Source organism: Aliicoccus persicus (assembly GCF_900110815.1).
Lineage (GTDB): Bacteria > Bacillota > Bacilli > Staphylococcales > Salinicoccaceae > Aliicoccus > Aliicoccus persicus.
This window is the reverse complement of the sequence record NZ_FOIT01000007.1, coordinates 57,672-102,477: the sequence shown is the minus strand read 5'-3', so window position 1 is coordinate 102,477 and position 44,806 is coordinate 57,672. Positions and strand designations below refer to the sequence as shown.

Here is a 44,806-nt window from a genome sequence, read left to right as displayed (position 1 = left end):
TCAATCTGCGTGTCTGTGATCAAGTCTCATTGGAACGTAAAGTGTGTGTCAGGTTATATTTCCGATCTGCCGAACACTCCCACAGGTCACCCAACACAAAAAGACCGGCTCCCTCTCTTAAAGGATGCAATCGCTCGTACATGTTGAGTTATTTCTTTTTTAGTTTTAAAAGTTTAGCACCTTGCTCGATGACTTCGTATTTACGTAATGCATGAAGGACACCAACGCCGCCGCCTGAAATCGCGATGACAATTGCTGATTTTGCAGCAGCGGGGCCGAGTACTGCAATCGCCGCTGGTGCAGAAGTAAATATAGCAGCGGATGTGATCGGTGTAGCTAAACCACCACTTGATGTCTTTAACAATATTGCTGCAACGGATGTAGAAATCGCTGCGATCGTAATTCCCCATGCAAGTTTCCCGGTCGCTTTAATGCGAATCACTTTATTCGCCAAATCTCCTTCGATCAAGATCGACTCTTCTTTATTTTTTAATGCTTTTCCTAACTCTTTGTTGTTTGTAATCTTCATTATGACACCCCTTTGTGTGACAATCTCCGTTCGTTCTGAAGAATAAAACCCACGTCAGTAGCTTATTTTATAATAAATCATTGTAAATATACTAATAAATTGTCTTTTAAAAACCTTATCATAACAGCATTTCTGTCAAGTATCATAAAATATTTAACGTTAAACATTAAATATTTGTTGCAATTCATAAAATTAGGTGTTAAAGTATGACTATAAAGTAAAAGGTACCTACTTTATTGACACACTAAGACCTTGAAAACGTGTAAGTAAAAAATTTTAAACATTTTGTATGGGAGGTTTCAATCATGGAACCAGTAAAAGCAGAAAAACAATTTAACAGATTCGTCTCACTTTTCTACGTGCTGTCATTTATTCCGATTGTCATTTTATCGTTAGCAGTTGTGGGGATTGTAATCGGAATTATCGTTGTACTCGTCGCATCGGATTCAATTGTTAATTTGATTAAAAATGTGCCGTTTACAGAGCTCACAGTCGAACTCGAACAGTTCGGGCTTTTATCGAATGAAGTCACAGAGAACTTAGTCATCAACCAATTGCCAATTATTCTCGTTATGCTTTCAAGCATGGTCGTAATGTTTCTTTTAATCTCGATTACAATTTTCATCAATCGTTGGTTAAAGAACTTGAAAGATGGTAACTTCTTCGATGAGAAAAACAGCAAATATGTTGAGTATGTCGGATACACAATCATTACGCTTAGCATTTGGTACGGTGTTCAAGAATTAGCTGGAAGTTATATGGCAGTTGACTTCTTTGAATCGAACCCTGAAATCATGTCACACTTTACTGATGTGCTGTTCGACTTCAGTGATATGATTACGTACAGTTTCTCAATCGATGTTGTAATGTTGTTCATCGGTGTGCTCGTATGGATGATTGGCAGAGTGTTTAAATATGGAACATATTTACAAAATGAATATGATCAGACGGTGTAGGTGATTAGGATGATAATTGTAAGATTAGACCGGATGCTCGCAGATAGGAAGATGCAGTTGAATCAACTTGCAGAAGAAGTCGGCGTGTCCGTTGTTAACTTATCAAACTTGAAGACCGGAAAGGTCAAGGCAATTCGCTTCTCCACATTGGAAGCGATATGCCAAGTACTCGAATGCCAACCAGGCGACATATTGGAATATGTGCCGGGTGAAGAATAATGATATGTTGAGCACATTAATCTCTATGCGTAGAGATTAATGTGCTTTTTTTCTTTTCCATCTATTTACAATCAGTGGTAAAATAAAATTGATGTAATTACATACGGATATGATAATATTATTTCATCTTAATTAAGGAGTAAATCACATGGAAGTCTTCGATGAAATTCAAGCCTATTTACCGTTTTTAATCCCATTGATTGGATTGCAAGTCTTACTCTCATTAACTGCACTCATCATGTTGATCCGACAAAATCAAGTCCGCTATATGAACAAGCTACTCTGGGCACTGATTATTGTTCTATTCAATTTAATCGGCCCAATACTCTACTTTGTATTGGAGAAACGGACATGAACATACTAGAAGTGAACAATCTAAAGAAAAGTTTTGGTGACAAGACGGTGCTTACAGATGTTTCTTTCTCTGTGAAAGAAAACGAGATTTATGGCTTCATCGGTGGCAACGGTGAAGGTAAAACGACGACGATGCGGATGATTTTAGGCCTGTTAAAAATCGATGCCGGTGATGTTTTTGTATGTGGCGAACCTGTGACATTTGGTGAGACGAAGACAAATCGTCATGTCGGGTATCTCCCGGATGTACCTGAATTTTATCCGTTTATGAACGCGCGTGAATATTTGAAATTATGTGCTGAAATTACAAATATTACAAAAGATAAAAGTGCGGCGCGAATTGAGGCGTTGTTGGAATTAGTCGGCTTGAGCGACGTTGATACGAAGATCAAAGGGTATTCTCGTGGTATGAAACAGCGTCTCGGTGTGGCGCAGGCCTTGATTAACCAGCCGAAGCTGCTCATTTGCGATGAGCCGACGTCAGCGCTTGATCCGAAAGGGCGTCGAGATATTTTAGGTATTTTAAAATCAATCAAATCAGAGACGACCGTTATTTTCTCTACACACATATTAAGTGATGTCGAGCAAATCAGTGACCGCGTTGGAATTTTGAAAGATGGTCATATCATACGGGAGCTCGATTTAAAAACGGATAAGTTACCACCGAGCGGGGTGCTCGTAACGGTTCAAGAGTCGGACGTGGAAAAATTAAACACTGTATTTACTGTAGAATCTCGTGAAGGGATGTTCTATATTCCTGATATTGAACTTGAGGCATTATACAAGCAATTAAATGAACATAAAATCTATCCGATTCACATTGAACAAGCACGACCGTCACTTGAAGATGTTTACTTGGAGGTGACGTAATGTTTAATGCAATGTTCAAGAAAGAATGGACACAAGCATGGAAGAGCTTTAAATTTGTTGCCTTGCTCATTGTGTTTGCTATCCTGGGTATTATGAGTCCGCTCGTTGCGCTGTTAACACCAGAGATTCTGGGGTCTGTGTTAGAGGAAGAAATGCGGGGATTCACACTGCCGGAACCAACCGCATATGATTCATTTGCACAGTTTTACTCCAATTTGAACCAGCTGGGACTGCTTATCTTCATCATCCTTTTTGGCAGTGTGTTAACAGTTGAATTCTCAAGAGGTACATTGATTAACTTGCTCACAAAAGGGTTGAGCCGTTCAATTGTTATTCATACGAAGGCATTGTTTTTGCTAATTGTCTGGACGGTTGCTTACGCGATTGCAGCAACGCTGACATATTTCTACACAATATTTTACTGGGATGAACCGCTTAACCAGTTGTTTGGTGCACTGTTCACCAGTTGGTTCTTCGGTGTATTTTTAATCAGTCTGATTTTATTCGCTTCAGTATTGTTTAAAAACTTCATCGTCGTATTGAGTGCTGTACTCGTCATTCTGTTTGCGTTTATGTTGCTCGCCATTCATCCTGATATTGCGGAATGGTTACCGAACTATATCATCAGTCATAACGTTGCGCTCCTTGAAGGATCATTCGATTTTGACACGCTTTACAGAGCGCTTGGTGTCACGCTCGTGGCAACGATAGTGATGTACGTGCTGACAATCATACGGTTTAAGAAAATGGAAGTTTCCTAATGTAAAAAGAAATGGTGGTGGTGGCATGAGTCAAACGGATGCGATTCATGTGACACAAGAGAAAAAAGAAAAATTATATAAACGTACATTGATCATTGTTATGCTATCCCAAGTATTCGGTGGAGCGGGGCTCGCTGCCGGCATCACTGTCGGTGCGTTGCTTGCAGGCGACATGATGGGTGATGAATCCGTGACAGGATTGCCGGCAGCGCTCTTCACATTAGGGTCAGCGGCGGCCGCGTTAATTGTCGGACGAATGTCAAATCGTTTCGGCCGCCGCCTCGGACTTTCCCTCGGATTCATTACCGGTGGAATGGGTGCAGCACTTGTTGTGCTTGCTGCCGTTATACATAATATCCCACTCCTATTTATTGCAATGTTTATTTACGGGTCAGGGACAGCAACGAATTTACAAGCACGCTATGCCGGAACTGATCTTGCAACAAAAAAACAGCGTGGGACAGCAGTCAGCATCGCGATGTTTGCTACGACGTTTGGTGCAGTCGCAGGACCGAATTTAGTCGGTGTCATGGGTGACTTTGCCGAATCTCTCGGGGTGCCTGCACTCGCGGGACCGTTTATTTTATCTGCAGTTGCATTTACTTTAGCGGGGATTGTGCTCCTCATATTAATGCGACCGGATCCTCTTTTTGTGGCACTTGCTTACAATGAAAAAAATGTTGCGACAAATGACGATATTTCAGAGCGAACAGAAACGAATCATCGACTCGTTATTACGGGTGCAATTATCATGGTCATGACGCAGATCGTCATGCTCGCGATCATGACGATGACACCGATCCATATGGGACACCATGGGCACCCACTCGAATCTGTCGGACTCGTCATAGGTTTTCACATCGCAGCGATGTATATGCCTTCTCCAATTACAGGAATTTTAGTCGATAAAATCGGCAGAAAAATGATGGCAATGATGGGTGGCGTCACGCTGCTTGGTGCAGGTGTTGTTGCATTTTTAGCACCGGGAGAATCACTCTTCTGGATTACAATTGCACTCATCTTGCTCGGTCTCGGCTGGAACTTTGGTCTCATCAGTGGTACCGCATTGATTGTCGATGCAACAGAACCGACGACGCGTGCGAAATTGCAAGGTACAGTGGACGTCTTCATTGCCCTCGGTGGCGCTTCGGGTTCAGCGATGAGTGGAATGGTCGTCGCTGGTGCAAGTTTCGAATTGCTGTCACTTGCGGGTGGCGTGTTCTCGTTATTGCTCATTCCAATCGTACTCCGTGGTACAAAACAAATGCGTCAAAATTGAACTTAGAAAATCGATGTGCTACATTTAAAAAGAATTAAATAACGAAGTTTTCTAGGGTTCCGCTCGAAATGAGGTCAGGTCCGAGAGAAAACGCAGTGGCAACACTGTACACGGAAGGACAAAAGCCTGGGAGAATAGCAAATTGCTATCTCTGCCGGGCTTTTTATTTTTGAATTGGGGGAATAATGATGTGGATACTTGTTGTAATCGCAGCAATTTTTGAAATTGGATGGGCAACTGGGCTTAAATATGCCAATGACTTCACGACGTGGTCACTGACTGCCATTGCCATTATCGTGAGTTTCGGTTTGTTAGTATATGCGGGAACAAAATTACCAACGAGTACAGTGTATGCGGTATTCGTCGGACTGGGCACAGTCGGTACAGTCCTCATAGACTTTATCTTTTTTGAGCTTGATTTTAGCTTCGGTATTGTGTTCTTTATCTTGTTGTTACTTGTCGGAATATTAGGACTGAAAACAGTGACCGATGATGATGTGAAAAAGGAGAGTCCGCTATGAGTTGGGTTATTTTAATTATTGCGGGTCTCTTAGAAGTCGTTGGTGTCAATGGTATTCAGCGATTCTCCCAAGGGAATCGTATCAGTGGGCTCATTGTTATGGTACTTGGATTTTCAGCGAGCCTATTCTTACTCGGCGTAGCGATGGGATCAATACCACTCGGCGTCTCGTATGCCGTATGGACCGGGATGGGTACGGTCGGCAGTGTGATACTCGGCATCGTACTCTATGGAGATAGTGCGTCTGTGAAGCGGATATTTTATGTCAGCCTGATTGTGGTCGCTGTCATCGGACTGCGTTTAGTGACGGCATAGATAAAAAATCATCAAGTATTCGCTGATTTTCTGTTATAATAAAGCTATTCCCTATATTTGGGAGCTTTTTTATCATGGTAAAAAAATTTATGAATCAAGCGAAGTGTTGCTAATTGAGCGGCGCTTTAATTCCCGCAACAAGAATTATCGTGTGCGAAGATACTCGCCTTTGGTAGAACAAAAAAAGAGTTGAAGGGAGTTTTTATGATGATCAAAACGATTGAACAGGTAAATGAAGAAGTGATGGAATTGCTGCTCGTCGCAGACCCATCGCGTGGACAAGTCGAAGGATACTTAGTAAATAGCACCATTTTTATTTATGAAGATGGTGATGAAATCGTTGGCGTCATCGTATTGAAGCAGCATGACGAAACGTACACAGAGATCATGAACGTCTCAGTTCGAGAGAGTCATCGTGGACGTGGCATTGCGAAAGAATTGATGCGAAAAGCTGTGGATTACTCGCGTGAGTTAGACGTGAATCATGTGGATATTGCGACAGCGAACTCCAGCATCAACCAGCTGGCGTTGTATCAGAAAAGTGGATTTAGAATTACGGATATTAACAGAAATCATTTTTTGAACCATTACGAAACGCCGATCTGGGAAAATGGCATCCAAGCCAAAGACCAGTTGGTGCTGACATACGAGTTGTAGATAAAAACCCCTCCTGTGAGGGGTTTTGTTGTGGATCTTGATGCGGGTTATGAGTTTGTTTTTGGGGCTTTGGCGGTTAAATTCGGATTTGCGCGCCCATGAGATCGCTCATAATCACGCAAACCTACAAGACCAATCCAAAATACCAATCCAAAATACCAATCCACCACACAAAAGCCGCGATTTGATAAAGTGTAACTAGATAAACATAAGGAGTACAGTAACAATGGCTAGAAAATTTGGACATAATGGCATAATCATCGTCGTCACTGCATCGACGTTCCTATTTGCCTTCATACAATTCTTACTGATCACTGCTTATCCATCGATTATGGCAGAGTTCGACATCAACGCAACAGAAGTGCAATGGTTAACAACAGCATATTTACTTACATCAATAATTTTCATCCCGATGAGTGCTTACTTGTCGAATACATATTCAACGAAATGGCTGCTCATCATTGCATTGCTTTTTCTAGCGATTGGTACGCTCATTGGTGGTTGGTCACCGACGTTTGAAGTACTCATTTTCTCACGACTATTACAAGCGGTCGGGGCAGGAATAATTTTGCCGCTTTCACAAACGATATTGCTAATTATTTTCCCGCCGGAGCATCGCGATGTTTGCGACAACGTTTGGTGCTGTGGCTGGACCGAACCTGGTCGGTGTCATGGGTGACTTTGCTGCATCAATCGGCGTGCCGGAACTTGCGGGGCCTTTCATTTTATCAGCATTCGCATTTATTACAGCAGGTCTCGTCTTATGGTTCTTAATGCGCCCGGATCCGCTTTATGTGGCGCTCAATTCAGAGACGCCTCATGATGATACCGACACCACACCTGAAATAAAAGAGACGAACCGCCCGGTTGTCATCACGGGTGCATTCATCATGGTGCTCACGCAAATCGTCATGCTCGCAATCATGACGATGACACCGATACATATGGGCCATCACGGACACTCGCTCCAAGCGGTTGGGCTTGTCATCGGATTCCACATCGCCGCGATGTATATGCCGTCGCCAATTACGGGTATTTTAGTCGATAAAATCGGCAGAATTAAGATGGCAGTGGCAGGCGGTGTTACGCTCTTCGCAGCAGGACTCGTTGCGTTCTCAGCACCAGGGGAATCGCTGTTCTTTATCTCGCTTGCGTTAATTTTACTTGGGCTTGGTTGGAACTTTGGACTGATCAGTGGAACGGCACTCATTGTTGACGCTACAAAGCCGACCGAGCGTGCGAAAATGCAGGGGACCACCGATGTGTTTATAGCGCTCGGTGGTGCGTCCGGCAGCGCGATGTCCGGTATGGTTGTTGCAGGTGCGAGCTTTGAAATGCTTTCATTCGCCGGCGGGTTATTCTCACTCTTACTGATACCGGTAGTCATACGCGGTGCAAGGAAAAGTCGCGTGCATTGAAACAAAAAATCGTAAGTGCTATAGTGAAAATGAATTGAATACGAAGTTTTCTAGGGTTCCGCTCACTTGAGGTCTGGTCCAAGAGAAAACGCAATGCGAGCGCCCGCATTGTACACGGAAGGACAAAAGCCTGGGAGAGTAGCATATGCTATTTTCTCGGGTTTTTAATTTTTTAGGAGGCATATCTATGTGGTTATTGGTCGTAGTCGCAGCAATATTTGAAGTGGCATGGGCGACAGGCCATAAGTATGCACACGATTTTACAACATGGACACTCACTGTCATCGCGATCATCGCATGTTTCAGTTTACTTATTTATACATCGATTAAGCTACCAACGAGTACGGTTTATGCAGTGTTCGTAGGACTCGGAACGGTTGGAACAGTTTTCATCGACCTCATATTTTTTGAGCTTAATTTTCAGTTCAGCGTATTGTTTTTTATCCTGTTGTTACTCGTTGGCATATTAGGACTTAAAGATGAAACAGAAAAGACGCCCGAAAGGACGGTTAAATAAATGGATTGGTTTATGCTGATCGTCGGAGGATTTCTTGAAGTCGTGGGTGTGAATGGTATTCAACGCTTTACCCAGGGCCACCGTGTTTCAGGTGTGCTTGAAATTGTTTTTGGATTTAGTTCCAGTCTTTTGCTGCTCGGTCTCGCAATGCAGACGATTGATCTCGGCGTTGCGTATGCCGTTTGGACAGGCATGGGTACTGTCGGAAGTGTATTCTTGGGCATCGTGTTTTACGGAGATTCCGCATCGATAAAAAGAATCATGTATTTAAGTTTTATAGTGATTGCTGTGGTTGGGTTAAGGCTGGCTACGGGATAAAATAACCGCCAGATTATTGGCGGTTATTTCTATCTTCTGCGGACAATCATTGCACCCAGACCCGTAATAGCAAAATAGATGAAAAACGCAATGAAAATCGTTGTAACGGCAATCATTTCAATCTCCATTATCATCAATACGCTAAGCAGTACAAACGCAGTACCAATAAAAACCAAAGATGCATAAAAGTAGTAATTTTTTATATTATTGATGATACGCTCATCGTATTCTGGTGTGTTATCAGATTTTCTCATTACAATAATAATGTTGATAAGAATGAGTATCACACCCGCTGTTAGTCCGCCCAGCATTCCAGGGAAATTAAAATTGATAAACTGTGAGAGCATCAAGCCGATGATTGCACCAACTGCTCCAAAGGTTAATGTCCATTTTGAATATTTACTATTCTTCATTACGTTCATCCTCCAATATAAAGATTTCCTCGATATTCAAATCAAAATATCTCACAATTTTTAATGCAAGCTCCAAGCTCGGATTATACTTGTTGTTCTCAATCGCTGTGAGTGTCTGACGCGTCACACGTAAGTCCTCTGCGAGTTTTAACTGCGTAATCCCTCGTGCTTTACGTAATTCTCGAACTTTGTTGGTTACTGACATTTTATCACCCTCTGAATGTAAATGTCTCTTTACATTTATAATAAAACAGTTCTGTCAAATTGTAAAGGGTTCTTTACATAAATTTTGTTATAAAATTAAACAAATTCATAACTATGAGGGAGCGTCCATGGAACTACTATTTAACTACACGCTGCGTCTCTTGCCTGGACTAGTACTGATCGGGTTACTCGTTGCACTCATTCCAAGGATTCATTCTGTTTAGGGTAGTCGTTTTAGTAATGGGATTCATTCTAATGCGCGATGCAATGACACCAGCAGGCCTGTGGGAATTTGGCATCACCGAAAATACGATGTGGCTGCGGTTCATAGACAGTGGATTTATATTGCTGGTCTTGGCAGTGACCTCGCTCGAAGAAGTAGTGTTCCGTAATATGTTTCAAGAACATATGCACAAATTCGTGAAACCATTGCATGCGATTGTGTTATCGGGTTTATTGTTTGCTGTAGGGCATACATTTCTCGCAATCACAGTAACGGACTTAGGATTTTTGGTGTTACTCTTTACGCTGTGGAAGGTTTAATGTGTGCGTTCATCTATTATAGATACGGATTGTTGCCAGCTACCGTTACGCACCGCCTGTCGATATTCTTTTTGTCAGTTGGGTGGGTGTAATTGGGAAAAAACAGGCCTAATCGGGACCTTGTGAGTTGCACAGAGTCCCGATTAGCCCGTTTTCGGGACCTTGTGAGTTGCACAGAGTCCTGATTAGCCCGTTTTCGGGACCTTGTGAGTTGCTCATAGTCACGATTAGTATGTTTTCGTGCCAATGAGAGTAGCTCATAGTCACGATTCGCACGCACTAACACCGAAATTTGATATGCTTATTTAACAGAGAGACCTTTGTAGGACAAATTACTATTGAAGTATTCTTGAACCACTTGATGTTTGAATGCTTTTGAATAGTTGCGATTCCTTTGTTGCTTCAGTAATCCAGTCGTCCCATGCTTCAAGTATTTATCTAGATAGAGTCGGAAGGTTGATTCGTTTAAATCTAGCTCATAATCTTCACGGAGTGCTCGAAATGAAGTGCCATCTAAATATAACTCGATGTATTCAATCAGTTCATTCGTTGAATACCTTATGTTTGATTTCAAGAGAAAACTCCCCCTAAAGTAGTTTACTTTTTTAAGTGTCTACTTTAGGGGGAGCATATCAAAATCCGGCGGGTTTTAAATTATTAAATTACTGATCTCCACTTAACTTCACAAGAATTTTAGCTTGTGTCTTGTCGTTGATCAGTTGTTCGAAACCTGATTCTACAATGTTTTCAAGGTCAATTCGGTCTGTAATAACTGGTCTTGCATCGATTTGTCCGCTTTCTAACATCTTCACCGTTGCTTCGAAAATGTCCGGTTCATAAGCAAGTGTAGAAGCAATTCTGACACCACTTGCAGTTAACAGCATTGGATTAAACTCCATTGGCTTTTCAAAGATTGAAACAATCGTTACCATACCACGCGCACGCGTTGAACCGATTGCCTGTTCTACTGTTATTGGAACACCAGCAACTTCAAATGTACGGTCAACACCATCTGGATAATACTGTTGAATGTATTTGATTGGATCTTCATTACCAGAGTTAACAGTGTGAGTTGCTCCAACTTCTTTTGCTTTTGCTAAGCGCGTATCACTTAAGTCAAAGACGAAGATATCTTTTGCACCAGCTGCTCTTGCTGCAATGACTGTAAGTAATCCAATTGGACCTGCACCGTATACTGCTACGCTATCTGCAAACTCCATTTCAGATTCACGGACAGCTTGTAATGCAACAGCTGCAGGTTCAACAAGTGCACCGACTTCTAATGGAGTATCTTTTTTAAGTTTCACAACATTCTTTTTATCAACCACAACAAAATCTGCAAATCCACCATTTGAACCTAGTCCAACGAAAGTAAATCCTTTGTACATATCAACAAGGGGTTTATCGCTTAAACCACCTGTGATTAATGGGTTAATTGCAACCTTATCTCCAACATTAATACCATCTACATCGTCACCGACTTCTTCGACAACTCCACTAAACTCATGACCCATTGTAAGTGGTGCTTTTTCACCAGTGAGTGGATTATCTTCAGTCGGGATAAAAATTGGACCTGCATTATATTCGTGTAAGTCACTACCACAAATACCAGCCCAAGCGACTTTCACCTTTACTTTGCCTGCGCTTACTTCAGGTACTTCAACTTCCTCGACACGAATGTCTTTTAAACCATGGAATACTGCTGCTCTCATAACTAAAATCCTCCTATTAATAGATTTTTTGATGGTGATATTCATGATAATACATATTTATTATATCATATTTAATGAGATTTGCTCTCTTATTTCGTAGCAACAAATAAAAATTCTTTATGTTCATCATTTCCAACTTCGTTCTTCCAATCTCCAAAGACTTCAGTACTTTTAAATCCAACAGATTTCAAATCGTGAATCGTTTCTTTTTTTGTTCTAAAAATAATCGTACTGTCATGCACAATTTTTTTTGAATCTGATTCAATGGTTGTATTAAAACGTATCAACTCATCTTGAGCGTCATACAATTGATACCAATGCTTGGCTGGCTCACCACTCTCCAATGTTATATTTTGAATGGTGTTTCCTTTCGTCCAATTTAGCCAACCTTGCTCGTAAAAATTCCGACCATCAAAAATGAGTTTGCCGTTTTCATCTAATGCATCATAGCAATCTTGAAGCGTTTGCAACCACTCACTTTTATCTGTAATTTCCTGAGAAACGTTTGTGAGCATAGTGATGACGTCAATCTTTTCTTCAATTTCATGTAACTTTTCAGAAGCAGCATGAATCCAAGTGATCGATGAATTTTTATCAACCTGTTTAGCTTCTTTAATTGCAGACAAATCTGGATCTATTCCAAAATTAATAAATAGCTGTGTATATCTGCGGAATACACTTGAGGTGGGCTGTTGCGACGGTCGCCTCTTTTTTTGACAGAATATCTTAACTTTGTCGTTAAGATGTTCTGTTTTTATTTTATTTTAAATAATAAAAGCAACTACAAAGTGCTTTATAGAGAGGTTTTTCAGTATCAAATATACCATGAGCGTAACGATTGATTTTCTCAAAATTCCATGTATAATATAATTATAGTCAAAGATAGTCAAAGTCAAAAAAACAAGGAAACTATCACCAAATGACTAAATTAAACAAATAACTGGAGGCACTTACTTATGAAATGTCAAAATTGTGGTATGAACGAAGCAAATGTGAATTTAGCGATGAATGTCAACAACAAGAAGATGCAAGTACATTTATGTAATGCTTGCTTCCATCAAGTAAAATCTCAAACAATGAATCCAAACAATTTATTTGGTGGTAATAGCAATAATTTCAACGATTTCAATCAATTTAATCAAGCAAACGGTGGTCAAAGATCCGCTGCAGGTACGCAAGTGAAAGAACAAGAGGCACCGGGTCTTCTAGATGAACTTGGTACGAACTTAACAGATAAATCGCGTCAAAATCTCATTGATCCGGTCATCGGCCGTGATAATGAAGTGAAGCGTACAATTGAAATCTTAAACAGACGTAACAAGAATAATCCTGTGCTCATCGGTGAGCCGGGTGTTGGTAAAACAGCAATCGCTGAAGGTTTAGCGCGTAATATTGTCGAAGGCAATGTTCCGACGAAACTGATGAACAAAGAAGTCTACATGTTAGATGTTGCTTCTCTTGTAGCGAACACGGGTATTCGTGGTCAATTCGAAGAGCGTATGAAGCAATTAATCGAAGAGGTTAAACAGCGTGATGATGTGATTCTCTTTATCGATGAAATCCATTTAATCGTTGGTGCGGGTACGGCTGAGAGTTCGAAGATGGATGCCGGGAACATTTTGAAACCTGCACTTGCTCGTGGTGAAGTGCAGTTAATTGGTGCGACGACGCTGAGTGAGTATCGTCAAATCGAAAAGGATGCAGCACTTGAACGTCGCTTGCAACCGATCACTGTTAAGGAACCAACGCTTAGTCAGACAGAACAAATTTTAAATGGTATTAAAGATAGATATGAAAAGTTCCATGATGTGAAGTACTCAGATGATGTCATTAAAGCGTTTGTGACATTATCAGACCGTTACATTCAAGATCGATTCTTACCAGATAAAGCGATTGACCTAATGGATGAGGTCGGTTCAAGAATGAACTTAGCAAATGCTGAAAATGATTCGGATTCAATCGAAGTACAGCTTGAAAAAGTACGTGCGGAGAAACTAGCCGCAGCGGATACGGAAGATTATGAAAAAGCAGCGAACCTTCGCTACCAAGAGAACCAGCTTGAGAAGCAATTAGAGAAATCTCAAGGTGCTGAAGAGAAGGTCATCGACGTTGATGTATCTGACGTTCAATTGATTGTAGAAGAGAAAACAGGTATTCCTGTGACGAAGATGCAAGCAGATGAGCAATCGAAGATGCGTGAAATCGAAGACAATCTTGGTTCGAAAGTAATCGGACAAGAAGAAGCCGTTGGTAAAGTTGCGAAAGCAATCCGTCGTTCAAGAGCTGGACTGAAATCTAAATACCGTCCAATTGGTTCGTTCCTATTTGTTGGACCAACGGGTGTCGGTAAGACAGAGTTGACGAAAGCACTTGCTGAAGAGCTGTTCGGAACACGTGAATCATTGATTCGACTCGATATGAGTGAGTACATGGAGAAACACAGCGTATCTAAAATTATCGGATCACCACCAGGTTATGTTGGCCATGAAGAAGCGGGACAGTTAACGGAACAAGTAAGACGTAATCCTTACAACATCATCTTGCTCGATGAGATCGAAAAAGCACATCCGGATGTGCAAAATATGTTCCTACAAATCATGGAAGATGGACATTTAACAGATTCACATGATCGAACTGTTAGCTTTAAAGAAACAGTAATCATCATGACGAGTAACGCTGGTACTGGTATCAGCAATGCAAGCATGGGATTCGGACAAGATGAAAGTGACGCAGTTGCATCGCTTGAAATCTTAAGTGATTACTTCAAGCCAGAATTCTTAAATAGATTCGATGCAATCATTAACTTTAATGAATTGTCTGAAGAAAACTTACTTGTGATTGTTGATTTAATGCTAGGTGAGTTGAACGACGTCGTTAAAGAAAATGACATTGACCTCGAAATCACACAAGAAGCAAAAGAAAAATTAGTGAAGATGGGTTACGACAAACGCTTTGGTGCAAGACCGCTGCGCCGTGTTATCCAAGATACAATTGAAGACCAATTGACAGATCTAATGTTAGAAGAAGATACACTCGATAAAGTCATCGCGAAAGTGGTTGATGAAGCAATTGTCGTAGAACGCGTATCGTAATATAAGTTTAGGGCTGGCACATCATTGTGTCAGCTTTTTTATTATGAAGGATGTAATATATATGTTGCTCTAAAGAGGTGTGTTATGAAAAATAACGAGCTTCTCTAAATAGAATAACGAATCGTTAAGACACCCCTAAGGACGGTGTCTTTTTTATTTGCACAAGTATTACGTGATTGGAATCACAAAGATTTTGAATGAAATTATGTAAAATTTAAATAAAATAGGGCGTTCGTGAGGAGTGCGAAAAGTGGATTATGTAAAACCAAATCAGGTCGTAGCTAATATGGCAGAAGCGGGTGGCAAAAAGTCGCGATTATCAATCATGCGAATCATTATATCAGGTATGCTTTCCGGTGTGTTTTTAGGCTATGCGACCACTTTAGCGTATACTGCATCAACACAGACTGGATTAGACATTATCGGAGCGGTTGTTTTCCCGGTCGGATTTGTAATGGTACTACTGCTCAATCTAGAACTCGTCACAGGTAGTTTTGCGATGCTACCAATGGCACGTTTTAGAAACAAGACGACGGTACCGCTAATCATGAGGAACTTTACTTGGGCATTTTTAGGAAACTTGATGGGTGCTGTTTTCTATGCTTTTCTTTATGTACTTTATGTCACACAGCTTGGTCATGTATCTGATTCTGCCTTAATAGAACAAATCATTGCAGTTGCTGAGAGTAAGACTGTTGCATATCAAGCGCTCGGATCTGACGGTATGATTATCGTGATTGTGAAAGCATTACTCTGTAACTGGATGGTGACGATGGGTGCTGTTATGGCTAACACTTCAACTGCCACAGTCGGAAAGATTGCTGCAATGTGGCTACCGGTCTTTATATTCTTTGGACATGGTTTTGAACACGCGGTTGTAAACATGTTTGTCATTCCTGCTGGAATCATGCTTGGTGCTGATATCACGATTGGTGAGTGGTGGGTTTGGAACCAAATACCAGTCACACTTGCTAACTTTGCTGCGGGCTTAGTATTTACTGCTGCTACACTACACTTCTTGACGAAAGAGTAGCGTGATGTGGTATTTAGATTCATTAAACTGCGACAAGTGAATTTAAAAGTGATTAATCTTTACCGTAATAGGGAATGTACCCTATAAAAACATAAGGGGATTATCATGACTGGTGAAAATGTTTTAGTTATTTTAAATCAGAGAAGTTACAACAATTCAACAATTGAAAGAGGCGTAAAAATTGCGGAAGCGTTTAAATCCAAATTAAACGTTTTGTTTGTGATGGATGCGCATGCTGAGTATAATCACACATTAAAATTAGCCCTGGCAGAGACACAAGTATTATCTATTTTGAATCAAGTTGAGACGTATAATATTGAAGAGTATGACGATGTATCTGATTTTTACAGAATCGTAAATTCATTTATTGATGAGCAAGAAAATGAGCATGTAGTGTTTGCAAATCTTAGTGATGAGGAAGAGAATAAAGTGCTCGGGCAAGCTTTTGTTGACGAATTAATGCGAAGTAAACCGGATGTTGAATTACATGTTGTTTCATATAAAAAAGAATTTCCTAAGAAAATCAATGAGTATGAACCAGCGGCGCATGCATATTTGGTGGAAACTGAAGGGGATTTATCGCTAAGCTATGCGAAAACAGAAAATATATTTGTAGAAGGTCACTTTTTCCAAGATAGGGCAACAGATTTTGACACGGGTGTGTTCATTGTTTCTGAAGTTGCGAGAAGCTTGGATGACATAGATGTACCAGTGTATAAAATCGTCGAGAAAGCTGCCGAAAAAATTGAATTAAAAAAGTAGTTAAAAAGTGTCCATCAGTTCATATCAACTGATGGACACTTTATGTTTAAATCAATATTTGTACTCATCGAGAGAGCGTGTTGGGATCAACAGCGTCATGATTAAACTCAGTACACTGATGATTGCTGATATTATAAACACAACATACAATCCCTGTGCTACGGATTCAGGAGAGGCAACATCGGTATCCACAGCGTTGATGACAAAGTTCATTGACGTACCTAAAACAGCAACACCGAGTGCTTGACCTAGCGTACGAAACAGTGTGATTAAAGAACCTCCAGAGCCTCTCATCTCCGGTGGTACAGTCGATTGAATGATCACTGTGTAACTTGTTGTTGCAAACCCAAATCCAAGACCGATGATAAAGATAAATAATGCAAGTATAGCAAGTGGTGTCTCGGGGTTTATCGTTGTTAATAATAGTGCACCAATGAGTATGCAACTCGCACCTGTTAAAGCCGTTTGTTTAATACCAAGTCGAGGAATAAACACGCGTCCGCTGAGCATCGATCCGATCGGCCACCCAAGACTGAGTGGAATCAGTATGATACCTGTTGCAGTTGCACCCATCTCAAGGACGTTCTGAATCCATAATGGTAAGAATGCGGATAATCCAATCAGAATCATACTTGTTAAAAATGAAGCGGAAACTGAAAAGGATACATCCTTAATTTTGAATAATTCTAGCGGAATCATAGGTTCTTGGTGACGTCTCTGGATCTGGATGAACAACACTAAAAACAACATAGCAGTTCCGATAAATATGAATAGGGTTGTCTGGCTTAGTCCGATCCCACTCTCTGTGTCTAACGAGAGTAGGGCTAATAATAAGGCAGTGATACCAATCGTAAATGTTGCAACACCACCGTAATCGATTTTACTTTTCCTTTTCTTAATACTCTCGTTGAGGTTCTTTCCAATCATCCAAATCGAAAGTAGACCAAATGGAATGTTGATTAAAAATATTAAGCGCCAAGATACGAAGTCAGTTAAAAATCCACCGGCAAGCGGTCCGGTAACTGCAGCGATACCCCACATGGAGCTGATTAATGCCTGTACCCGTGCTCTTTGTTTTAAGCTGAACACATCTGCAATAATAGTAAAGGTAACTGGGTTAATTGCACCGGCTCCAATACCTTGTATTGCTCTAAAGAAAATCAGTTGTCCCATATTTTGAGATAGGCCGGATAATGTAGACCCGAGTAGAAAAATCGCCACACCAATAATAAATATCTTCTTTCTTCCTGTTAAATCCGCAAGCTTACCCCATATTGGTGTTGTCACGGATATCGTTAACAGATAGATCGCAAACACCCAGCTCATTAATTCGAATCCACCTAATTTATCGACGATAGTCGGCATTGCCGTACTGATAATTGTCACTTCTATGGCAGCTAAAAAAGTCGAGATTAATAAGGCGGTTACAATTTTTTTCTCGTTCTCATTCATCAAGTTTCACATCCTACTTAAACTCATTATCTCATGTTTAAAAATAAAAACTTACAATTTATATAAACTGTAAGTTTTATGCGTATTATTTGTTATCACTACATCGCGATTTCATTTTGTTCTGGCTTTTGCCATCCTTTATCAATCGCCAGCTTCTTCAGACGACTGTCTAATATGAAGTTGCCAAATGGGATGAATGCAACTGCAAATGCCCCAATGGTAAACCGAAATGGCCATCTGATAAAAATCATCGCGAGCACAATCGCGACACAATATGTAAGGAAAATATAACCATGAATTGCCCCAACAATCGTCACTGCCATTGGCATATCAAAGAAATACTTAAGTGGCATTGCAACAAATACAAGCAGTACAAGAGATGCCCCTTCGACGATTCCAATGAATCTAAAAATATCTAACCTGCGTTTCATTCTTACAAACGCCGAATTAATAACTATTCTAATATAGGCTCATTTCATGTGATAGTCAATTGAATTCGCTCTTGTTCGCTTATTAAAAAAGAGCAAAAAACCTTGGCTGACAAGGTTTTTTGCTCTTAGTGTACTCAGTGATTGAATGAGTTTAAGCGTTATAATTCCATCCGTGGTTGAGCGGACCATCTCCACTACCAAGGTCAAGCATGTCTCTCAGTGCACCAGTCACATAATCTTTTGCGAATTTGATTGAAGTTTCTAAGTCATGACCATTCGCTAGATGAGATGCGATGGCGCTGGATAGGGTGCATCCGGTACCATGTGTATTTGGATTATCAATTCTTTCACCTTTAAACCAACGGTATTGATCATTTGAATATAGTAGGTCATTCGCATGTGTTTTGCTATGCCCACCTTTTAGGAGGACCGCACACCCATACGCGTTACTCAAGATCTTTGCAGCTTCGATCATGTCATCATCATTGTTCACAGGCATACCGGCTAGTACTGCAGCTTCTGGAATGTTTGGTGTCAGTACTGTCGCTATCGGTAACAAGCCCTCCTTCAAAGCAGAGACTGCCTCTTCTTGTATCAAATCAGCACCACTTGTTGCAATCATAACGGGATCCACAACAATGTTTTTAGCTTCATACTTACTTAGGTTTTCTGCAATTGTTTCGATGAGTTGTGGTGATGATACCATACCAATTTTAACAGCGTCTGGATAGATGTCAGTGAACACACTGTCTAGTTGTTGCTGTAGGAATTCAGGTGTCACTTCCATAATACCCGTGACACCCATCGTATTTTGAGCGGTAAGAGCGGTGATGGCACTCATTCCATAAACGTTGTTAGCGAGCATTGTCTTAATATCTGCTTGAATACCCGCGCCACCGCTAGAATCACTTCCGGCTATAGTTAAAGATGTTTTCATTGTCTAGTCCTCTCTTTCGGTATTACGCTGCCACATATCAACTAACTCAGTCGCAGCTTGTTTTGGATCTTTCGCTTCTGTTACTGCTGAGACAACAAAAAATCCATGCACACCTGTTTTTGCAAGTGCTGGCAGATCATCAAGTTTGACGCCACCACCAAGCACCACAGGGATAGGACTCACTGAAGCAACTTCAGCAATATCCGATAAACTTCTTGTGATGACACTGCCATCTTGGAGCTGTCCACAATCTGGTTTTGTTGCTGTTTCACGAAGTGGACCAACACCGAAATAATCGATGGGTTGAACGTCAACTGTTTGAATGTATTCTAGTAACGCTTCGGTTCTAGCAGACACACCAACAATTGCGTCCTCACCTAAATGTTTTCTGCAAACATCGTATGGAATGTCTGATTGACCTACATGTATGCCGTCAACTTTTACACCCATATGTCTTGCAGCGAGTATGACATCGAGTCGATCGTTGACGAGTAGGGCAACGTCATCGGATTTTCCTGCGGTTTTAATTGCATCTGCAGCTTCTTTTGTCAGTTGGATTAACTCACGTGCGGATGCAACTTTTGAGCGGATTTGTATGCAGGTGAAACCTGCTTCAATCGCATCTGTAATGATAGCAGCAACAGAGCGACCTTTTGTATTTTCTGGACCAATGACTAAATAAGCTGAGATATCTAATTTTTCTCTCATATTCATTGTTTAAACCTCCTCTATTTCGAATGGAGCATCTATAATTTCAGACGCAGTTAATTTATAAAGTTCATCAAGAAAATGCACTTGAAAACTTGCTGGACCTTCCGCGTTTTGTTCGGCAGCGCGACCAGCTAAGTTGAAGGCAAATGTTCCTGTGATTGCAGCAACAAATGGTGTGGTGCTCGTTGCATAAACTGCCATGACACCACCGAGTGCACAACCCGCACCAGTAATTTTCTCCATGAAATGTGAGCCACCCTTTGCATGGATCACCGTTTTACCGTCTGTTACTAAGTCCACCTTACCCGATACCGCAACAGCACCACCGGTCCACTGAGCGAGGGAAATCGCTGCATCTTTTGCTGTTAAGACAGCATCTGTAGAATCGACGCCTCGGACATTGGATGTACCCGTTCCACCCTCTAACTGCCACAATCCAGCCAAGGCGATAATCTCGGATGCATTCCCTCTGATGATGCTCGGTTTATATTCTTTAAATTGCAAGAGTAGTCGAGTTCTGAGCGTTCCAATTCCAATCGCTACCGGGTCTAAAACCCAAGGTTTACCCGCATCGTGAGATGTTTTTGCGACAGTAGGTAATGTCGCTTCGTAAATGGGTAATAGCGTACCGCAATTTATATAAGTCGCACCACCGGCCATTGCAAGAAACTCACCTTCATCTGGCAAGTGAACCATAGCAGCAGATCCGCCAACGGCGAGTTGAGCGTTTGCGACAAGGTTAATCGTGACAGAATTGGTAATAGAACCGGCCATTGGATTCGTACTTTTAACCGCTTTGATAACTTCAGCGACCTGTTCTTGAAACTGTGTTTTTAACATATCTAACGTCTTCCTTTCCTTTAAAATGAAGCGGAAACATTGCCTTCGGGTTTTATTTAGACACAAAAAAAATGCACTCCCCTAATAGGGAAGCGCATGTACTCATACTAGCATTTTACTAGACTCTGCTACTTGATTATTATTTGACTCCCTACGACAGTATTAACTGACAGGTTAAAAGGGTCAGGTTTTACCTTCTCAACTCCGAAGAGTCCCCCCGCAACAAATTTAATTTTATAATTTAATCCTATCATCGATACATTTAAGAGTAAAGGATGAGGTAATGCCGAGTGCGTTATTCCCACTCAATGATGTTCTCCAATTATCCCCCTACAAGGGTTAATAAAAATCCTTTTAGATTAACGTTTTCCAACTATTTTCTTAAGAAGAATTCCAATACTATCTGCCCTTTCCCAGATAATTTGCCCTTTTATTGACCTGAAATTCATTTATTTTAAACTGTCATAGTTAGGTTTTAATGTAAATGCTTTAATTAAATTACTACGAAAAAAAGTAGTATCCACACATATAAACTCATCTTCAATGATTTTATTTTTAAGACCTTCCCCTAGGTCTTTAGTGACAATTTCAGCCTTCTTCATTTTTTCATGAATATTTTGTCCATCATGAAGGCTGACAATATCTGATACTACCGCATTTGCATCCTGGCCCTCTGTAAACTCAAAAACAACTGTAAATTTGACAATCTCATTTTTCTTTATCAATGTTCACACGATCAAATAATTTGCTTATATTAATGTAATGTTGAATTGCTATAGTTGTTGCCCGATACCATAAACATCTTATTTATCATTTAAATATACTAATCAGAATGATATAATATCAGTAACAAAATCAGTTCCATGGTGTTATTGAACCCCCATTCTATGCTAGTAGATTGGGGGTTTTTTGATGTGTCAGTTCAATTCGTTGCCATCAGCAAAGAATTGAACTGGTTGATGGTAATAATTTTAGCATAATTTTTGATTCACTTCTTTAAAGACAAGTTGTTCATTTACGATAGAACCGGATTATTTCTCTAAAAAATCTTCTCAGTATCAAATTTTCTAACACTTCCATTGATTGATCTAAGTTTTAATTAAATGATTACATACACACAAAGCCTACCTTCATAAAACTTCTTCTTTGGCATGATCTTATCAAACACCCTAATCACACACTTGGAAACCAGCGTAATCAATATCTCTGTAATGTCTATTTAGGGTCTACCCAAAAAGGTCATTTATAGTCCTTTGGTTTCGACCAGGTACACAAGCATCAGAAGTCAAAAAGGAATATATTTCTTCATTGGAAATCCACTTGTAATGAATTGTTTCGTCTTCTTGTAAAACAATGCTGTCCTTTAGAATATCCACATGAGCAATAAAAGAGACGAAAATGGTATTGTATTCTTCAGAAATATAGATGTTCCGTTTTTCTAGGTTCGTTATTCTAACACCTGTCTCCTCCAGTGTCTCTCTTTTAGCAGCATCAGTTGGGTCTTCATCTTTCAAAACACTCCCACCTGCTGATACTTCATAAAAACCGGGATACGACTCTTTATTATAATCTCTCTTCATGGCTAAAAAGCTTCCATCTAGATTGATTACTATCACTTCTGAAACTAAATGAAATACATCAGTAGGAATGTTCTCTCCTCTAGTTAAATCAAAATTCAACTTTTTCAACTTACTGTCGTAAGCATCCCATTTCTCCATAGTAATAACTCGTTCCTTTGAAAAATTTCTAAAAATTAAGATTAATTTGTTATACTCATACCATACCAAATAATTACATATACTGAAATGAGCCATAAACGTAATGAATATACCGGAGGAGATTAAACGCAATGGAGATCAGACAGTTGAAAGAGGAAGACGCAGAGCAGTTCCTGGAATTAAACAAACAGCTTGATGACACAGGATATATGCTATATGACCCGGGAGAAAGACAAATGAATGTGGAAGAGCAACGTAAGGCAAATTGCTCAAATGAAGGCAGATCCATCGGTCCATTTCCTTTTGGCCGTTGAGGATGAATCATTAATGAGATTCATTGCAGTATTAAGAGGAAAACTCAAGAGAAATAGGCATTCTGCCTATCTTGTTTTGGGTGTCGATAAGAACTATAGGAGACAAGGAGTCGCCTCGGCACTATTTGAAGAAGTGTTCTCCTGGTCACAAATTCAGGGCATCTCCAGACTGGAATTGACTGTGATTAAACATAATCATCCCGCTTTCAATCTCTATAGTAAGATGGGTTTCATTTTGGAAGGAGAAAAGGTGCGCTCCTTGATGATAGACGGGAAACCGGTCAATGAGTACTATATGTATAAGTTATTGTAAGTCTTAAAATCATCATTAAAGAATAAGTTTACTTAAAAAGGCGATTCTATTAGTAAGAACATTTTATTTTATAATTGATTTCACCAAAGGATAAAAGCGGGTGATTAAATGGAATTTGTTAATATTAACCTAAATTTTCATAAGGACATAGTGATTAAATTCCGAAAGGATTCATTCAAAGAAAGCTTCGGTCATTCAAAAGACCTTAATGAAGATGAGTATATATTGTGGCTAGAGGAAAAGGTACAAGAGTTTCCTGATGGCTTCTTACTTCTTAAAAAAGAAAACGAATATATCGGACAAATTGAACTGACAATCAAGAAATACAAAAATAGAATAGTTGGATACATCAACTTATACTATTTAACAAAGCCATATCGAGGAAAAGGGTATGCTGAAGAGATGCATACATACGCATTGAGTTATTTTGAGAACAATGGCTTAGAGGAATATCACCTTAGAGTTTCTCCAACAAATAGACGTGCAATAAAGTTCTACCAAAAAAATGGGTTGGAAAAGATAAATGAAGAACATGAGGGGAAAGTCATACGTATGAGAGGTTATTTATAAAATTATCAGCCCAAATTAATTATAGTGGGGGAAGTTGAATGATACCGTTCAAATTAAAATTACTTGATAAGGAGAGGGAAATTAATCTCTTCTATAACTTCATCATGGGCAATACAGATCATTTCAGGGATTATATGGAGGTAGTCCCATCTTTTGATGAAGTTAAAGAAGAATTCCTATTGGATGTGCCTCCCGGCATAGATATAAAAAATAAAGAAGTATATGGCGTCTATAGAGAGGAGAATCTTATTGGCTTTCTGGACATCCTATTCAATTATCCAGAAAGCCACACCTGTATGATAGGATACTTAGTCATTGATCAAAATTATAGGAAGCAGGGTATTGGTCAGCAAGTATATAATCACGCTGTTGCTTATGCTAAAGAAAAAGACATGTGGAAGATTCGGCTCAGTGTTATTAAAGAAAACGAACCGGCTGTTAGAATGTGGAAAAAGCAAGGCTTTGAAACAATAGACGAAGAGGTAACGGAATATGGCACACAATTAATGATGGAGATTAGACTGTAGGGCTAAGCCATGAAACATCAAGGACAAAAGCGCCAATGGTAATTGCAGTTATCTTTTGCAAGGTAGGTGGTATATATGAGACTGCAAGTCGGTTTAGAAAAATTAAATCATGCTTTAAGCAATATTGAAATAAAAGGTAATGTTGATGCATGGATGGAATACTATAATTTTTACCGTAGACCTTTCAGTACGATATTTGAAACATTGTACATGATGGATATGGAGTCCATCAAAGACATGGTCAGAGATATGGATTTAGAAACTTTAAGCAAAGAAGCTGAGGCCGCAATACGAATGCATCCAGTCAAAGAACTTAAGGAGATAATATCCAATTCTGCAGATTACTATAATTTCGAAGACCACTATGATGTCTATTTATTAGTAGGATTAGGGCACGTAGATGGTACTGCTCTTCCAAGTGAGATTCCCTTTCTCTATTTAGGACTAGAACGTCTAAGGAATTCGGATATCGAAATGCTGATCCAACATGAATTCAACCATCTTGTCAGATTCAACAGTATAGAAGAAGTAAATGAAGAAATGGGTATGACGGTGGGGCAGCTTGCTATAGCTGAAGGGTTGGCGACACTCGCTCCTTTAGTTATGAGTGGATTGGAACTGAATGAAGCGAACATTAGAGAGGGCCTTTTCGTTAACGATGAAGAATTTAACCGTTTAAGAGATGATTTTTCAACCTTACAAGAAGAACTGGAAAGAGATTTCAATGAACTATTGTCTCCAAAACTCCATGAAAAATATTTTATGTATAACGAAGGCAACAAATATCCAAAAGTGGGTTACTTCATTGGCGTTCATTATATTATCCCGCTTTTGGAAGCAGGATATAGCTTGAAGGAATTAACGAGAATTGAAACCGAGAATATTTTAGATATATATTCACAAACCGTGTGAAGCTGAAGATTTCAAGTAAGAACTCAGAGGTAACATCAATGTTTCTTAAATTATAAAGGAGAGATAAGGATATAGGGAAAAACATTTATACTGTAAGAAGTGGAGATGGATGGGGATCTAGAAAAGAAGGCGCTGATAGGCTCAGTAAAAAGTTCGATACGCAAAAAGAAGCTATTAATTATTCTAGAGAGCAAGCTAGGAAAAATAATTCTGAGCATCGTATTCAAGGAAAAGATGGAAAGTTTCGAGGTGCAGATTCTTATGGAAATGACTCCTATCCACCAAAAGGTTAAATATTTTACAACGAGCAGGACTAATAAATCTTGCTCGTTTAATATTTTTCCTATGTTATTCCAATAAACAATTATTTATTGAAATATTGTAAGGGCTTAAAATTTGGTTGTAGATTCCCATTTAAATAAATGGTTAGGCTTCATCAGTTGAATAAATGTGTCTGATTCTTGTGATAACCTTAATCACTTTCTGAATTTTGATGCCAATACATCGCTTTTTTCTCTATCCTCGAAATCAGCTGTTCTTTCCCTCTTATATATGCGTCAATATCGTCAGGAAAACGTTGGGATAATTCTTTTTTTAAGTCGCCATACTTTTTTAGAGCATCAGGATGCGTGCGTAGATAATTACGAAATGCAAGATGACGATCGATTTCAGGGTTATCTATCCCATAAAAATGAATATGGTGAGTTCGTTCGCTTCCGCCTTTTTGGAAAAAGCGACGGCCTGGAAGACCGTTTTCTCCTTTTGCTTCATAACCAATATCAATCATTGCAGTATTAAAGTAATCAACCTGCTCAATATCTTTAACAACAGGCATTATATCAATAACAGGTTTTGCTGGTAGACCGTGTACGGATGTACTACCAATATGATGAATTTCTATTATTTCAGGACCGAAAATGTCACATAATCTTTTTGCTTCTTTTTCATACATCAAAGGCCAACTTTTATTATATGAGATTACCTCGACTTTTCTCAATGAGATTTAACCTCTCTTTTTCTAACTAAGTTTTTGAACAAATTAAATTGCTTATTAACCAGATTATATCAAAGCGAGTTTTTTATTAGTATTTATATCGGAAATCATCAATTTCTATACTCGATTAATGTTTGATGCCGTTCTTAACAATACATTTTAAGAACAGTTATCATCCTTATAACTGTATAAACCATAGTTCCAATAAACGACCGTTTATTGGAATATTGTAAGGAGAACAAACATAGTTTGTCATTTTCAATTTTATTTTGCACTAATTTAGTCGATAATTTTCACTATAGATAAGAAACACAGCTTATCTTTTCAAGGAGATAGCTGGGTTTTAAAGTCAGCTGTGCAAAATAACGCTTAAAATATATGTAATTTACCGTCAAAAATGACAATGTAGGTAGTCTAAGTTTTGAGTTGTTTTGAGAAATTGATTTAAGCTGCAGGAGTAGAAGCTTGTATAGGACATGTTGTCTTCCAGCTACCACTCACACAAACTTTATACGCTGGAACATAGCAAGAAATTGCAGCTGCACCGGCACATAGAAGATAGCCTGGCATATTCGCTTTAATGCCAACAGCACCACAAATCCAACCAAACTTTGATAAACAACTGTTACTGTAACTACTACTACTTGAGATATATCTGTTACAGCTGAAACAGTTGTATTTATTAGCATTTCTAGGGTCTTTTTGAGCCTTTGATTCATTTTTTAGAGCTTGTTGAATTTCCATATCTACATTTTGTTTGTACTCTTGATAGAAATCTTCGTCTGATATATCTACGGATTCTTCCGCACCGCTATTCAGATAATTAATAGTGATCATAGCTTCTTCGTACATTTCACTATTATCTAGAAGAAACACTTGAACTTCTTGCGACTCATAGTCAAGCGCATAGATTAGGTAGGATAGGTTATTAACTATATTGTTTTCGTCTTGATTATACTCCAGTTCGATTCTTGCAATCCTACCATTAGCATTTCCTTCTGAATCTAATATCTCTGTGATGGTTTCGAATTCCTTATTTAACATAATATCTTCATATTTTAAGTAGAAATCGTCATTCTTGATCAAATAAATAAAATCTTCTTCGTTTTTACTATCGAGTGTGATGGTTTTGGCAAAAGCGTAATTTTTCAATTGTAACAATTGATCCAAGCAAACTGGTAAACACGAATAAGGTCATAAGTGACATGTTCAAAATTTTATACATATCATCATCCGTTCAAGTTTTTGAAAATTGTGAAATTTTAAATTTTAGTATATAATTTAAATATTGGTAAGTCAATTAAAAATTTGAAAATATTAGGAGGATGTCACATGAGTAGAAACTTGTTGATTGGGATATTTATAAGTGCAGTGTTTGGATATTTGTTCGCAGTAAACGTTATTTTCTTAGTTTCTTACCTAACGCTACAAAATTTTCTTAATATAATTATCTTTTTTAGTGTGACAGGATTAGTAATCCTTAGTTTCAATATTTTGTACGGTATTATGGGGTATAAAACCAATTTATACAAACTAGCTTTTGTTATGTTCTCGGGAGTTTTCATAATGATACTTATGTAACAACCCGGTATATTGCTTACAGAATTAAAGAAGAAGAGGACAAATAAATATTGTCCTCTTTTTGTTTGCAACTAATACAGCGTAATCTTTAGAATCGACTTGAACGGTTTCCCAAACATCATCTGGGTTTAGGCTATAAATATCTTCTTTGATAATAGCATTGTCTGTCATTTTCAATTTTATTTTGCACTAATTTAGTCGATAATTTTCACTATAGATAAGAAACACAGCTTATCTTTTCAAGGAGATAGCTGGGTTTTAAAGTCAGCTGTGCAAAATAACGCTTAAAATATATGTAATTTACCGTCAAAAATGACAGCTAAGCATATCAATACATATATAATGTCTATTTAGGGTCTACTCAAAACATTCAACTTTCTCTTATTGAAAATATTCATGAGTGGGGTGATACTGTGAATTGCAATCTATCCTAATATAGATGAAATATTATTGATTACATGGTATGAGGCCCATACGAGTTAAAAATATGAATAAATTAATATTGTTCTGTTACAGAAAAAAGATTTCTATAACAACCATTTTTGTTAAGTTTATTTCCGTGATTACCTTAAATTTCTTTAGGGTTAGAATGTCACATTAAATACTAATAAAGTGCACAGTTTCTTTAAATTTTTAATTTAAGCTGAATAATGAACATTAAAATTTCCTTAATAGCTAAAATTGTTAATATGGTGAGTTTTAGAATGAGTTTTTCTTTGTATTGGACTAATCAGTTTGTTTAAGAATTATCTTTCTAAACTAGCCATACATAAGATGTGTTCGAGTAAAGGTGATGTTATAGGAGGTGTAATATATGAAAAAACAACAAGAAATATTCTTAGAGTTGGTATTATACTGAGCGTCACTATTTTATTAGGTCTAACTCTGTGGTTCAATTTAACTTCTGATACACAAGCTGTACAAGTCGGTGATGAAGCAATTGATTTTCAATTGGAAACATTAAATGGGGATTCAATCCAATTATCGGAAGTCAATTCGGAAAAAGGTGTTATTTTGAATTTTTGGGGCACATGGTGTAAACCTTGTCGTGAAGAGATGCCTGATATGAATAGAATTTATAATGAGGGGCATGAAAATTATGAAATCATTGCTATAAACGTTTCTGAAGATGAACAGCAGATTAATCAATTTTTATCCAGTTTGGATGAAGAGCTTGATTTTCCAATAGCACTGGATCGTAACAGAGATGTGACTAAAGCGTATCAAGTCGGTCCACTGCCGACGACAATCGCAATCAACAAAGAAGGTGTTGTTGTAGATAAGAAAGAATATCAGTTAACCGTAGATGACATTTATAATTTTGTGGAGCAATCAACTTCTGAATAGGATGAACTTTAATGGAATTGAAAGAAATAAAATGTGAATCCTGTAAACATGTCAATCCATTGATACCATCGCTCCAGAGTAACTGGCTGCCAATTCACGTTATCACTGTGTCTATTTCCTACGGCATTCTATCAATGAGTGCCGTTGCAGGGTTAATCTATTTGCTAAAATCCATTCCTGAAAATGAAAAATCATGGAGAGCAAGAACACTCGAAATGATTATGGCAGGTCTTGTGATTGTGCTGGTGTACATTACGACCACACTGATTATGAAAGGCGTAGTCGGTTACAGCGATGAGTTCATGTATACAGATCAACGGGGTCAAACGATGATTGCGGACTATCATCTGCCCAGTCTGATTAACTTTGAAGATGCAATACCGGTCGAGCATATAGGTGATAATCAGTACGAACCAGCAGACCACTTCCATTCGGGTATTAATTTACCGCCTGTCATTCAATCACAATCATTGAACACGGTCATATGGTCTGTAATACTCGGTCTGACGGTTTATGGCTTGCTCCGTCTGATACTCAGAAAAAGATTGTTGTCATTTATCAAACCACTTGCAAATAAAGCGGATTTAAACTTGATGGATGAAATAGGCTACCGCTCAGTTATTATCGGTTTTCCGTTATTTGCCCTCGGTGGCATATTCTTTGCATCAATTTGGGCGCAGATTGCCTGGAGCAGATTTTGGGGTTGGGATCCTAAAGAAACCTGGGCATTTATCACATTTATGTTTTATACGATTTTTCTGCATCTAAGATTGAACAGAGGATATGAAGGTGAAAAATCTGCATGGTTGGCAGTCATCGGCTTTATACTGATACTATTTAACTTAATTGTCATAAACTTAATTGTTGCAGGGCTTCATTCATATGCTTAACTGGGAGTACATGATATGGCTAAGTATTGACATAGTACAAAATAAACTGATCAAAATATTAGTATGTTAGAATTTCGATATATTTATCTTAAAGTCTCAATATGAATGGAGTGTTTTTTTGGGTAGTGAAGTGACTTTCCTGCTTGCATTTGGAGCTGGATTTTTAAGTTTTGTCTCGCCTTGTGTACTGCCAGTCTTTCCTGCTTTCATCTCTTACATAACAGGCATGAGTTATAATGAAGTAGAAAATCAAAAATTCAATGCACGTGCAATACTCCACACAATATTTTTTCTTGTAGGTTTCAGCGTGTTTTATATTGCATTGGGGTTTGGCACGGCTTTCTTAGGCGGATTATTGATTGAACATGCGAACCTGATCAGACAATTGGGTTCTATCCTGATTATTATTTTTGGTCTCATCATTACCGGCGTGCTTAATTTTAATTTCCTGATGAAAGAGAGAAAAATACAATTTAAAAACAGGCCATCCGGATTTTTTGGTTCAACTTTAATAGGTATGGCATTTGGTGCCGGATGGACACCGTGCAACGGGCCAATTATTGGTGCCATTTTCGCAATGAGTGCAAGTGCCCCAAACAATGCTTTAATGTTAATGATTGTCTATTGTCTAGGATTTGCGATTCCATTCTTCATTTTGAGTTTTTTCGTATCTCGCACACGCTGGATGTTGAAGTACTCGAATATCATCATGAAAGTTGGTGGTGTCATCATGGTATTAATGGGTGTTCTTCTTTATTTTGATGGACTGACTCAGATTATCATTTGGCTGCAGCCGTACTTTGGAGATTTTCAGGGCTTCTGATTATGAGTGTATTAAATAGTTTGTGTATATAACCTTCAGAACAAAGTTATTTGTGATTTTCATATAAAAAGAAAGATAGAAATCACCTTTGTAGCTGAATACATGGCTTCAGAAAAGGATTGAAGTGTTAAAAGCTATGTTCTCATTTTTTCTATCTTTCATAGAATTGATATATTTTTATAAAATTTGTTTGAAAAGTATTGATAAAATTAATAATTAAGGAGGAATCTGGATGAAAAAATATTTAATGCCAACCTTGCTAGGTTTAGTATTTATTTTAGCAGGTTGCAGCAATGACTCAGTATCAAACGAATCAAATATTAAAGAAATGGTTTCAGAATTAAGCGCCAGTAATATTGTAGAATCCGCATCCATTAATGATCAAACACTCATTGTCGAGGATGATGGAGATGAGAATGTCTATACTTTACCAGACGATGAGTTTTTTGTGTCCATTGCACCTTATATCTCGTATACACATCCATGTGAATTTCATAGCTTAACCGGGTGTCAGGGAGAGCTGATGAATGAAGAGATGGATGTAAAAATTATAGATGAAGATGGAGAAGTCCACGTTGATGAGGAACTTACAACTCTTGAGAATGGATTCTTGGATTTTTGGCTGCCGAGAGATAAAAACTATACTTTAGAAATCAATTATGACGGAAAAACAGTTGAATCTGATTTCTCAACGTTTGAAAATGATAGTACCTGTCTGACAGATTTACAACTTAAATAATTTCGATTAAAAGCAGATACCACAACGCTATTCAGTGTCGTGGTATCTGCTTTTTTAATGTATTCAATATTAGATCAACGAAAAGTAGTCGATTTACTCATTATTGAAGATTAAATATTCTAGAAAGACATTTAATGGATAGTTTCTGCAAATAAATTTTTTATAATAAATATTATGACATCTCTTGTATGTTGGAAACAAATCTACAAATCTTTCGTAGATTTACGGTGATAAAACATAAATATGGTAAGTCTTAATGGATAGAGGTGTTCGGACTCTCGTACTTACTGGGGAAATATAAAAAACAGAAACCACTTGACAATAATCGACTACAGTTGTAAACTTAAGTTAATCAAATCGATTACATTTGTAAACGATTAAATATAACCACCTAGGAGGGTAAAAATGAAACATCAAAAAAGCAATTCTCATCACGAACATGCTGAGCATAGGGAGCATCATCATAACCATCAGAAAAACAACGAACCCCATGATCATAGTAATCATGATCATGGCGGGCATGATCACCATGCGCATATGGTGACAGATTTTCGCAATAAATTTTTCATCATTCTGATATTCACCATTCCAATTGTCCTTCTGTCTCCAATGATTCAAAGCTTCATAGGTGTGGATTGGCAGTTTACCGGAGATATTTATATTGTGGCAGCGTTGTCCACATTCGTCTATTTCTACGGGGGATGGCCATTCATCAAAGGCGCTTACGATGAATTGAAAAACAAAGAACCGGCCATGATGACCTTAATAGCAATGGCGATTTCCGTCGCTTACTTCTATAGCATGGCAGTTGTTTTTGGCTTCAATGGAGAAGAGATTTTCTGGGAGCTGGCAACGCTTGTATTGATTATGCTTCTGGGACATTGGATTGAAATGCGATCGATCAGTAATGCTTCCAAAGCGCTGGAGTCCCTCGCATCATTGATGCCGGATACAGCAAATCGTATTTCTGAAAATGGAGAAACAGAAGAAGTACAAATCGATGATATTAAAGCAGGCGATTTACTGCTGGTCAAACCCGGAGAAAAAATGCCGCTGGATGGAAAAATTGTTAAAGGAAAATCCCAAGTGGATGAATCCATGTTAACAGGGGAGTCTGTTCCGGTCACAAAATCCGTTGATGACGAAGTCATAGGTGGTTCAATCAACAGAGAAGGGTCTCTCACTATTGAAGTAGAGAAACTGATGAATGAATCTTACCTGACTCAAGTGATCGATATGGTGAAAGAATCTCAACGTACCAAATCGAAAACACAAGATGTGACAAATAAAGCAGCCAAATGGTTATTTTATATCGCTGTAGCTGCCGGTATCATTACATTTATCGTATGGATGAGCATTGGTGCGACTATCGATGCTTCTATCATGAGATTGGTGACTGTTTTGGTCATCGCTTGTCCTCACGCTTTAGGTTTGGCTGCGCCGTTGGTCATTTCAGTATCTACATCACTTGCTGCAAAGCATGGGCTGTTGATTCGCAAACGTCCACAGTTTGAAAATGCTCGTAAAATTGATGCTGTAATATTTGATAAGACTGGTACATTGACTGAGGGTAAATTTGGCGTTACAGATATACAGACCTTCAATAATATGGACGAAAATGCCCTTTTAAGTTATGCCGCAACAGTGGAAAATGATTCAGAACATCCAATTGCGACAGGCATAATCAATGAAGCTAAATCAAAAGAGCTTGAATTGCTCGAAATGACGGAGTTCAATTCAATTACTGGTGTTGGAATTGAAGGGGTGATTGACGGTAAACAAATCAAAGTAGTGAGTCCGGGATATGTACGAAAACAAGAGATCAATTTTGATGATAAGAACTTCAATAAATGGTCAAAACAAGGAAAAACAGTTGTTTTTCTTCTGGTCGATGAAGAATTGGCAGGTGCGATTGCACTCGCAGATAAAATCAAAGAAAGTTCTAAACAGACAATAGAACAGCTGCATAAGAGAAATATTAAAGCCATAATGTTGACCGGAGACAATCAAAAAGTCGCAAATTATGTGGCTGAACAAATTGGGATTGACGAAGTCTATGCTGAAGTCATGCCCGATGAGAAAGCTGATAAAGTAACAGAAATTCAAGACCGTGGTTTGATTGTTGCAATGACAGGCGATGGGATTAATGACGCGCCTGCATTAACTAAAGCAGATGTTGGTATCGCGGTGGGTGCAGGTACAGATATTGCAATGGATAGTGCGGACATCGTTCTCGTTGATAGCAACCCGAAAGATATTCTTGCAATATTCAGCCTATCTAAACGAACATATAATAAACTGGTACAGAATCTGATCTGGGCAACCGGCTATAATGTGGTTGCTCTCCCATTGGCAGCAGGAGTGCTGGCCCCTTGGGGAATATTACTCAGTCCGGCTGTAGGTGCGATTTTGATGAGTCTCAGTACAATCATCGTAGCAATCAATGCGCAGTTGCTTCATAGATTTGAAGTAGAATAACATAAATGCCGACAAAGCCTGATTGCAAGCTTTGTCGGCATTTTCGTACTTTCCTGTATGAAATATGACATAAATCTTAAGAAGGCTTGACAAAAATCGATTACAGATGTAAACTAAATATAATCAATTCGATTACAATTGTAGATGATTTATATTAAAATAAATTAGAGGTGAAAACATGACCATGACAACTGATTCAAATATCACAGAATCTGAATGGGAAGTTATGCGGGTCGTTTGGGCACAAAACAAAACAACGAGTAAAGACATTAGGGATATTATAGAAAATAAAAAGAATTGGAAGCCGGCCACGACCAAAACACTGATCAGCAGACTTGTTGATAAAGGCATATTAAACACAGAAAAAGAAGGTAACAAATATATTTATTCAACTGATTTAAAAGAAAGTGATTTTCTCAAAAGTACCCTTGAACATACCTTCGATAATATATGTAATAAAGACGTTGGAAAAATTATCACAGATCTAGTTTCAAAATCAACATTAAGCTTTAGAGATATAGAAGAATTGGAAAAAGTATTGGAAATGAAAAAAAAGGATGCAGTTGACGAAGTGCCATGCAATTGCGTTCCAGGTCAATGTAATTGTTAAAGGACTGTAGAAAAAATTAATGAATTAAGGAGGAATGAATAATGACTACTGAAACATTGAATGTTGAAGGCATGACGTGTGCATCCTGTGTCCAGTCGGTTGAAAAAACAACGAAAAATTTAACAGGTGTCACACAATCTAATGTGAATCTGGCGACTGAAAAGCTGACGATTAATTTTGATGCAAATACTGTTTCATTACAAGAAATTCAAGATGCAGTCAGTAATGCAGGCTATAAAGCTGTACCGGATACTCAGAAAAAGACATTTGCAATTAATGGTATGACTTGTGCATCCTGTGCCCAGTCAGTTGAGAAAGCAACGGGAAAACTGGAAGGTGTCTATGAGTCCAACGTCAACTTAGCAACAGAAAAAATGAGTGTGGAATATGATGATTCAATCGTATCAGTGTCAGATATCATCGATGCCGTATCCAATGTCGGTTATAAGGCTCGTGAAGATATCGATTCAGGGAAGGCCGTAGATGAAAATCAGCAAAAACAAGATGAAAAACGGAAAAAAATATGGAATCGTTTTTTGATATCTGCCGCTTTCTCAATTCCCTTACTATACTTGGCGATGGGGCATATGATGGGCGCACCCATACCAGGATTTTTAAATCCAATGAATAATCCACTGACATTTGCTTTCGCACAGCTATTATTGACAATACCGGTGGCCGTCGTTAATAGAAATATCTATAAGAATGGTTTCAGAACATTGTTCCGGGGACACCCGAATATGGATTCCCTTATTGCAGTTGGAACAGGGGCGGCTATAGTATATGGTCTCTTTGCATTAGGAATGATCATGGCGGGTAATACGGGTTATGTTCATGATCTCTATTTTGAAGCAGCTGCGATGATTTTAACGTTAATCGTTCTCGGTAAATATCTTGAAGAATTGACGAAAGGAAGAACATCCGAGGCAATAAAAAAACTGATGGGACTTGCGCCTAAAACAGCCATCATCATCAGAGCAGGCAATGAAGTCGAAGTGTCTATCGATGAAGTCATCGAAGGTGATATGATTGTCGTAAAACCCGGTGAAAAAATGCCGGTGGACGGTGTGGTTGCCAAAGGGTCGACTGCGGTGGATGAAGCGATGCTGACCGGAGAAAGTATGCCTGTAGAAAAAAATGTGGGCGATCAAATTATTGGTGCCAGTATTAATAAAAATGGCACGATTCAGTATGAAGCCACAAAAGTTGGGAAAGACACTGCTTTATCGCAGATTATTAAATTGGTCGAAGATGCACAAGGTTCAAAAGCACCTATCGCAAAAATGGCGGATGTGATTTCCGGTTATTTTGTTCCTATTGTCATAGGTATCGCGATTCTTTCAGGTTTAGTATGGTTGATTAGTGGACAATCCGTACTATTTGCTCTGACTATTTTCATTACAGTACTTGTCATCGCATGTCCTTGTGCCCTTGGATTAGCCACACCAACATCGATTATGATTGGTACTGGAAAAGGTGCAGAGAATGGTGTACTCATTAAAAGTGGTGGGGCACTGGAAACCACTCATAAACTCGATACGATCGTATTTGATAAAACGGGTACAATTACAGAAGGGAAGCCAATGGTAACAGATATTGTTTCGACAAATGGCATTTCTGAAAACGAATTGTTGACTTTATCAGCCTCCGCAGAAAAAGGGTCGGAACATCCTTTAGGCGAAGCGATTGTAAGAGACGCCGAAGAAAAAGGAATCAATTTTCTATCAACAAGTAATTTTTCTGCCATTCCTGGCCACGGTATAGAAGTCACGATTAATGACTATAATATGTTGTTAGGGAATAAGAAACTCATGGATACCCGTCAAATCACACTCGACGATCTAACTGCAAAATCAGATGCATTGGCCAGCGAAGGTAAAACACCAATGTATATCGCTATAAACGATAAAATTGCCGGTATTATTGCTGTGGCAGATACAGTCAAAGAAAATAGCTTAAAGGCCATCGAAAAGCTGCATGAAATGGGTATTGAGGTCGCTATGATTACTGGTGATAATAAGCGCACAGCTGAAGCAATCGCAAAACAAGTCGGGATTGACAGAGTGATGAGTGAAGTATTACCGGAAGATAAAGCCAATGAAGTTGAAAAACTTCAGAATGAGAACAGAAAAGTGGCGATGGTTGGAGATGGGATTAATGATGCTCCGGCGCTTGCACAAGCAGATGTTGGAATCGCCATTGGCTCGGGTACTGATGTTGCAATGGAATCAGCAGATATCGTACTAATGAGAAGCGACTTGATGGACGTACCGACCGCAGTTCAACTCAGTAAATCCACTATTAGAAATATTAGACAAAACTTATTCTGGGCCTTTGCCTATAATACTGCAGGCATTCCAATCGCAATGGGGATTCTCTTCTTATTCGGCGGGCCATTGTTAAGTCCGATGTTCGCAGCTGCAGCAATGAGTTTCAGTTCGATTTCTGTACTACTCAATGCATTAAGATTAAAACGATTTAAACCATCAGTTGCATAGAGAGGGGGCGGATGTTAATGGCGGATCAATTGGAACTTGAATTATATACAAGACCCACATGTTCGGATTGCCAGGATGCAAAGCAGTATTTAACTTCTAACGACCACGACTATATTGATAAAGATGTCAGCCAAAATATTAGCTTAGAGGAAGAATTAAAAAAGATATCTGGTGCTCGTATTGTGCCGATGTTTGCCTTTTATAAAAAAGGATTATTCGGTAAGAAAAAACGAGTCAATTATTTAATAGGATTTGAAAATAATAAGAATGAAATCATCAGTTTATTAAATAAACAATAAAAGAGAGTATTTGAAATAGAAACTTTTCGAAAACCATTAAATACCTGCCCGGGGTATGTTAACATTGTTATATGTAATGGGTTAATAAAATTTTAAGGAGGCATTTATATGTCACAAGTAACTCTTAATGTAGAAGGAATGTCGTGCGGTGCTTGCGTTAATAAAGTGGAAGGGAATCTCGGTCAATTAAATGGCGTTGAATCTGTCAAAGCTCAAATTCCTGAAGGTAAAGTAGATGTCACGTTTAATGAAAATACCATTAATTTGGCGGACATCAAAGGCGCGATTCAAGATACAGGTTACGAGATTAAAGAAGACGCTGATAAAGAAGATGGTTCTGCGTGCTCGTGCTGCAGCTAATTAATGGCAAAAGATTTTACCAATTTACAGCACAACTTTGTGGTAACTAATTGATTCAATCTAACCACTGTTATAAGAACACAAGAAAAAGTGCCGACAGATCTTTAATTCAGATTTGTCGGCACTTTTCTTTATAATCAGGAGGTGCACATCTCTGTAGCCAATGGGCCATCAGTATTAGAACTTATTCTACAGGTGCCAATTCACTTTCCGTGACCCACTTATGATTCTGAACTTCTTCCTCAGTATCTGTTGTAACGAAATCTACCATATAGACAGTAGTGTCTTCAGCAGAATCAATCGTAGCCGTTGCGCCTTCCATGCCTTCCATGTGAGATGCGTTCATTACTGCTTCATCACCTGGTTCCAATGGTGCCTCGCCGGGATCTTCAAATTCTTCATGAACGACCCATTTATGATCTTCTACCGGATCTCCACCATTTGTCGGTGTGTACGAGACAGTATAGACAGTGGTATCAAAAGCACCCGAAATGGTTGCTTCAGCACCGTCCATACCTTGCATATGTTCTGCTTCAATCATCGCCTGGCTTCCAACTTCATACGTCGGATTTTCTGCTTCTTCTAAGTCTTCAGGTACCTCACCAGAACTGGACATCTCTTCGGCAGAATGATCCATGTGGTCGCCGGAATCAGATGCCATATCCATTTCTTCTTCGGAACTGGATTCTGTTTCAGTGCTTTGACTGTCTTCATTTTCACTGGTCTGAGTTTCTCCATTACCACATGCAGCTAGTAAAGATACAGCAAATACTGAAATAAAACCTAATAATATCTTGTTTTTTACCATGTATATACCCTCCATTTCATTATTTCTAATTGAAACTCTACCCATAATATTTGCAGTTTATGTGCATATTTAATGAAAAATAAATGTATTTAATTAGTAAAATGAGATAGTATCTGTACTCGAATCTGCACGAAAAATCGATACTTAAATAATAAAATATATAAAGAGTCCAGTGTATTAATCAGTAAATAAAGTGGGAGAATAGAGTGATGATATCAAAATATTTAGTAATTATTTTAATAGCAGTATCAATAATATTTCTGGCAGGATGCAGGAACGATCACACAGATAACTTTGAGGCAGCTTTTAGTGGCGAAATACAACATATTCATGGAGTGGGATACGCAGGGGAGACTGATGGATTATATTTTGCAACGCATGGCGGCTTGAAGATGTTCCGTGACAGTGAATGGTATGAAACCACCCGAAATTATAATGACTATATGGGCTTTAATGCTGTAGATGAAGGCTTTTATACTTCCGGCCATCCAGGAGGGGATTCGGATATTCCAAACCCATTTGGCATTCAACGCAGTTTTGACGGCGGACGGACTTTGGAACACGTTAAATTTGAAGGTGAGACGGATTATCATGCTATGGCGTTAGGGTATAACAGTCATGATATTTTTTTGTTTAACCCTGAAGTCAACTCTGAATTAGAACGGGGGTTTTATAAGAGTGTTGATGAGGGAGAAAATTGGGAACAAGCAGATGCAAACGGCCTTGATGGTGAAGTGTTACACCTGGCCTTACATCCCTCAGATTCAAACTTTGTTGCAGCTGCCACCTCCACTGGAATATTTTTATCAGAAAATGGTGGAGAAGAATTTAAAATTTTAACAGATTCAAATCAGTCAGGCACTGCTGTTTATTTCTATGAAGATGATTTATATTATGCTACCTACGACGGGCAGCCGACACTTATCAAAAGAGAAATTAAAAATAGTGATTCAACAACTGTTAGCCTGTCGGAACTGAAAGAGGCGGATGTTTTGTATATTGCAATCAACCCGAATAATGAAGATGAGTTAGCAATCTATACGACAACTCAAGATGCTTATTTGACTGATACCGGAAGAGAGGGACAGTGGAAAAATATTTTAAATGAAGGTAAAGTAAAATAAAATGCATGATTTAAAATGTAATGATTTGCTATATGTACGAATAATCTCGAATAATAATTGAAGTGAGGAAATCATTTATAATGGTTTATATCCATGTAGAGACATGTCAGAACTGAGGAGATCTTTATGTTCAACAAATTAGCCTTAAAGATTGGATTATTTTTTTTCCTGGTGATACTTACGATTGAAATCATATTATTCTACATATTATATACCAACTTGGTCAACGATCGTGTGGAAGAAGTGATGGGAGATTTGTTGGCACGTGGGAATACTCACAGAGACGTATTGGAAGAAAACTATACACCTTCGACTATGAACCATGTCGCCATTATGGAGTCAGAATCAGATTTTATTGTGGTGATAACAGATGAAAATGGAGAAGTAATCACCAGTTCTGATCCGGTTGAATCCGAAATGTCTTCACTCATCGAACATACTGATTATGGTGAAATCCCCCAGAGCGGAGCCATTCTGGAATCGAATTGGTCGGAAGAAAAGTATGTGTCTACAGACAGTCCGATCACTTCTAACGACACGCATAGCGGACATGTCTTCATGTTCGCTGAAAGTGATAGCATCGAACGAATTATTGATCATCTCAGCCGTCAGTTTTTATTTGTCGGCCTGTTAACTTTACTTCTGACTGTGATCACAGTGTTTATTCTCTCCAGAGTCATTACCCGGCCGATATTAAAGATGAAAAAAGCGGCAGAGCAATTAAGCAAGGGCAATCATAATGTGCAATTATATACACAACGAAAGGATGAACTCGGAGATTTGGCGACTTCAATTAACCGGTTGTCGCAGGATTTGGAGCGTTTAAAAAATGAGAGAAATGAATTTTTGGGGAGTATATCCCATGAATTGCGGACACCTTTGACCTATATGAAAGGATATACGGATATCATTAGCAGAAAAAATATATCCATGACGGATAGGGATAAATACATCAAAATTATCCAGGAAGAAACAGAGCATTTAACAGACCTGATTAAAAATCTGTTTGAGTTAGCCAGAATAGATCATAATGAATTTGACATCAGGAAAGAGAGCGTAGTATATGGCGACTTGATTGCAATTGTTTTGGCACGCATTCATCCGGCGCTCAAACAAAAAAATATAAAACTTACTTTTGATTGTCCGGAAAATCTGATTGTTATGGTAGACCCCGCAAGGATGCAACAGGTTTTATTGAATATATTGGATAATGCAATAAAGTATACGCCTGAGGAGAGGCATATCACAATAGTAGTGAGTCAAAATAAAAATGAAATCTTAACGACTATTTCAGATAATGGAGACGGAATTCCAGAAAAAGATGTACCCTTTATATTTGAGCGTCTTTATCGTGCCGAAAAATCCAGGTCCCGGGCGAGCGGAGGGTCTGGTCTCGGTCTGACCATTGCTAAAGAAATTGTGGAATTGCATGGCGGAGATATTAGAGTAGAAAGTACATCAGGCAAAGGAACTACTTTTATCATATCTTTGACGAAGGAAGATTTGGATGAATAAAGTGTTATTGATTGACGATGAAGAGAGAATGCTGGAACTACTGGACTTATACTTAAGGCCATACCACTATATTTGTCGTAAGGCTTTAGGTGCAAATGAAGGACTCGAATATATCAAAGAAGAAAGGTTCGATATTATTCTTCTGGATATTATGATGCCTGAAATGGATGGGTGGGAAGTATGTAGAAAAATCCGGGAATACTCTGATGTGCCCATCATCATGGTGACTGCACGGGAACAAAAAGAAGACGTCGTGAAAGGACTTAAACTGGGGGCAGATGATTATATAACAAAACCTTTTGATGAAGCAGAATTGGTAGCACGGATGGATGCCGCACTACGAAGAACAAAACCTGTGAACCAGGTTGAGATGGATGGGTTATTATGGGACAAAGACCAATTCGAATTATCCTATAGAAATCAATATATAAAATTAACGCCTAAAGAATTTGCAATCATTGGATTGTTGATGAAAAATCCAGGCAGAGTGTTTTCAAGAGATCAATTGATTGACCTGGTGTGGGGAATTCATTCTGAGACCGAGGGCCGTACGGTGGACTCCCATGTCAGAAATATGCGTGAAAAAATCCGGGACGTCGGCTTCCCTATGGATGATTACTTTCAAACAGTATGGGGCGTTGGTTACAAATGGATCAAAAAATAGACCGTACTTTTTAACAAGGGTAAAGGATAATGCATAATCGACATGATTTTAAAATTTATTCAAGATATTTTCAAATCTGCACACCAACTGCATAAATAATGGGCATATGTATTGGAAACTGTTATTTATGAGGTGATGATAATGAGTGAATATAAAAAAAACAGCTTATCCCTACTCGGTGCCATTGGACTGGGAACAGGCGTCATGATCAGCGCTGGGATATTTGCCTTGCTAGGTCAGATTGCTGCACTTGCTGGTACATGGTTTCCAATCATATTTATAGTCGGTGGCGTTGTGACAGGTTTCAGTGCGTACTCTTATGTCAAAATGAGTAATGAATATCCTTCAGCAGGGGGCATCGGCATGTTTCTGGCAAAAGCGTATGGTCAAGGTACGGTTACTGCAGCAGCAGCAATGCTGATGGCAGTCTCCATGGTCATCAATCAGAGCCTGGTGGCTCGTACATTCGGCACCTATACATTACAGATATTTAATATTGATGAAACGACCTACCTGGTGCCGGCCCTTGCCGTCGGCTTGTTGCTCTTCGCGTTTCTGATTAATATTTCCGGCAATAGTTTCATTCAAACGTTTACGTCCATCGTATCTCTTTTGAAGATTCTTGGACTTGTCGTTTTTGCGATGGGTGGATTATGGGCAGCCGGCTTTTCAATTACCCCTGCTGAAAGCAGCGGAGGGACTGAAGATGCCACCATTGCCAGCATGATTGCGGCTGTGGCGCTCGCCATCCTGTCATTTAAAGGATTTACGACCATAACGAACAGCGGGTCGGAAATCGTCAACCCCAATAGGAATATCGGCAGAGCAATTGTCGCTTCCATATCAATCAGCCTCTTTGTCTATCTGCTCGTTGCATGGGGGGTATTCAGCAATCTGCCATTGAATGAAATCATTGCAGCACAGGAGTACTCCCTCGCAGAAGCTGCAAGACCAGCATTTGGGAATTACGGTGTATGGTTTACCGTCGCTATTGCAATCATTGCGACCGTCTCAGGTATTATTGCTAGTGTATTTGCAGTTTCACGGATGCTTGCCATGCTGACGGATATGAAATTGATTCCGCATAAGCATTTCGGCATGCCGGGACGCATCCAGAAGCATACACTGGTATACACGATTGTACTTGCGATGGTACTGGCCGTTGTTTTCGATCTCAGCCGTATCGCTTCAGTCGGCGCAATACTATATCTTGTGATGGATATGATTGTGCATTGGGGTGTATTCAAACGTCTGAGAGGTAAGGTGAAAGCAAATCCAGCCATCGTTATGACTGCATTCATATTGGACGGCATCGTATTGACGGCCTTTGTATGGGTCAAACTGATGAATGACTGGTTGATTGTTGCCGTGTCCATCGTATTTATCATCGTCATCTTTATAGGTGAATATGTATTTCTTAAGAACCGGAATAGTGATGAAGATGAAGGACATGCACATTAGAGAATGCTCTTGATTTTGAAACAATTCTAAAATGATTAAGAAAGCAGTGCCATACCAGAATTATTACTCTGGTATGGCACTGCTTCTATGACTGATTTTTTTAGGCGATTTCCTTACACGCTTCTGCACACTTGAAACAAGCCTCTGCACATTTCTGGCAATGTTCGTGATCATGCTTCTGACATTCATTTCCGCAAGCTTCACAGATTTTGGCGCATACTGCTGCCAAATCAGAAGCAAATGGGGTGCCTCTCATTAATGCTTGTTCCAGGAATGCACAGATATCTGCACATTCACGATCCAGCCGGATGCACTCCGCCATCATGTTTACGTCTTCTTCCTTCAAACAGGCATCGTAGCAATGATTACATGCTCCCACACATTCATGTAACGTTTGAATCAGTTGTTGGTGTTGTTCATGAGCCATTTGTATATACCTCCTGTGAAATAAGAATTCCTTACATATTACGAGTTCCCATTCCAATTTATATATAAACCGATATTGATAAACTCCATAGAAAATGCACAGAATTGTAATGTTAGTTTTACGTTCGCATATATTAAAGATTATTCTACTTTAATCTGTCCCATCATGCCGTTGTCTTCATGTTCAAGAATGTGACAATGGAACATATATATACCTTTATCCTTAAATTGAATAGCAATTCTAACTGTTTCATCTGGTGCGACAGAAATACTGTCTTTCCAACCCTTTTCATTTTCTGGTGGTGTTTCTCCATTACGGGAGATTATTTTGAACTGAGCGCCATGAATATGAAAGGGGTGTATCATTCCGCCCATCATATCTGGTTTGTTATAGATTTCCCATACTTCGGTGACGCCTTGTTCCTGAGTGAAATCAATTCTTTCCGGATCAAATTTCTTTCCGTTTATTGTCACCATATCCATCATTCCGAACAATTCAATCTCTTTCGTCACAGGCAAGTTCTTTTCTTCTTCGGTGACAGAGAAATCATTCATCTCGGCAGGAATGTTCGTTTCTTCACCTATCTCATTCGATACCTCGAAAGGCAATAGCGTTGAACCTTCTTCATCTATTAATGCGATTTCTTCACTACTGTCGATTTCGGAAAAATCTATTATGATTTCTGCCCGTTCTGAAGGTGTGAGTGTCAGTTCTTTCATTAATACTGGTTCATTCAAAAATCCACCATCTGTTGCCACTTGTACAAAATCATCATCTGTATTCAATTTGAATGTATAATTTCTTGCATTCGACCCATTTAATAATCGAAGTCTGACCTTTTCTTTATCCACGGACAATTTTGGATTCAGTGTACCATTAATCAAAGAAGTATCCCCGACTGTGCCATCTTCGTTCGCTGCTGCATCATAATTCAACTGTTTTTCGTCATCAAATACTTTATCCTGGAAGATTAACGGGATATCATTTTCTC

The 44,806-nt window shown here is 38.9% G+C and carries 52 protein-coding genes, 1 pseudogene and 3 riboswitches (1 of these 56 running past the window's edge); of the genes and pseudogenes, 35 read left to right on the top strand and 18 right to left on the bottom strand.

The genetic code is table 11. From position 1 onward, the window contains the following. Positions 1-148: 148 nt before the first annotated feature. Complete coding sequence (locus BMW30_RS09900) at positions 149-529, bottom strand: hypothetical protein (protein ID WP_091476638.1); 381 nt, start codon at positions 527-529, stop codon at positions 149-151. 305 nt (positions 530-834) lie between these two features. Here BMW30_RS09900 and BMW30_RS09895 point away from each other — a divergent pair, with 305 nt between their 5' ends. The 12 genes and pseudogenes from BMW30_RS09895 to BMW30_RS09835 all read left to right on the top strand — a co-directional run bounded on the left by BMW30_RS09895 (position 835) and on the right by BMW30_RS09835 (position 8,713). After that, a complete protein-coding gene (locus tag BMW30_RS09895; protein ID WP_091476633.1) occupies positions 835-1,485 on the top strand; it encodes a DUF2975 domain-containing protein in 651 nt (216 codons plus the stop codon). A gap of 9 nt (positions 1,486-1,494) precedes the next feature. Then, entirely contained in the window at positions 1,495-1,704 is a 210-nt protein-coding gene (locus tag BMW30_RS09890) for a helix-turn-helix domain-containing protein (RefSeq protein ID WP_091476630.1), read from the top strand. A gap of 148 nt (positions 1,705-1,852) precedes the next feature. Further along, positions 1,853-2,059 (top strand): PLDc N-terminal domain-containing protein, encoded by a 207-nt coding sequence (locus BMW30_RS09885; protein ID WP_091476629.1) that lies wholly within the window; start codon positions 1,853-1,855, stop codon positions 2,057-2,059. Then, entirely contained in the window at positions 2,056-2,928 is an 873-nt protein-coding gene (locus BMW30_RS09880; RefSeq protein ID WP_091476626.1) for an ABC transporter ATP-binding protein, read from the top strand. Before BMW30_RS09885 ends, BMW30_RS09880 begins: the two co-directional genes overlap by 4 nt. Continuing rightward, entirely contained in the window at positions 2,928-3,689 is a 762-nt protein-coding gene (locus BMW30_RS09875) for an ABC transporter permease (RefSeq protein WP_091476624.1), read from the top strand. The genes BMW30_RS09880 and BMW30_RS09875 overlap by 1 nt, the downstream gene beginning before the upstream one ends. A 25-nt stretch (positions 3,690-3,714) precedes the next feature. Beyond that, positions 3,715-4,968: an MFS transporter gene (locus BMW30_RS09870; RefSeq protein ID WP_091476621.1), complete on the top strand. Its 1,254-nt coding sequence runs from the start codon at positions 3,715-3,717 to the stop codon at positions 4,966-4,968. 40 nt (positions 4,969-5,008) lie between these two features. Then, positions 5,009-5,103, top strand: a riboswitch (guanidine-I (ykkC/yxkD leader). A gap of 50 nt (positions 5,104-5,153) precedes the next feature. Continuing rightward, positions 5,154-5,489 carry a DMT family transporter gene (locus BMW30_RS09865; protein WP_143249027.1) on the top strand — a complete coding sequence of 112 codons (336 nt, stop codon included), beginning with the start codon at positions 5,154-5,156 and terminating at the stop codon, positions 5,487-5,489. Further along, positions 5,486-5,803, top strand: coding sequence for a DMT family transporter (locus BMW30_RS09860; RefSeq protein WP_091476617.1), 318 nt, complete (start codon positions 5,486-5,488; stop codon positions 5,801-5,803). Before BMW30_RS09865 ends, BMW30_RS09860 begins: the two co-directional genes overlap by 4 nt. 207 nt (positions 5,804-6,010) lie before the next feature. Continuing rightward, the gene (locus tag BMW30_RS09855) at positions 6,011-6,460 is read left to right on the top strand and encodes a GNAT family N-acetyltransferase (RefSeq protein ID WP_180366288.1); all 450 of its coding nucleotides are present in this window, start codon (positions 6,011-6,013) and stop codon (positions 6,458-6,460) included. Between the two features lie 226 nt (positions 6,461-6,686). Continuing rightward, positions 6,687-7,878: pseudogene (locus BMW30_RS09845) on the top strand (MFS transporter). A gap of 39 nt (positions 7,879-7,917) precedes the next feature. Continuing rightward, positions 7,918-8,017, top strand: a riboswitch (guanidine-I (ykkC/yxkD leader). Between the two features lie 48 nt (positions 8,018-8,065). Further along, on the top strand, positions 8,066-8,395 hold the full coding sequence (locus BMW30_RS09840) for a DMT family transporter (RefSeq protein WP_091476604.1): 330 nt from the start codon (positions 8,066-8,068) through the stop codon (positions 8,393-8,395). Positions 8,396-8,407: 12 nt separating this feature from the next. Beyond that, a complete protein-coding gene (locus BMW30_RS09835; protein WP_245705684.1) occupies positions 8,408-8,713 on the top strand; it encodes a DMT family transporter in 306 nt (101 codons plus the stop codon). 29 nt (positions 8,714-8,742) lie between these two features. On the opposite strand, the gene BMW30_RS09830 is transcribed toward BMW30_RS09835, so the two are convergent. Next, the gene (locus BMW30_RS09830) at positions 8,743-9,126 is read right to left on the bottom strand and encodes a hypothetical protein (RefSeq protein ID WP_091476600.1); all 384 of its coding nucleotides are present in this window, start codon (positions 9,124-9,126) and stop codon (positions 8,743-8,745) included. Next, positions 9,116-9,331: a helix-turn-helix transcriptional regulator gene (locus tag BMW30_RS09825; protein WP_091476594.1), complete on the bottom strand. Its 216-nt coding sequence runs from the start codon at positions 9,329-9,331 to the stop codon at positions 9,116-9,118. Before BMW30_RS09825 ends, BMW30_RS09830 begins: the two co-directional genes overlap by 11 nt. 239 nt (positions 9,332-9,570) lie before the next feature. Between BMW30_RS09825 and BMW30_RS10775 the strand changes: the two genes are divergently transcribed. Continuing rightward, positions 9,571-9,873 carry a CPBP family glutamic-type intramembrane protease gene (locus tag BMW30_RS10775; protein WP_245705683.1) on the top strand — a complete coding sequence of 101 codons (303 nt, stop codon included), beginning with the start codon at positions 9,571-9,573 and terminating at the stop codon, positions 9,871-9,873. A gap of 301 nt (positions 9,874-10,174) precedes the next feature. Here BMW30_RS10775 and BMW30_RS09815 read toward each other — a convergent pair whose 3' ends face one another. The 3 genes from BMW30_RS09815 to BMW30_RS09805 all read right to left on the bottom strand — a co-directional run bounded on the left by BMW30_RS09815 (position 10,175) and on the right by BMW30_RS09805 (position 12,211). Next, complete coding sequence (locus BMW30_RS09815) at positions 10,175-10,447, bottom strand: helix-turn-helix domain-containing protein (RefSeq protein ID WP_091476592.1); 273 nt, start codon at positions 10,445-10,447, stop codon at positions 10,175-10,177. 88 nt (positions 10,448-10,535) lie between these two features. After that, positions 10,536-11,585, bottom strand: a complete 1,050-nt coding sequence (locus tag BMW30_RS09810; RefSeq protein WP_091476589.1) for a 2,3-butanediol dehydrogenase — start codon at positions 11,583-11,585, stop codon at positions 10,536-10,538. An 89-nt stretch (positions 11,586-11,674) separates the two neighbouring features. Further along, positions 11,675-12,211, bottom strand: a complete 537-nt coding sequence (locus BMW30_RS09805) for a hypothetical protein (protein WP_091476587.1) — start codon at positions 12,209-12,211, stop codon at positions 11,675-11,677. 330 nt (positions 12,212-12,541) lie between these two features. On the opposite strand from BMW30_RS09805, the gene BMW30_RS09800 reads away from it, so the two are divergent. From BMW30_RS09800 to BMW30_RS09790, 3 genes are all read left to right on the top strand, one after another. Then, positions 12,542-14,677: an ATP-dependent Clp protease ATP-binding subunit gene (locus BMW30_RS09800; RefSeq protein WP_091476584.1), complete on the top strand. Its 2,136-nt coding sequence runs from the start codon at positions 12,542-12,544 to the stop codon at positions 14,675-14,677. 250 nt (positions 14,678-14,927) lie between these two features. Beyond that, on the top strand, positions 14,928-15,710 hold the full coding sequence (locus tag BMW30_RS09795) for a formate/nitrite transporter family protein (protein WP_091476579.1): 783 nt from the start codon (positions 14,928-14,930) through the stop codon (positions 15,708-15,710). A 105-nt stretch (positions 15,711-15,815) separates the two neighbouring features. Continuing rightward, complete coding sequence (locus tag BMW30_RS09790) at positions 15,816-16,472, top strand: hypothetical protein (protein ID WP_091476574.1); 657 nt, start codon at positions 15,816-15,818, stop codon at positions 16,470-16,472. 51 nt (positions 16,473-16,523) lie between these two features. Here BMW30_RS09790 and BMW30_RS09785 read toward each other — a convergent pair whose 3' ends face one another. The 7 genes from BMW30_RS09785 to BMW30_RS09755 all read right to left on the bottom strand — a co-directional run bounded on the left by BMW30_RS09785 (position 16,524) and on the right by BMW30_RS09755 (position 22,561). Then, on the bottom strand, positions 16,524-17,924 hold the full coding sequence (locus BMW30_RS09785) for an MDR family MFS transporter (protein WP_091476570.1): 1,401 nt from the start codon (positions 17,922-17,924) through the stop codon (positions 16,524-16,526). A 98-nt stretch (positions 17,925-18,022) separates the two neighbouring features. After that, the gene (locus BMW30_RS09780; RefSeq protein WP_091476564.1) at positions 18,023-18,355 is read right to left on the bottom strand and encodes a DUF3817 domain-containing protein; all 333 of its coding nucleotides are present in this window, start codon (positions 18,353-18,355) and stop codon (positions 18,023-18,025) included. A gap of 151 nt (positions 18,356-18,506) precedes the next feature. After that, entirely contained in the window at positions 18,507-19,292 is a 786-nt protein-coding gene (gene thiD / locus BMW30_RS09775) for a bifunctional hydroxymethylpyrimidine kinase/phosphomethylpyrimidine kinase (RefSeq protein WP_091476559.1), read from the bottom strand. A gap of 3 nt (positions 19,293-19,295) precedes the next feature. Continuing rightward, entirely contained in the window at positions 19,296-20,006 is a 711-nt protein-coding gene (locus BMW30_RS09770) for a thiamine phosphate synthase (RefSeq protein WP_091476556.1), read from the bottom strand. 3 nt (positions 20,007-20,009) lie between these two features. Beyond that, positions 20,010-20,843 carry a hydroxyethylthiazole kinase gene (gene thiM / locus BMW30_RS09765; protein ID WP_091476554.1) on the bottom strand — a complete coding sequence of 278 codons (834 nt, stop codon included), beginning with the start codon at positions 20,841-20,843 and terminating at the stop codon, positions 20,010-20,012. A 131-nt stretch (positions 20,844-20,974) separates the two neighbouring features. Further along, a riboswitch (TPP riboswitch) is annotated at positions 20,975-21,072 on the bottom strand. 220 nt (positions 21,073-21,292) lie between these two features. Beyond that, positions 21,293-21,568, bottom strand: a complete 276-nt coding sequence (locus BMW30_RS09760; RefSeq protein ID WP_091476549.1) for a hypothetical protein — start codon at positions 21,566-21,568, stop codon at positions 21,293-21,295. Between the two features lie 501 nt (positions 21,569-22,069). Next, complete coding sequence (locus BMW30_RS09755; protein WP_091476546.1) at positions 22,070-22,561, bottom strand: NUDIX hydrolase; 492 nt, start codon at positions 22,559-22,561, stop codon at positions 22,070-22,072. Between the two features lie 131 nt (positions 22,562-22,692). Here BMW30_RS09755 and BMW30_RS10770 point away from each other — a divergent pair, with 131 nt between their 5' ends. The 6 genes from BMW30_RS10770 (at position 22,693) to BMW30_RS09730 (ending at position 25,490) form a co-directional block, all read left to right on the top strand. Further along, positions 22,693-22,875 (top strand): hypothetical protein, encoded by a 183-nt coding sequence (locus BMW30_RS10770; RefSeq protein ID WP_245705682.1) that lies wholly within the window; start codon positions 22,693-22,695, stop codon positions 22,873-22,875. Positions 22,876-22,888: 13 nt separating this feature from the next. Further along, complete coding sequence (locus BMW30_RS09750) at positions 22,889-23,188, top strand: N-acetyltransferase family protein (protein ID WP_478236621.1); 300 nt, start codon at positions 22,889-22,891, stop codon at positions 23,186-23,188. Positions 23,189-23,338: 150 nt separating this feature from the next. Then, a complete protein-coding gene (locus BMW30_RS09745) occupies positions 23,339-23,758 on the top strand; it encodes a GNAT family N-acetyltransferase (RefSeq protein WP_245705680.1) in 420 nt (139 codons plus the stop codon). A gap of 38 nt (positions 23,759-23,796) precedes the next feature. Beyond that, positions 23,797-24,285, top strand: coding sequence for a GNAT family N-acetyltransferase (locus BMW30_RS09740; RefSeq protein ID WP_091476541.1), 489 nt, complete (start codon positions 23,797-23,799; stop codon positions 24,283-24,285). Between the two features lie 75 nt (positions 24,286-24,360). After that, entirely contained in the window at positions 24,361-25,197 is an 837-nt protein-coding gene (locus BMW30_RS09735; RefSeq protein ID WP_091476538.1) for a DUF2268 domain-containing putative Zn-dependent protease, read from the top strand. 71 nt (positions 25,198-25,268) lie between these two features. Then, positions 25,269-25,490: a DUF2188 domain-containing protein gene (locus BMW30_RS09730; RefSeq protein ID WP_091476647.1), complete on the top strand. Its 222-nt coding sequence runs from the start codon at positions 25,269-25,271 to the stop codon at positions 25,488-25,490. 179 nt (positions 25,491-25,669) lie between these two features. Here BMW30_RS09730 and BMW30_RS09725 read toward each other — a convergent pair whose 3' ends face one another. Further along, on the bottom strand, positions 25,670-26,194 hold the full coding sequence (locus BMW30_RS09725; RefSeq protein WP_091476535.1) for a GrpB family protein: 525 nt from the start codon (positions 26,192-26,194) through the stop codon (positions 25,670-25,672). 441 nt (positions 26,195-26,635) lie between these two features. After that, the gene (locus BMW30_RS09720) at positions 26,636-27,361 is read right to left on the bottom strand and encodes a hypothetical protein (protein WP_091476533.1); all 726 of its coding nucleotides are present in this window, start codon (positions 27,359-27,361) and stop codon (positions 26,636-26,638) included. Positions 27,362-28,507: 1,146 nt separating this feature from the next. On the opposite strand from BMW30_RS09720, the gene BMW30_RS09710 reads away from it, so the two are divergent. The 9 genes from BMW30_RS09710 (at position 28,508) to BMW30_RS09670 (ending at position 37,816) form a co-directional block, all read left to right on the top strand. Further along, a complete protein-coding gene (locus tag BMW30_RS09710) occupies positions 28,508-29,119 on the top strand; it encodes a redoxin domain-containing protein (RefSeq protein WP_245705678.1) in 612 nt (203 codons plus the stop codon). Between the two features lie 11 nt (positions 29,120-29,130). Next, positions 29,131-30,009, top strand: a complete 879-nt coding sequence (gene ccsA / locus BMW30_RS09705; protein ID WP_091476524.1) for a cytochrome c biogenesis protein CcsA — start codon at positions 29,131-29,133, stop codon at positions 30,007-30,009. A 118-nt stretch (positions 30,010-30,127) separates the two neighbouring features. After that, positions 30,128-30,832 (top strand): cytochrome c biogenesis protein CcdA, encoded by a 705-nt coding sequence (locus tag BMW30_RS09700; RefSeq protein ID WP_091476522.1) that lies wholly within the window; start codon positions 30,128-30,130, stop codon positions 30,830-30,832. 232 nt (positions 30,833-31,064) lie between these two features. Then, positions 31,065-31,571 carry a CueP family metal-binding protein gene (locus BMW30_RS09695; RefSeq protein WP_091476520.1) on the top strand — a complete coding sequence of 169 codons (507 nt, stop codon included), beginning with the start codon at positions 31,065-31,067 and terminating at the stop codon, positions 31,569-31,571. Between the two features lie 405 nt (positions 31,572-31,976). Next, on the top strand, positions 31,977-34,049 hold the full coding sequence (locus BMW30_RS09690) for a copper-translocating P-type ATPase (RefSeq protein ID WP_091476517.1): 2,073 nt from the start codon (positions 31,977-31,979) through the stop codon (positions 34,047-34,049). Between the two features lie 178 nt (positions 34,050-34,227). Continuing rightward, complete coding sequence (locus tag BMW30_RS09685) at positions 34,228-34,659, top strand: CopY/TcrY family copper transport repressor (RefSeq protein WP_091476515.1); 432 nt, start codon at positions 34,228-34,230, stop codon at positions 34,657-34,659. Between the two features lie 41 nt (positions 34,660-34,700). Continuing rightward, the gene (locus BMW30_RS09680; protein WP_091476513.1) at positions 34,701-37,157 is read left to right on the top strand and encodes a heavy metal translocating P-type ATPase; all 2,457 of its coding nucleotides are present in this window, start codon (positions 34,701-34,703) and stop codon (positions 37,155-37,157) included. A 17-nt stretch (positions 37,158-37,174) separates the two neighbouring features. Further along, entirely contained in the window at positions 37,175-37,456 is a 282-nt protein-coding gene (locus BMW30_RS09675) for a glutaredoxin family protein (protein WP_091476499.1), read from the top strand. Positions 37,457-37,564: 108 nt separating this feature from the next. Next, positions 37,565-37,816 (top strand): copper ion binding protein, encoded by a 252-nt coding sequence (locus BMW30_RS09670; protein ID WP_091476495.1) that lies wholly within the window; start codon positions 37,565-37,567, stop codon positions 37,814-37,816. Between the two features lie 184 nt (positions 37,817-38,000). Here BMW30_RS09670 and BMW30_RS09665 read toward each other — a convergent pair whose 3' ends face one another. Beyond that, positions 38,001-38,624, bottom strand: coding sequence for a YdhK family protein (locus BMW30_RS09665; protein WP_091476491.1), 624 nt, complete (start codon positions 38,622-38,624; stop codon positions 38,001-38,003). 209 nt (positions 38,625-38,833) lie between these two features. Between BMW30_RS09665 and BMW30_RS09660 the strand changes: the two genes are divergently transcribed. The 4 genes from BMW30_RS09660 (at position 38,834) to BMW30_RS09645 (ending at position 43,388) form a co-directional block, all read left to right on the top strand. Next, entirely contained in the window at positions 38,834-39,748 is a 915-nt protein-coding gene (locus BMW30_RS09660) for a F510_1955 family glycosylhydrolase (RefSeq protein WP_091476489.1), read from the top strand. A gap of 126 nt (positions 39,749-39,874) precedes the next feature. Next, the gene (locus tag BMW30_RS09655) at positions 39,875-41,263 is read left to right on the top strand and encodes a sensor histidine kinase (protein WP_091476486.1); all 1,389 of its coding nucleotides are present in this window, start codon (positions 39,875-39,877) and stop codon (positions 41,261-41,263) included. Then, complete coding sequence (locus tag BMW30_RS09650; protein ID WP_091476483.1) at positions 41,256-41,927, top strand: response regulator transcription factor; 672 nt, start codon at positions 41,256-41,258, stop codon at positions 41,925-41,927. The genes BMW30_RS09655 and BMW30_RS09650 overlap by 8 nt, the downstream gene beginning before the upstream one ends. Positions 41,928-42,068: 141 nt before the next feature. Continuing rightward, entirely contained in the window at positions 42,069-43,388 is a 1,320-nt protein-coding gene (locus BMW30_RS09645) for an APC family permease (protein ID WP_091476481.1), read from the top strand. Positions 43,389-43,488: 100 nt separating this feature from the next. On the opposite strand, the gene BMW30_RS09640 is transcribed toward BMW30_RS09645, so the two are convergent. Next, positions 43,489-43,815 carry a four-helix bundle copper-binding protein gene (locus BMW30_RS09640; protein WP_091476478.1) on the bottom strand — a complete coding sequence of 109 codons (327 nt, stop codon included), beginning with the start codon at positions 43,813-43,815 and terminating at the stop codon, positions 43,489-43,491. A 140-nt stretch (positions 43,816-43,955) separates the two neighbouring features. Beyond that, positions 43,956-44,806, bottom strand: partial view of a multicopper oxidase family protein gene (locus BMW30_RS09635; RefSeq protein ID WP_143249026.1) — the 3' portion only. 724 nt of this gene lie beyond the right edge of the window; only the last 851 of its 1,575 coding nucleotides appear in the window; its start codon lies off the right edge, out of view — the gene reads right to left on this strand; the stop codon is at positions 43,956-43,958.

What these genes read in the sequence shown, in the direction of transcription:
- BMW30_RS09640 (WP_091476478.1), bottom strand. Translation starts at nt 43,815, where the DNA reads ATGGCTCATGAACAACACCAACAACTGATTCAAACGTTACATGAATGT.
- BMW30_RS09880 (WP_091476626.1), top strand. Translation starts at nt 2,056, where the DNA reads ATGAACATACTAGAAGTGAACAATCTAAAGAAAAGTTTTGGTGACAAG.
- BMW30_RS09895 (WP_091476633.1), top strand. Translation starts at nt 835, where the DNA reads ATGGAACCAGTAAAAGCAGAAAAACAATTTAACAGATTCGTCTCACTT.
- BMW30_RS09695 (WP_091476520.1), top strand. Translation starts at nt 31,065, where the DNA reads ATGAAAAAATATTTAATGCCAACCTTGCTAGGTTTAGTATTTATTTTA.
- BMW30_RS09835 (WP_245705684.1), top strand. Translation starts at nt 8,408, where the DNA reads ATGCTGATCGTCGGAGGATTTCTTGAAGTCGTGGGTGTGAATGGTATT.
- BMW30_RS09865 (WP_143249027.1), top strand. Translation starts at nt 5,154, where the DNA reads ATGATGTGGATACTTGTTGTAATCGCAGCAATTTTTGAAATTGGATGG.
- BMW30_RS10775 (WP_245705683.1), top strand. Translation starts at nt 9,571, where the DNA reads ATGGGATTCATTCTAATGCGCGATGCAATGACACCAGCAGGCCTGTGG.
- BMW30_RS09665 (WP_091476491.1), bottom strand. Translation starts at nt 38,624, where the DNA reads ATGGTAAAAAACAAGATATTATTAGGTTTTATTTCAGTATTTGCTGTA.
- BMW30_RS09855 (WP_180366288.1), top strand. Translation starts at nt 6,011, where the DNA reads ATGATCAAAACGATTGAACAGGTAAATGAAGAAGTGATGGAATTGCTG.
- BMW30_RS09670 (WP_091476495.1), top strand. Translation starts at nt 37,565, where the DNA reads ATGTCACAAGTAACTCTTAATGTAGAAGGAATGTCGTGCGGTGCTTGC.
- BMW30_RS09645 (WP_091476481.1), top strand. Translation starts at nt 42,069, where the DNA reads ATGAGTGAATATAAAAAAAACAGCTTATCCCTACTCGGTGCCATTGGA.
- thiM (WP_091476554.1), bottom strand. Translation starts at nt 20,843, where the DNA reads ATGTTAAAAACACAGTTTCAAGAACAGGTCGCTGAAGTTATCAAAGCG.
- BMW30_RS09685 (WP_091476515.1), top strand. Translation starts at nt 34,228, where the DNA reads ATGACCATGACAACTGATTCAAATATCACAGAATCTGAATGGGAAGTT.
- BMW30_RS09675 (WP_091476499.1), top strand. Translation starts at nt 37,175, where the DNA reads ATGGCGGATCAATTGGAACTTGAATTATATACAAGACCCACATGTTCG.
- BMW30_RS09770 (WP_091476556.1), bottom strand. Translation starts at nt 20,006, where the DNA reads ATGAATATGAGAGAAAAATTAGATATCTCAGCTTATTTAGTCATTGGT.
- BMW30_RS09780 (WP_091476564.1), bottom strand. Translation starts at nt 18,355, where the DNA reads ATGAAACGCAGGTTAGATATTTTTAGATTCATTGGAATCGTCGAAGGG.
- BMW30_RS09830 (WP_091476600.1), bottom strand. Translation starts at nt 9,126, where the DNA reads ATGAAGAATAGTAAATATTCAAAATGGACATTAACCTTTGGAGCAGTT.
- BMW30_RS09750 (WP_478236621.1), top strand. Translation starts at nt 22,889, where the DNA reads ATGAGATTCATTGCAGTATTAAGAGGAAAACTCAAGAGAAATAGGCAT.
- BMW30_RS09660 (WP_091476489.1), top strand. Translation starts at nt 38,834, where the DNA reads ATGATATCAAAATATTTAGTAATTATTTTAATAGCAGTATCAATAATA.
- BMW30_RS09885 (WP_091476629.1), top strand. Translation starts at nt 1,853, where the DNA reads ATGGAAGTCTTCGATGAAATTCAAGCCTATTTACCGTTTTTAATCCCA.
- BMW30_RS09650 (WP_091476483.1), top strand. Translation starts at nt 41,256, where the DNA reads ATGAATAAAGTGTTATTGATTGACGATGAAGAGAGAATGCTGGAACTA.
- BMW30_RS09810 (WP_091476589.1), bottom strand. Translation starts at nt 11,585, where the DNA reads ATGAGAGCAGCAGTATTCCATGGTTTAAAAGACATTCGTGTCGAGGAA.
- BMW30_RS09800 (WP_091476584.1), top strand. Translation starts at nt 12,542, where the DNA reads ATGAAATGTCAAAATTGTGGTATGAACGAAGCAAATGTGAATTTAGCG.
- BMW30_RS09790 (WP_091476574.1), top strand. Translation starts at nt 15,816, where the DNA reads ATGACTGGTGAAAATGTTTTAGTTATTTTAAATCAGAGAAGTTACAAC.
- BMW30_RS09755 (WP_091476546.1), bottom strand. Translation starts at nt 22,561, where the DNA reads ATGGAGAAATGGGATGCTTACGACAGTAAGTTGAAAAAGTTGAATTTT.
- BMW30_RS09860 (WP_091476617.1), top strand. Translation starts at nt 5,486, where the DNA reads ATGAGTTGGGTTATTTTAATTATTGCGGGTCTCTTAGAAGTCGTTGGT.
- BMW30_RS09735 (WP_091476538.1), top strand. Translation starts at nt 24,361, where the DNA reads ATGAGACTGCAAGTCGGTTTAGAAAAATTAAATCATGCTTTAAGCAAT.
- ccsA (WP_091476524.1), top strand. Translation starts at nt 29,131, where the DNA reads ATGGAATTGAAAGAAATAAAATGTGAATCCTGTAAACATGTCAATCCA.
- BMW30_RS09840 (WP_091476604.1), top strand. Translation starts at nt 8,066, where the DNA reads ATGTGGTTATTGGTCGTAGTCGCAGCAATATTTGAAGTGGCATGGGCG.
- BMW30_RS09870 (WP_091476621.1), top strand. Translation starts at nt 3,715, where the DNA reads ATGAGTCAAACGGATGCGATTCATGTGACACAAGAGAAAAAAGAAAAA.
- BMW30_RS09690 (WP_091476517.1), top strand. Translation starts at nt 31,977, where the DNA reads ATGAAACATCAAAAAAGCAATTCTCATCACGAACATGCTGAGCATAGG.
- BMW30_RS09655 (WP_091476486.1), top strand. Translation starts at nt 39,875, where the DNA reads ATGTTCAACAAATTAGCCTTAAAGATTGGATTATTTTTTTTCCTGGTG.
- BMW30_RS09740 (WP_091476541.1), top strand. Translation starts at nt 23,797, where the DNA reads ATGATACCGTTCAAATTAAAATTACTTGATAAGGAGAGGGAAATTAAT.
- BMW30_RS09890 (WP_091476630.1), top strand. Translation starts at nt 1,495, where the DNA reads ATGATAATTGTAAGATTAGACCGGATGCTCGCAGATAGGAAGATGCAG.
- BMW30_RS09875 (WP_091476624.1), top strand. Translation starts at nt 2,928, where the DNA reads ATGTTTAATGCAATGTTCAAGAAAGAATGGACACAAGCATGGAAGAGC.
- BMW30_RS10770 (WP_245705682.1), top strand. Translation starts at nt 22,693, where the DNA reads ATGGAGATCAGACAGTTGAAAGAGGAAGACGCAGAGCAGTTCCTGGAA.
- thiD (WP_091476559.1), bottom strand. Translation starts at nt 19,292, where the DNA reads ATGAAAACATCTTTAACTATAGCCGGAAGTGATTCTAGCGGTGGCGCG.
- BMW30_RS09900 (WP_091476638.1), bottom strand. Translation starts at nt 529, where the DNA reads ATGAAGATTACAAACAACAAAGAGTTAGGAAAAGCATTAAAAAATAAA.
- BMW30_RS09785 (WP_091476570.1), bottom strand. Translation starts at nt 17,924, where the DNA reads ATGAATGAGAACGAGAAAAAAATTGTAACCGCCTTATTAATCTCGACT.
- BMW30_RS09680 (WP_091476513.1), top strand. Translation starts at nt 34,701, where the DNA reads ATGACTACTGAAACATTGAATGTTGAAGGCATGACGTGTGCATCCTGT.
- BMW30_RS09825 (WP_091476594.1), bottom strand. Translation starts at nt 9,331, where the DNA reads ATGTCAGTAACCAACAAAGTTCGAGAATTACGTAAAGCACGAGGGATT.